General features: G+C 45.8%; 49 protein-coding genes (1 of these 49 running past the window's edge). 12 read left to right on the top strand and 37 right to left on the bottom strand.

What is annotated here, in order from left to right; translation table 11 throughout:
- From IKN49_05800 to IKN49_05670, 27 genes are all read right to left on the bottom strand, one after another.
- Window positions 1-1185 carry the 5' portion of a type II secretion system F family protein gene (locus IKN49_05800; GenBank protein ID MBR3632551.1) on the bottom strand. 441 nt of this gene lie to the left of the window's left edge, so 1185 of the gene's 1626 nt are visible here — the first part of the coding sequence; the start codon lies at window positions 1183-1185; its stop codon lies off the left edge, out of view.
- A gap of 4 nt (window positions 1186-1189) precedes the next feature.
- Window positions 1190-3484 carry a Flp pilus assembly complex ATPase component TadA gene (gene tadA, locus IKN49_05795; protein MBR3632550.1) on the bottom strand — a complete coding sequence of 765 codons (2295 nt, stop codon included), beginning with the start codon at window positions 3482-3484 and terminating at the stop codon, window positions 1190-1192.
- Window positions 3485-3489: 5 nt separating this feature from the next.
- A complete protein-coding gene (locus tag IKN49_05790) occupies window positions 3490-4224 on the bottom strand; it encodes a type II and III secretion system protein (GenBank protein ID MBR3632549.1) in 735 nt (244 codons plus the stop codon).
- 18 nt (window positions 4225-4242) lie between these two features.
- Complete coding sequence (gene cpaB / locus IKN49_05785; protein ID MBR3632548.1) at window positions 4243-4995, bottom strand: Flp pilus assembly protein CpaB; 753 nt, start codon at window positions 4993-4995, stop codon at window positions 4243-4245.
- A gap of 59 nt (window positions 4996-5054) precedes the next feature.
- Window positions 5055-5543: a pilus assembly protein gene (locus IKN49_05780; GenBank protein MBR3632547.1), complete on the bottom strand. Its 489-nt coding sequence runs from the start codon at window positions 5541-5543 to the stop codon at window positions 5055-5057.
- A gap of 17 nt (window positions 5544-5560) precedes the next feature.
- Complete coding sequence (locus tag IKN49_05775; GenBank protein ID MBR3632546.1) at window positions 5561-5782, bottom strand: hypothetical protein; 222 nt, start codon at window positions 5780-5782, stop codon at window positions 5561-5563.
- Between the two features lie 23 nt (window positions 5783-5805).
- Window positions 5806-6000 carry a hypothetical protein gene (locus IKN49_05770; GenBank protein ID MBR3632545.1) on the bottom strand — a complete coding sequence of 65 codons (195 nt, stop codon included), beginning with the start codon at window positions 5998-6000 and terminating at the stop codon, window positions 5806-5808.
- Window positions 6001-6049: 49 nt separating this feature from the next.
- The gene (locus IKN49_05765; protein ID MBR3632544.1) at window positions 6050-7012 is read right to left on the bottom strand and encodes a hypothetical protein; all 963 of its coding nucleotides are present in this window, start codon (window positions 7010-7012) and stop codon (window positions 6050-6052) included.
- Window positions 7013-7031: 19 nt separating this feature from the next.
- Window positions 7032-12008, bottom strand: a complete 4977-nt coding sequence (locus IKN49_05760; protein MBR3632543.1) for a hypothetical protein — start codon at window positions 12006-12008, stop codon at window positions 7032-7034.
- Between the two features lie 289 nt (window positions 12009-12297).
- Window positions 12298-13815, bottom strand: a complete 1518-nt coding sequence (locus IKN49_05755; GenBank protein MBR3632542.1) for a sensor domain-containing diguanylate cyclase — start codon at window positions 13813-13815, stop codon at window positions 12298-12300.
- Between the two features lie 2 nt (window positions 13816-13817).
- Window positions 13818-15023 carry an extracellular solute-binding protein gene (locus tag IKN49_05750; GenBank protein ID MBR3632541.1) on the bottom strand — a complete coding sequence of 402 codons (1206 nt, stop codon included), beginning with the start codon at window positions 15021-15023 and terminating at the stop codon, window positions 13818-13820.
- A complete protein-coding gene (gene tsaD, locus IKN49_05745; protein ID MBR3632540.1) occupies window positions 15020-16048 on the bottom strand; it encodes a tRNA (adenosine(37)-N6)-threonylcarbamoyltransferase complex transferase subunit TsaD in 1029 nt (342 codons plus the stop codon). Before tsaD ends, IKN49_05750 begins: the two co-directional genes overlap by 4 nt.
- Before the next feature lie 9 nt (window positions 16049-16057).
- Complete coding sequence (locus IKN49_05740; GenBank protein ID MBR3632539.1) at window positions 16058-17428, bottom strand: S41 family peptidase; 1371 nt, start codon at window positions 17426-17428, stop codon at window positions 16058-16060.
- A 27-nt stretch (window positions 17429-17455) separates the two neighbouring features.
- A complete protein-coding gene (locus IKN49_05735; GenBank protein MBR3632538.1) occupies window positions 17456-18646 on the bottom strand; it encodes a peptidoglycan DD-metalloendopeptidase family protein in 1191 nt (396 codons plus the stop codon).
- Window positions 18631-19413, bottom strand: a complete 783-nt coding sequence (locus IKN49_05730; GenBank protein ID MBR3632537.1) for a hypothetical protein — start codon at window positions 19411-19413, stop codon at window positions 18631-18633. Before IKN49_05730 ends, IKN49_05735 begins: the two co-directional genes overlap by 16 nt.
- A gap of 9 nt (window positions 19414-19422) precedes the next feature.
- The gene (locus IKN49_05725) at window positions 19423-20790 is read right to left on the bottom strand and encodes an alkaline phosphatase (protein MBR3632536.1); all 1368 of its coding nucleotides are present in this window, start codon (window positions 20788-20790) and stop codon (window positions 19423-19425) included.
- Window positions 20791-20793: 3 nt separating this feature from the next.
- Window positions 20794-22245, bottom strand: coding sequence for a glycogen synthase GlgA (gene glgA / locus IKN49_05720; protein ID MBR3632535.1), 1452 nt, complete (start codon window positions 22243-22245; stop codon window positions 20794-20796).
- Complete coding sequence (gene scpB / locus IKN49_05715) at window positions 22242-23117, bottom strand: SMC-Scp complex subunit ScpB (GenBank protein MBR3632534.1); 876 nt, start codon at window positions 23115-23117, stop codon at window positions 22242-22244. The genes glgA and scpB overlap by 4 nt, the downstream gene beginning before the upstream one ends.
- A gap of 10 nt (window positions 23118-23127) precedes the next feature.
- Window positions 23128-23889, bottom strand: coding sequence for a segregation/condensation protein A (locus tag IKN49_05710; protein MBR3632533.1), 762 nt, complete (start codon window positions 23887-23889; stop codon window positions 23128-23130).
- A 3-nt stretch (window positions 23890-23892) separates the two neighbouring features.
- A complete protein-coding gene (gene trpS, locus IKN49_05705) occupies window positions 23893-24951 on the bottom strand; it encodes a tryptophan--tRNA ligase (protein ID MBR3632532.1) in 1059 nt (352 codons plus the stop codon).
- A 6-nt stretch (window positions 24952-24957) separates the two neighbouring features.
- Window positions 24958-25593: a site-2 protease family protein gene (locus IKN49_05700; protein ID MBR3632531.1), complete on the bottom strand. Its 636-nt coding sequence runs from the start codon at window positions 25591-25593 to the stop codon at window positions 24958-24960.
- Between the two features lie 68 nt (window positions 25594-25661).
- Window positions 25662-26177, bottom strand: coding sequence for a prepilin-type N-terminal cleavage/methylation domain-containing protein (locus IKN49_05695; protein ID MBR3632530.1), 516 nt, complete (start codon window positions 26175-26177; stop codon window positions 25662-25664).
- Window positions 26178-26460: 283 nt separating this feature from the next.
- Window positions 26461-27756, bottom strand: a complete 1296-nt coding sequence (locus IKN49_05690; GenBank protein ID MBR3632529.1) for a hypothetical protein — start codon at window positions 27754-27756, stop codon at window positions 26461-26463.
- Window positions 27746-28660 (bottom strand): aldo/keto reductase, encoded by a 915-nt coding sequence (locus tag IKN49_05685; protein MBR3632528.1) that lies wholly within the window; start codon window positions 28658-28660, stop codon window positions 27746-27748. Before IKN49_05685 ends, IKN49_05690 begins: the two co-directional genes overlap by 11 nt.
- Before the next feature lie 66 nt (window positions 28661-28726).
- Window positions 28727-29029 (bottom strand): YbaB/EbfC family nucleoid-associated protein, encoded by a 303-nt coding sequence (locus IKN49_05680; protein ID MBR3632527.1) that lies wholly within the window; start codon window positions 29027-29029, stop codon window positions 28727-28729.
- Window positions 29030-29061: 32 nt separating this feature from the next.
- Window positions 29062-32253, bottom strand: a complete 3192-nt coding sequence (locus IKN49_05675) for a UvrD-helicase domain-containing protein (protein ID MBR3632526.1) — start codon at window positions 32251-32253, stop codon at window positions 29062-29064.
- Entirely contained in the window at window positions 32250-35270 is a 3021-nt protein-coding gene (locus IKN49_05670) for an exodeoxyribonuclease V subunit gamma (protein ID MBR3632525.1), read from the bottom strand. Before IKN49_05670 ends, IKN49_05675 begins: the two co-directional genes overlap by 4 nt.
- A 74-nt stretch (window positions 35271-35344) precedes the next feature.
- Between IKN49_05670 and sixA the strand changes: the two genes are divergently transcribed.
- From sixA to IKN49_05655, 3 genes are read left to right on the top strand one after another with little or no spacing between them, the layout of a single operon-like run.
- Window positions 35345-35794: a phosphohistidine phosphatase SixA gene (gene sixA, locus IKN49_05665; protein MBR3632524.1), complete on the top strand. Its 450-nt coding sequence runs from the start codon at window positions 35345-35347 to the stop codon at window positions 35792-35794.
- Window positions 35791-36576, top strand: coding sequence for an undecaprenyl-diphosphate phosphatase (locus IKN49_05660; GenBank protein ID MBR3632523.1), 786 nt, complete (start codon window positions 35791-35793; stop codon window positions 36574-36576). The genes sixA and IKN49_05660 overlap by 4 nt, the downstream gene beginning before the upstream one ends.
- Window positions 36577-36607: 31 nt before the next feature.
- Entirely contained in the window at window positions 36608-37495 is an 888-nt protein-coding gene (locus IKN49_05655) for a DMT family transporter (GenBank protein ID MBR3632522.1), read from the top strand.
- Between the two features lie 63 nt (window positions 37496-37558).
- On the opposite strand, the gene IKN49_05650 is transcribed toward IKN49_05655, so the two are convergent.
- From IKN49_05650 to IKN49_05635, 4 genes are read right to left on the bottom strand one after another with little or no spacing between them, the layout of a single operon-like run.
- Window positions 37559-38320 carry a PD-(D/E)XK nuclease family protein gene (locus IKN49_05650; protein MBR3632521.1) on the bottom strand — a complete coding sequence of 254 codons (762 nt, stop codon included), beginning with the start codon at window positions 38318-38320 and terminating at the stop codon, window positions 37559-37561.
- On the bottom strand, window positions 38321-38902 hold the full coding sequence (rsmD, locus tag IKN49_05645) for a 16S rRNA (guanine(966)-N(2))-methyltransferase RsmD (GenBank protein MBR3632520.1): 582 nt from the start codon (window positions 38900-38902) through the stop codon (window positions 38321-38323). It abuts the gene before it with no gap.
- Window positions 38903-38911: 9 nt separating this feature from the next.
- Window positions 38912-39559: a response regulator transcription factor gene (locus IKN49_05640; GenBank protein ID MBR3632519.1), complete on the bottom strand. Its 648-nt coding sequence runs from the start codon at window positions 39557-39559 to the stop codon at window positions 38912-38914.
- Window positions 39556-40662 carry a sensor histidine kinase gene (locus IKN49_05635; GenBank protein MBR3632518.1) on the bottom strand — a complete coding sequence of 369 codons (1107 nt, stop codon included), beginning with the start codon at window positions 40660-40662 and terminating at the stop codon, window positions 39556-39558. Before IKN49_05635 ends, IKN49_05640 begins: the two co-directional genes overlap by 4 nt.
- Before the next feature lie 306 nt (window positions 40663-40968).
- Here IKN49_05635 and IKN49_05630 point away from each other — a divergent pair, with 306 nt between their 5' ends.
- From IKN49_05630 to IKN49_05590, 9 genes are read left to right on the top strand one after another with little or no spacing between them, the layout of a single operon-like run.
- Complete coding sequence (locus tag IKN49_05630; protein ID MBR3632517.1) at window positions 40969-43002, top strand: PBP1A family penicillin-binding protein; 2034 nt, start codon at window positions 40969-40971, stop codon at window positions 43000-43002.
- A 9-nt stretch (window positions 43003-43011) separates the two neighbouring features.
- Complete coding sequence (locus tag IKN49_05625) at window positions 43012-46149, top strand: DEAD/DEAH box helicase (protein ID MBR3632516.1); 3138 nt, start codon at window positions 43012-43014, stop codon at window positions 46147-46149.
- A 7-nt stretch (window positions 46150-46156) separates the two neighbouring features.
- Window positions 46157-47017: a peptidylprolyl isomerase gene (locus tag IKN49_05620; protein MBR3632515.1), complete on the top strand. Its 861-nt coding sequence runs from the start codon at window positions 46157-46159 to the stop codon at window positions 47015-47017.
- Window positions 47001-48179 carry a SurA N-terminal domain-containing protein gene (locus IKN49_05615; GenBank protein MBR3632514.1) on the top strand — a complete coding sequence of 393 codons (1179 nt, stop codon included), beginning with the start codon at window positions 47001-47003 and terminating at the stop codon, window positions 48177-48179. Before IKN49_05620 ends, IKN49_05615 begins: the two co-directional genes overlap by 17 nt.
- Window positions 48180-48228: 49 nt before the next feature.
- Window positions 48229-49140, top strand: coding sequence for a 4-hydroxythreonine-4-phosphate dehydrogenase PdxA (locus IKN49_05610; protein MBR3632513.1), 912 nt, complete (start codon window positions 48229-48231; stop codon window positions 49138-49140).
- A 60-nt stretch (window positions 49141-49200) separates the two neighbouring features.
- Window positions 49201-49902, top strand: coding sequence for a biotin--[acetyl-CoA-carboxylase] ligase (locus IKN49_05605; protein MBR3632512.1), 702 nt, complete (start codon window positions 49201-49203; stop codon window positions 49900-49902).
- The gene (locus IKN49_05600) at window positions 49899-50129 is read left to right on the top strand and encodes an OadG family protein (GenBank protein ID MBR3632511.1); all 231 of its coding nucleotides are present in this window, start codon (window positions 49899-49901) and stop codon (window positions 50127-50129) included. The genes IKN49_05605 and IKN49_05600 overlap by 4 nt, the downstream gene beginning before the upstream one ends.
- Before the next feature lie 11 nt (window positions 50130-50140).
- Window positions 50141-51934 (top strand): hypothetical protein, encoded by a 1794-nt coding sequence (locus tag IKN49_05595; GenBank protein MBR3632510.1) that lies wholly within the window; start codon window positions 50141-50143, stop codon window positions 51932-51934.
- An 11-nt stretch (window positions 51935-51945) separates the two neighbouring features.
- Window positions 51946-53112 carry a sodium ion-translocating decarboxylase subunit beta gene (locus IKN49_05590; protein MBR3632509.1) on the top strand — a complete coding sequence of 389 codons (1167 nt, stop codon included), beginning with the start codon at window positions 51946-51948 and terminating at the stop codon, window positions 53110-53112.
- Between the two features lie 61 nt (window positions 53113-53173).
- Here the strand turns inward: IKN49_05590 and IKN49_05585 are convergent, their stop codons facing one another.
- From IKN49_05585 to IKN49_05560, 6 genes are all read right to left on the bottom strand, one after another.
- A complete protein-coding gene (locus IKN49_05585) occupies window positions 53174-53659 on the bottom strand; it encodes a prepilin-type N-terminal cleavage/methylation domain-containing protein (GenBank protein ID MBR3632508.1) in 486 nt (161 codons plus the stop codon).
- Between the two features lie 48 nt (window positions 53660-53707).
- On the bottom strand, window positions 53708-54343 hold the full coding sequence (gene nth / locus IKN49_05580) for an endonuclease III (protein ID MBR3632507.1): 636 nt from the start codon (window positions 54341-54343) through the stop codon (window positions 53708-53710).
- A complete protein-coding gene (locus IKN49_05575) occupies window positions 54333-55151 on the bottom strand; it encodes a metal ABC transporter permease (protein ID MBR3632506.1) in 819 nt (272 codons plus the stop codon). The genes nth and IKN49_05575 overlap by 11 nt, the downstream gene beginning before the upstream one ends.
- Entirely contained in the window at window positions 55144-55968 is an 825-nt protein-coding gene (locus tag IKN49_05570) for a metal ABC transporter ATP-binding protein (GenBank protein ID MBR3632505.1), read from the bottom strand. The genes IKN49_05575 and IKN49_05570 overlap by 8 nt, the downstream gene beginning before the upstream one ends.
- Window positions 55956-56861, bottom strand: coding sequence for a zinc ABC transporter substrate-binding protein (locus IKN49_05565; GenBank protein ID MBR3632504.1), 906 nt, complete (start codon window positions 56859-56861; stop codon window positions 55956-55958). Before IKN49_05565 ends, IKN49_05570 begins: the two co-directional genes overlap by 13 nt.
- 93 nt (window positions 56862-56954) lie before the next feature.
- Window positions 56955-57671, bottom strand: a 717-nt coding sequence (locus IKN49_05560; GenBank protein MBR3632503.1) for a hypothetical protein, incomplete at its 5' end; no start/stop codon positions are given.

Here is a 57671-nt window from a genome sequence, read left to right as displayed (position 1 = left end):
TGACACCAACTCAAACCCCTGCACAATATCCATACCGGAGCGCAAAGAGTTGGATAGCAAAATTAAGGCATCCATCAGCTGGCCATTAATCTTGACCCCGCGGCTCTTTTTAAGTTTATCCAACACTACTTTGGGCATACGGATTCCGGCATAAGCACCCACTATCACAAATAGAATAAATATCAATACTCCGCCAAAACCACCCATAGATATTCCCATCAATAACCCCATCAACGCAAAGACAGCCAACGTTCCAAATACAATATACTTTACATCAATGGTCAAAAATTGACGGTTGAAATCTTCGGCCCAAATCATACTCTTTTCACGGTACTGGGCCCAACCACGATTAATTTCATCGCTCTTGGCTTCCATCAATAGATAAACCGCGTAACCAATGAGGAAAGCACCCAAAAGCATTAGCAAGGTGCTAAATAAGCGTTCACCATCGGTAGTTTGATAAATCTTGGCATCCGGCGGATTGGCCGGCAACGGAGCCGCACGGAACTCGCTCCACAGTTGATTAGCCAGTGTAACCACAGCCATCACAGATTGGCGGTATTTATTCTCCTTTTGAGCAGCAGGACTGGTAAAAGACTCAATCGTGCTATAAAACTCACGGTTCATAAATTCCAAGGTGGCCAACATAGACCGGCCGCGTCCCTGCATACTATCTTTCATGCTGTACACTTCTTGACCACGTACCAGTTCTTTATTTAAACGGTCTAAGTTAGAAACCAATTTAATTCTGTTGCTTACATAACCGCGAGAAAGCTGTTCCAGAACTACCGGTTGACTGGGATCCAAAGCATTGTTGGCCCGGTCTAAGAAAGCATATACGTTAGCAAAAGTACGGTACCAAAGAGTCGCTTCACTCAAGGTTCCTTCCCCTTGGATGTAGACCACTTTTAATTTGTCCATGGCTTCCAATTCTTTAGGAAACCAATCAGGCATCTTAATAGTTTTTCCGGCTAGATTTTTTCCACAGGATTGTGGATACTTATATTGTTTTTGATCGGCTGGCATGTCGACGTTAAAATAGTTACTCAGCGCATACATCTTAAACATCGCACACTCTATTTTGCGTTTGTCATTTTGGTCCAAAGCGCGCGCAGACACCGGCCGCGGAGCTAACACTCCCAACACCAGTATCAACAAACTAATCAGCCATCCTATCTTCTTCATGGGTTTATCCGTGTACTCCCGGCGGTGGCGGTGGGGTTTGTTCGGATTGCGGCAAGATGGGGTTATCATCTTCGTCAAACTTAATAGCCCCTTTCAAGAACACATCTTCCGGCACCGGTACCCCTTTTGCCTTAAAATCATTGTAGAAAGTAGGCAAATTGCCTGTCGGGGCGAACATCCCCTGCACTTTACCATTCTCATCTACTCCGGTCTGCACATAGCGGAACAAGTCGGTAGATTGAATCATCCCGTCTTTTTGTCCGTGCATTTCCGTGATGTAGGTTACCTTTCTGGAGCCGTCCGAAAAACGAGACAGCTGTACAATCATATTTACGGCTGACGAAATCATTTCGCGAATAGCAAAAATGGGTAAATCTCCGCTGGCCTGCATACACATGGCTTCCAAACGAGATAGTCCGTCACGCGGGGTATTGGCGTGAATAGTGGTCAGAGAACCTTCGTGACCGGTGTTCATGGCCTGTAACATGTCCAGTGCTTCTGCACCGCGGCACTCCCCTACTACAATACGGTCCGGACGCATACGCAAGCAGTTCTTAACTAAATCTTGAATGGTAATAGCACCTTTTCCTTCCACGTTGGGCGGACGGCTTTCCAACGATACCCAGTGTGGCTGTTGCAAACGAAGCTCGGCCGTATCTTCTACCGTAATGATACGTTCATCATTGGCAATATAACCGGAAAGCGCGTTCAAGAATGTAGTTTTACCGGTACCGGTACCACCGCACACAATAATGTTTTTACGAATTTTTACGCATTTCTGTAAAAATTCCATACATTCCGGACTAATCGTACCAAAGCGGAAATAATCTTCCGGTCCGAAAGGTTTTTGCGAGAAACGACGAATCGTCAAGGTAGGTCCGGACACCGCCAACGGCGCAATAATAGCGTTGACACGGGAACCGTCTTTCAAACGGGCGTCTACGAGTGGTACGGATTCGTCAATACGACGTCCTAACGGAGATACAATACGCTTGATTACCTGCACCACTTGTTCGTTATTTCTAAATTTGTATTTGGTTAAGGTCAACTTACCTTTTTGCTCGATAAAAATCTTGTCAAAGGCGTTGACCATGATTTCGGTAACGCTGGCATCGCGCATCAAGGTTTCCAAGGGCCCTAACCCCAAAATTTCATCTAACAATTCAGAAGCAAAGCGAGTACGTTGATCGCGGGAGAACTGCAAATTGGGCTGCTTTTGCAAAATGTCGTCCACAATAGCCGCCACCCGTTTGCGGGTTTGTGCACTGGCGGAACTTTCATCACTAATCACAATACGTTCCACTTCCAGCGTGCGGACTACTTCTTTGTGGATTTTTTGTTTCAAATCATCCCAGAAAGATAGTTTCGTTTTGCCGGCTTCTCCTTCTTCTTCCACTGCAATATGGCTTTCCGGCCCAGCTCCAACTCCCACTCCGCCTGCCATAATGGGAGCCCAAATTTCTTTGGCTGCTTGCGTAAATTCTTCATCTGATACAGAAGCGTGCCAATCTTTAGGTGCGGGCGTTAAATCACGGATTTTAGCCAATACTAAACGCAAGCCCTTAATCCACTCAGACTGCGGATTTGAAATAATTTCCACCCCTTTCTGATTGGAAGTGGTCATAATCCCCTCATCCCAAGGTAAAAATACATCAATACCGCGGCCTAAGGAGTTATAAAACTTTTCCACTTCTTCGTAAGGGATAGATCCCGGCATGTCGTACTGGTTACAAATGACACTTACCCGTTCCATAGGATAGCGCTGTTCTTTGTAATCATTAAACAACTGCACGGTGGAGTTCAGATGCGTACGTGTAGCATTGGACACCCAAAAAATCTTATCTGCAATATCAAAAGCAAACGCCTGCATCGGGAAAGAAGAATCCACATCCAAGAAAATATCAAACGTTTGCGATAAGCGTGACAGAATGGGAATTAAAATTTTAGGACTGATAGAGGCAATTTGGGCACGCGTATTTCCCAAAGGCAACACCCCCACCCCCCATTGAGACATGGAAATTTTACCGCGTAACAACCCGCCCACTACGGCGATGTTGGCATTGCCGAGCGTGCGCAAAATATCAGCCACGCTGACCGGCTTTTTAATATCCAAATAAAAGCTATGCTCTTGACGGGCTAAAGGATCGAGAGGAACAATTAACACCGGTCTCTTTTGAATACCGGCCCAACCAAGCGCCAAATTGAGCGTCAGGGTTGTTTTCCCTGCGCCTTCTTTGGGAGAGCTTAATGCGATAATTTTTGCTTCGCTTTTCGGGTTTTCTAATTGTTCTTCTGCCATAATTATTATTCCACCACTTCCACGGTAATAAACAAGAATAGAGAGCGTTGTTCTTCCGTTACGTCTTTATACTTAAACAACAAACCGATTAACGGAAGGCGTCCCAGAAATGGCACGCGGGTTTCACTAACGTTGCGGTAGCTGCTCTTCAAACCGCCAATCACCAAGGTTTCCCCGCTATTGAGTTCCACATGGGTTTCCACGTCACGGTTGGTGAAAGAAGGAGCCGTAGCGGTACCGACGGATACCGTACGAGAATAGTCTACTGAAGATACAGACAACTGTACCTGCAAGTCAATAATATTCCCTCTTTCCGGAATAATGGTAGGTAATACGTTTAGCAAGATACCATATTCTTCCAACTGGGAACCTACCCCTTGGTTATTTACCACCGGTATAGGCACTTTACCACCTACCGTAATTTTGGCGCTGTTACCGGAACTGGTCACAATTTTCGGGTTGGACAAAATCTGCGCCCGCCCTTCCGTTTCGGATAAACGTAAACGGGTAATGACCGCTGTCTTACGGGCAAATTCACCCAAAGATAAAATACCCGGGATGTTGGCTTCTTCAAAGTCAAAGATTTGGTTCCATTCAAACCCTTTGGCCGAAGTCATCGTACCGCCGATTTCTACCACGTCGGCACTTACAGCCACCAAATGCGTTTTCTTAGCAAATGCGGCAGGGCAAGCTAACACCAGTAGCAATATCCATAAAGTCAGTTTAGAAGTAAATTTCATAGTTTATATTATTCCTGTTTATGAAAATAATTTCTCAAAGGTGGCAATTTCCATCAAGTAGTTCGTCACATCTCCGTGAGAACGTAAGATGACGGATAACGTTCCTTCTTCCTTAGCCAAGGCTAAGTATTGTGCATCACGCGGAGACAGAGCCAAGCTCAACGCGCTCGTATCTGTATACGCGGAAGCGTCTTCCTCTTGGTTACGCAAGGCGGCGGCCGCTTTGGCATCCAATCCTTGTCCCAAGTCAGAACCTACACCTAACACTTTTACGTTCTGAAGTAGCGTTACGGTTACTTTCTGCCGAGCCCCTGTTTTCATCAGGGCCTCAAACGTGAGCAAGATGTCCACGTTATCGTCGGGTTTAATCATGCTAGCTACGTTGCTATCGACCACCATGACAAAACCTCTCATCTGAACCGGAATTTTACTGGACAAACCGGCCTCGGGAGAAAGCGAGGTAACGGCATATTTGGAAATCTGGTTTCCTTTCGGGATTTGAATCCGTGCAATGGCATTGTCTATTTTGGCAAAATCTGCATCGGTTGTATAAGTAAAAGCGTCTTTTTGCACATAGGCAGCAGGCACTTGAATGCGTTTCAAGTAGTCACGCTTAATTACTTCGCGCTCTTTAATATCGCGCACAGGCACCAAAACAGTTTTGACTGTCTTAGAAGCATTCAATTTTTTTTCAGCATTGTGTACAATCATCCAATAAACCAAAGCTGCTAAGAATGCTAACAGCAACGGAAGCATAATTCCTTTTTTCATTGTTTCTCCTTACTTGTTATTCCAATTCTTATTATAATTTAAACAAATTCTACCACAGATCACTTAGGATCCGAGCCGGCATATAATTTTTCTACCGGCATACGCGTAGTAGCTTCTATTTTGCGTACACCGTTGCGTTTCGGCTCGCTGGCGAGTAACCAACTAGTCCCCGGAAACGCTAACCGCACCGGATATACCACCGTTACGATTACATCTTCATGCCGATGTTTTTTATACATCGGGTCCACACCGGTGTTTTGCAATTTAACTTTCACCGAAATGCGGGATGCATCCGCGCCAAACACCTTTTGCTTGGCCGCGTTAATCTTTGTTACCATCGGCCCGGTACTGGCTTTACCGCTAGGCTTTTTAGCCCCTGTTAAAGCGCCGATTCGGGCAAATTCATAGGAAGCATGGTTAGCAATAATGGTATGATAGGCAATGTTGCCATATTCTAGGATAAAGAATATCATCAACATTAGCACCGGCAGAATGAGCATCAATTCTACCGTTACCTGCCCCTCATGCCTCCTATGAAAAATTGTCATTGTTCCTTCAATACTTACTAGTCTTGGTTGACGCCGCCCAAAATTTTGGCTTTGATGTTCTCAAAGACTTCCGGCATCATGTTTTTAACCAACGTACCAACGAGCAGGGCAATACCTACTACTACACCTAACATAATGATGTATTCGATGGTGTTCTGGCCTTCTTGTTTTTTTAAGCTGTTGATGGCAGCCGCTTTGGCAGCATTCAACTTATTTTGCATGGCGATAATAAACTTCATGGATTCCTCCCTAATTTAACAAATTAATTACTACTTGTGTCATATACTGACAAAATGACTTTGGCTCCTTGGTCGAACTGTTGCGGAACCATATTAGAATACAAAGCATAAAACGCTAAGAAAGCCCCAAAAAGCGAAAAAGCTGTAATAATATATTCCACAGCCGTTTGCCCTTTTTTGTTTACGACCAGGCTTTTTACTTTGTGCATCGTATTCATATTGTACACCTTCCGTCGCAACAACTCAAGCACCGCTTCCTATGCGATACTAAAATTGCACCGATACCGCAATTTGTTGCGAAGTACCTAAAGCCCCAAACGGGGTAACTGCGTAATCAATGCTGGCACCATAGCCAAATAATTCAGAGCTATAAATACCAAACCCGAAGGAAACTTTAGAGGTACTATCAAGTCCTAAACTCTTCAAATTTTTGCTTTCGCTGTAACCGGTGCTTTCACGATCGTAATAACCTACGCGCAAATCAAACCGAGCCACTTGCAATAAATCTTCCGGAATATGTACTTCTAAACCAACCCCGTAGCGGCCCTGATCGTCGCGGTATTTCATATATTCACCGGAAATGGTCCAATACTTCGTATCAATATCGGCACCCACACGCCAACCGCGCGGCATTTCTTTTTTGTCACCGATGTTAATAATGGCACCACCTAAACCTAACCAATGCCACGGACGCCCTTTAGCCCCCACATCAAAACCGACGTTGGTGTAGCGGTAGGTATCCAATTTTTCATTGATGTACTTAGCGGTAGCGCCCAGTTGTAATCCTTGGTTGAAAAATCCGCGGGCCAATGACAAACTACCCACAAAGTTCTGTACCGGTTTACCTACAGTAGGTTGTTGATAACCGTATTCATCGCGGTAATCAAAGCCGTCCATATCCATGTAGTTGAATGTTACACCGATAATCGTTTTGCCCATAGGTTGCAAATACGCTAAGGTGCGTGCCTTATAACCTTGCAAATAATCTTGATAAGCAAAAGCTAACTCCCGCGTGGTAGCGGAAGCGGCACCGGCCGGGTTCCAAAACAAGGCCTCCGGTCCTTCTGCAATAGACACATACGCGTTACCTAAGGCTTGCGCACGCGGAGATCCCGCATCAATCTTCAAGAATGCGCTAGCACTAGTACCGGCATCTGCATACGAGTCAGCCCAAGCAGCCGGAGCTGCCAAGGCGAGAGCAAAACAAGCAATTAAAACTTTATTTTTCATAGTTTGTTATTTCCTACACTTATCTCGGAATTAAAATCTTCACTACCTTTTGGCAGTGTTGTCTGCCGTTTTGAGCACGGAAATCCACTAGTCCGAAGTATACCCCGCGGGCCACACGTTTACCATGGTCGTTGGTTTTGTCCCAGAAGCAGCGCAGGGCCGCATTACGCAGGGACGGCATACCACCCGTATAAGTGGTACTGCTGACATTATTATCCGGACTGACTTGTAGAGAGCTACCCATTGTCACAGACATATTTTGAGCATCCACACAAGTGTATCCGCCTTCGCGCACCAAGTCACCGGCCAAGTTATACATCTTAATAGACATTTTACCGGGCACTGGTAACTTAGTAATTTCTAATGTACCGGTGGCTGTTTTGAACGGGTTGGGATAGAAGAATACCGTTTTCTCCCAGTCTTCGCAGACGAACTCCCCGTCACCGATAGCCACTGTAGCATGATGCAAGTTCACGTACTGATACGTATCAGCCACGTAATTTATCTTATAATCGGTGGAACCGGCCGCATCGCTACCGGCCAACACTTCTCCGGTAACAGAGTCAATATCTGCGCCATTCAACGCCGTTACAAAGCGTAACGGATAGGTACCGTCCGGCACACCCTGTTGGGCATAGTCCGTACCATCCCACACCTCTTCAATCAAGGTGGTAGATGGGCGGATACCCACAATGGATCTGACCAGCACATCGCGGATATCGGTTACTTCCTGTCCGGTGGACGGGTCACGCAAGGTACCTTTTGTATAGTCGTAAATGGTGGTACCCGGCTTAAAGATCTGGATGGCCACTTTCATCGGCACGGAAATCTGGTAAGACACTTTCATGTCTATACCACGCTTATTAATAGAGTAGGCTTCCGATTCCGGCAAGTCATACACCTTGAGCAAATCTACGTTCAAGGTCAGCTGTTTGACCGTGGGCTGATACAATCCTTCATCCGGATAGTTTTTGGCCGTCAAGCGGATTTCATAGTTACCGTTCTTGACATACTTGCCGTTATTATCGGTACCGTCCCAATACAGCTTACGAACAATGTTTGGGTCAAAGTTAGCGGTATTGGGAATAGTCATGGTGCTTAAGAATTTACACACATCCCCTGCCTTATTGTTGTAGGGCAAGCGCGAGTAAGAGGACCCTGTATCGCGTGTGGTGGTGCACAAACCGTCTTGCAAGGCCACCACAGCTACTTCCACCGTAGCCGCACGGGAAATAGAGAAGTTAATCTCATACGGCGGCACGAAAATAGGACCGGAAGACACGTTGTACAACTGCGGAGCATTGGGATACACCGCCACCGTGCCGTCAATAAAGTACACCGGCCCACGAGAGATATTAATCCGGTATACCGGTTTATCTGTAGCATACAGACCGGTTTGCGGGAGTACCTCAGCCGCGGTGCGGAACGGAATGGCTGTTGTTTGGTTGTAATAGACGTCCACCGGCTCTTGGGTACGAGCCGCAATATACAACGGATAAGTACCGTCCGGAATCATTTCATACGGACATTTGGTAATATCGGTTTGATTTTTACACGCTTGTACCGCAGCTAATGTATTTTTGCCGCCATCGGCCACAGATACCGGCGTCGGGTTATAGAAGTATTGAGCATCCCATTCTTCCATATTCACTACGCCGTCTCCGGCCTTCAAGGCAGAGCGGTTGAAAGTTTTTACCGGCTGTAAGCGCACATCCAAGGTTTGGCGGGCGCCTTCGGTATAGTTATACTCGGCTGCTTTGGGGTTAGCCGGATAATTGGTAAAGTTGGTGTCATTGACATAAATACACTGCGGGAACTTGGTCGGATCTACATATCCGCCTGTAAAGTAAGCCGCATCGGTTTGTCTGTCGCAGACGCGCGGCGGCCACGGGGCAGTAGTCCCGTCCACGCGCACCACTTCCTGAACTTCATAGTTTTCAGTAGTGGCAGTAACTGCGGAAACATATTTCAAAGCACGGTAATAATAATAGGTACTACCTGTTACCACCGGGGTCGTATATACATAGTAGGTAGAGCCTACGCTGTCCCCTGCCACTAAAGTTGCGCCGATAACCGTAGCAGGAACCGCCGTACTGGTCAAGCCCGGCAGTTCAGGCAACCCCAGCACATTGGCCGTGGTTGTTTCCTGCGTAATCTGTTGTGCACCGGCTGTCGTGTTTTGTACAGGTACCACTACATCCTTATTATATATGTTGATCTGTACATTCATGGCCTTAGAAAGCATATAACTTATGGTTGCTTTAGCCGCGCTGTCTCCATAGACATCCGTTGTAGAGACATTCGTAACTCTATACAAGTCCACCGGGAAGATAGAAGCCGCTTGGGTTTTGACACTTTGCGGGAACATGGGGTCCGAGGTTTCCACCACAAACATATAGGTGCCGGCACTGACCATACGCCCATTATCATCGCGTCCGTCCCAAGTTAATGTGTTCATCTGTTGGGCCACATTGGTGTTACCGCCTTCGTTGGTAAGGGTTTTCACCTTTACACCGGCCGTATTTTTGACATACGCATTCACGGTAGCTTCACGGGCAATAGAGTACTTAAAGATAAACGGATCTAAGCCATACGCCGTCGGGCTGGAACCGATAGTGGCGTAGCTAACGGGTTGAATAGTAATATCTACCACACCGCGTTCAATAGGCAAGTGTCCGGTATAGTAACGTTGGGTCTTTACACCGGTAAAGGCACCGGTACAAGCTGCAGCATTGCTACCCGCGGTACCGGCTGTAGAACAGGTATTAGTGGTTCCGCGTACGGTGGTAGTACAAGTATAGGCACCGTTGTTACCGCTGCAGTTAATCGTTCCGGTACATCCGGCAGACTGCGGGGTACCCGGTCCATAACAGGCCGCTGCGTTAAAATAGTGATCCGTGTACGGCACTTCTGCCCAGAGTACATATACATAGTCTCCATCCGGCATCGGTGCGCCTTCTTGGGAAGTGATCACACAATTCTGACCGGATACTGTACCTGCGTTTCCGCCTGCGGAAATCGGGTCCGTACAGAGAGTTGCTGTGCCATTCCACACGTCTCCGGTAAAGGGTAGTTTCTTTCCGCGCGGATAAGCCAAGTCACAACCGGTTGCCACATGGCACAAACCATCCCATTTATCGGGGTAGCTCAGCCCGCGATTGCGCTGTTGGTGATTGGAATAGACCAAGGAACCGGTACCATTCGCAATTACCGGGCGAGAACCGGTCGGTTCAAAGCCGCGCGTATATTCACTGGCAAAGGTGGTGCCCGGCGTATATACTTCAAAGTACACCGTGGATGCTTCCGTCGGAACATAATTGACACGGGCGTAGGCGGTAGACTGTTTGTTGAGCCCTTGCACCACAATATCGGTTAGTTTTAACGGATCCAAGCTGAGCTGGCGGGTAACCGCACGGGAGAAATCCGTGCCCGGCCATTCGTCTTGGGTCTTGGCTTGGATAGAAATCAAATAGTTATTGGCAGGCAATAAGCGGCCGGAGTCATCGCGACCGTCCCAGCTTTCGGACTCTTGCAAAATCACGTCTTTATCAGAGCCTTTCATCCCTTCGCCTAAGCGCGGCTGCCAATCCACTAAGTGGCGCACGGGCTGAGTAAGCAGGATGTTGGTGGAATCATTGTAAGAAATAGCATCTACCATGGTAGCGCTGGGATTCCAGTCAGACTGCGTATACGGCACCGCATGAGAAGCATCAAATACCTGGATACTGACATCCGCATCTTTACTGAGGCGGTAGGTTACCGTGTAAGGTGTAGCCATGACAGACGTAATAGAACCCACCACCGTAGCCGTACTGCGTACGGTGTGCACGTTGGTCACGTCTACCTGAATAGGATATTGGTTATCGCTGGGGTAAATGAAGGTATCGTCAATGGCGATTTCTTCTACAGCGATGTTATCACCGGGATAATTGGTTTTCACATTGGCGCGGAAACCAAATTGCCCGTTGGTTTTTCCAAATTCGCCTAAAATTTCATATGAACCGTCCCAAGATGTGCAGAAGCGGATTGGGTCATTGTATCCTTTACCGGTACCCATGGAACGTTGAATACAAGGAGTCTCGCGGCCATTAATACAACCGCTTCCATCATCTTTACAACCCAATACACTATTTCCACATTCTATATATTCTACTCCACCGGTTTCTTTTTTCCCGGGGACAAAACTATCTTGTGCGTCCCTAGTAGTTATCGCAGGATAGTCATAGGTAGAAGCAGTCGTATTTAATGAACGACAGCAATGAGTAACTTTTTTAATAATGTCCGAAGGAGGATTTTGACAGTTCGGCCCCATATCGCTAGAAGAAAGAGCAGACTTTTCAATACATTCGTATTGAGGGTTAGGACAACTTTGAGTCGCACCAAAGGTGGCTGCAGAACCTACGCACGAATAGGCGGCACACATGTACTTAGATAAATCCGTATCGGGCATAGGCCCCGTAGCGCCACCCACCAAAATATTATTGTCAATAATACTTTCCATAATGGTGCGCACAGCCGGGTTAGTTTCGGAAGAACCGATATCTTTGGAATTATTGTATTTGGCAATTTCAAATTGAATGGTTTGCAACGGGAAAGAAATAGAGTAAGTTGTAGCGCCGTTGGGTTTATTGGTACAATACACATCAAAGCATAACGCCAAACAATGGTTGGGATAATTGTTGGGCTGATTGGGAGCCGGATAAGGTTGATCATACTCAATAAGGGCCGAGGTATCCCACGGATCAGCAGTTTGATGAGCCGCCACATCCACGATACCGCTCTTGTACGCCGCTTGCCCGGCATTGGAAATATTGTCGGCACCCCAGTTACAATATACACTGTTGATGTCACTTAGGCCGTCAATATAATATACACCGGCAGAACGAATTTCGGCCGATTGGGCGTGCACACATTGCGGCACTACCACAAACAACAACGGCAAGACTGCCGCAATGGCCGCCTTGCTACACAAAGTTTTCCAAAAATGTTTTGTCATATGGTTTAAGTAATCCTCTTATATATCCGTCTTATAATTTACAAAATCCGTATTTTCTAACGTGGAAATCCTGACCCATCATCTTTCAGGATGACCTTGCGCACTACTTACGCGCGTCTGCGTACAGACAACCACACCTTGATACATTATATCAAAGTGTGCGGACTATATCATATACATTTTTACAACTTTTTCTTTGCTTGTCAAATTTTTTTCGCGTGTGCGCGTACGAAACTCCCTGTACAAAACACCCTCATCCCCGATTTCTGCCTTCGGAAATGACAACTATTTACTTCTTTTCCGGTTCCGCTTGCGGCAAATCATCCGCTATTTCGCGGTATATTGCAAACGTGCCGCGCCGCCCGTTCTTCACCCAGTACAAGGCTTTATCGGCTTTATCAAACAATTCTTCCGCAGTCTGTCCGTCTTGAGGAAAAGAAGAAACCCCTTGACTAATACTTAACGTAACCCGTTGGCCGTCCGTATAGCGGCTGGGAATAGCTATATTGTTAATTTTATCTTTCAGGCGTTTGGTAATAATTTTGGCCTCGTCCCCATTGGTGCGCGGCAACATAATCACCATTTCGTCCCCACCGTAACGGCACGGAACATCGGTTTGCCGCAGGCTGGTACGTAAAACTTGGCTGACCTGTTTGAGTGCCCAGTCCCCAATCTGATGTCCATACGTATCATTGATTTGCTTAAATAAATCAATATCCAATACAATGATAGACATAATTAAATCAAACCGCTTGGAACGAGCCATTTCATCACTTAATTTTTCCGCAAAGAAACGCCGCACCGGCAGTTTGGTCAGCTCGTCATAATTGGACAATTCTTGCACCCGTTCAAACAGGGCTGCATTGTCTATGGCCAAGGCAATTTGGGTAGAAAATTGTTTTAAGGAGACGAAGTCCAAATAGTCAATACGTCGGCGAGAAAGCAAATTATCAAAGGTTAAAAAACCCACTTTGTTACGCTGTACTTGCAAAGGAATATAGACCACGTTGTGCACCAAACGGTAGGATTCGCCCGCCTCAAACATTTCCTGTAACAAAGCGCGCTCTTCCGCAGGCAGGCTCTCGCCTTCTTGGCGTTCCACCTGTCCGGAAATATCTACTCCCAAAATAGATTTAATTTTGGTGCCGTCATAATTGGTTTGGTACAAACGTACACGGTCAAAACGAAAGTATTTTTGCACCCCTTGCAAAATAAGACCCAGTCCGTCCGTTAAACGTAAAGAAGAAGCAAATACGGTGGCCAAATCATTGAGTGCCGTGGCAATGTTTAAGCGTTGGTTTTTGGCCTGGTCCCCTTCCGTATGCGTGAGATTGCGTGAAATTTCAGCCGCCACTCCTTTAATCAGTTTCTTTTCTGCTTCGGTGAAAACACGGGTTTTACGGAAACGCTCCAAACGCAAAACGCCCAAACGGGTTTTAATCGTATTTTTAATTTCTTCTCCTTCCAGCGTCATAGTAGGACGTTTCCAACGAAGTAGTACATACACAGCCGGATAATTCAAATCCGTAGAATCTGCAATGCCGTCGCGCAACAACTCTTTCAAAAATTCCGGCTCGCCCAACACAGAAATATCTTCCTGCATATCCATGCAATATTCTTTTTTGCACATCATGCGCAAAGATAATAGAGCCCGCTCTTGCTGCCAGTCAAAAAAGTATACGCGGTCCAAGCGGAATAATTCCCGCAAGGCAGGCAAGGCGCAATCGAGTAGTTCTCGTTTGTTTTGAGCGGATTGATTAATTTTTTTGCCAAATTTAAACAAGGTATAGGCTTGCTTATCAAACATAATTATTCCTCATATAAAGAAAGCAGATACTGCACTTCTTTGGCTGCCTGTTCCAAATCGCGGTCCAGTCCTGCCTGCGTAAAACGCCCCTCTACAATCTGCGTTGCGTTCACCGCAAATACTTTATTCAAAATTTCAATAATCGTACCGGTAAGGGTTAAATTAGGCAGCGTGCGAGCAGTAGCCAATATACCGGAATAGGTTTGCAAACGCTGAGATGAAGAGAAAATTAATTGTTCAAAACTTTCTTCCACAGTTGGAAATGCTTCCAAGGTGGTAGCGTAGGATACCTGATTGTCCGGACGTGCACACCACTTAATAAAGGCCAGCGCTGTCGTCTTATCTTTTCCGGCGCGGTTAATCATTAAATTCATCCCCGATAAATAGGCCTGCGGTTCCGCACCTGTGCGCGGCACCGGCACCGTTTGCACGGGTACTTCCCGTTGTCCTTCAAAACTTGATACCCCTTGTTTGCGCGACATCAATAAGCTGGCCTTACCGGTAAGCATCGTTCCCAAACTGCCACGCTCGCGCAAAATGGGCATGTAGTCTTTGAGTGCCAGCGTAATATAATCTTTAACTCCTTGCGCAAAAGCCGGCGTATTAATTTGTGTATCTTTGAGATCTTCCGTTAACAAGTCAGCTCCACGTCCCCAGATTTCCATCAGCGCACTGCGCGTAGAAAGCGAACCGCGCCAGTCGCTGTTTTGCATAGGATAATACCCTTCTGTTTGCTGAAATTTTTCTTGCAGACGTGCACAAATATCCAAAAGTCCTTCCCATGTGGCCAGTTCTTCCTCCGGATGAGAGCTCACCTGCCGCAAATGGTCCGTACGGAAATGCAAAGCGCTCATATCAAACCACCAAGGATACGAGTACATATCCTTTGTGCCCGGTTTATAACAATGCCCGCGTAGCGGTGCTAAACACGGCGCCAAAGAAAGTTCCGGAGCCAATTGCGACAAATTTTCCGCCACACCGGCGCGGCTTAGTAAAGCAGTCCAATAATGCGGAATTTGCACCACATCCGGCACCACTTCCTGAGCGGTGGGATATTTGAGCATGAAAATTTTTTTCCACAAAATGTTGCGCGTAATAACCTGTACCGACAATTCCGCCCCCGGATGCTCCTTACAAAATCGTTGGGCAAGTTGTTGGTAATCTGTTTTAGAACGTGAGCCGGTGTCCGGCATGACCCATAAAATCATTTATTCCCCCAGTTCTTTACTTTCAAATTTGGGTTAATTTGCACAGGCCATTTGGTTTGCAAGGCATGTTCCCCTGCATGCTCCAGCCTCCGCCACGCCGCCAAGGCAATCATGGCCGCGTTGTCAGACGACATTTTCCGCGGAACAAAACGCACTTCTACCCCGCGTGCTTTACCCGCTTCTTCCAATAATTGGCGCAGCAAACTGTTAGCGGCTACTCCGCCGCCTACTGCTATGTATTTTACTTTATATTTTTGAACCGCTAACATCGTTTTTCTAACTAAGGTTTCACAAATTGCTTGTTCAAAGCTGGCGCATACATCTGCAACAGAAACAGTTTGATGGTCCCGTAAATAATAGCTGACAGAGGTTTTAATACCGCTAAAAGAAAATTCCCACGTACCCGGCAAAAGCGGACGCGGAAAAGCAATAGCATCGCGCCTGCCTTGCAAAGCCTGAGCCGACACCTGCGGCCCGCCCGGATAAGGCAAGCCCAGTAACTTAGCTACTTTGTCAAACGCCTCTCCCGCGGCATCATCTCGCGTGCGCCCGAGCACTTTATATTTTCCGTACCCGGATACATACCACAGTTCCGTATGCCCTCCCGATACGATGAGTGCAATTAACGGAAAGTTGAGAGGATGTTTCACCTCATTGTTTTCAAATTCGCACGCAAACAAATGTCCTTCTAAATGATTCACTCCTATCAAAGGCACCTGATAAAACTGGGCTAAAGTTTCCGCTGCTACACGCCCTACCATCAGTCCGCCGGGCAATCCGGGGCCATGTGCAAACGCATTGGCATCGGGACGGTGAGTACCTAATGCTTGTGTTACCACAGAAGCAATTTTAGCCGCGTGAGCACGGCTGGCTAACTCCGGCACTACTCCGTGATATTTTTTATGTTCTTCTATCTGGGAATAAATCACGTTTGACAACAGCTTCTTGCCCCCGACCAACAAGGCGGCTGAGGTTTCATCACACGTGCTTTCTATTCCCAAAATGGTGAAATCTTTTTTCAACATATTTTCTTCTTACTTTTTACCCTGACTCGTTTTTTCCTGCGCAACAACGGCGGCTTCTTGTTCTGCTTTTTCACGAGCGGCTTTTTCCAATTCGGCCTTTTGAGCAATAATTTTATCCGTACCTTCCTTTAATACTTCCACTGCTTTCTCTAAAACCGGATCTTTTTCAGTTAATTTCAAAACCGGCATTTCCTTACCCGGAGTATACACAACCTGATTATACTGAGATAAAATTTTGACTTCCTGTTTAGGATCCACCTTCACTTCCACATCGGGGAATATGCCCCCCTCTTCCGCCTTGCTCTTGTCCCGGTAATCCCGCTGAATTAGCCGTCCTTTGGGTGTGTAATATCTGGCGATGGTTAATTTTAAGGCTGCTCCCCCGTCAAGAGGCATAACCTGCTGAACGCTGGCTTTGCCGAAACTGCGTTGTCCCACAATCACCGCACGGTCATTATCCTGCAAAGCACCGGACACAATTTCGCTGGCACTGGCAGAACCCTGATTGATTAGCACCACTAGCGGAATATCCGGATAATCTGCCTTAGCATCCGTTTTATACTCTTGGTAAAACTCCGGCTTACGGCCTTGCGTGTAGACAATCATTTGATTATCTCCCATGAACAACTTAGCCAAATCAGCCGCTCCGTTTAACAGGCCGCCCGGATTAAAGCGCAAATCTAATACAAGGCCTTTCATCCCTTTCTTAGACAGGTCTTGTAACGCTTTTTTTACTGCTTCCGTACTATGACCCGAAAAATCTACCAAATAAATGTAGCCAATTTGATCCGGCAACATACGATGGTGGACCACTTCCGGCACGATTTTTTCACGTTTGAAATGAAAATCAGGCAAATTGACATATTCTCCTGTTTTTTCATCTTTCCGGCTCATGGTAATTTTCACTTTACTGCCTACCGGACCGCGCATTAATTCCACCGCTTCATCCAAATTCATAGAGGTTACATCGCGATCATCTACGAACAGAATACGGTCTCCGGGCATTACACCGGCTTTGAAGGCAGGCGTGTTGGGCATGGGACTAAGTACCGTAATAAATCCGTCCTGTTTTCCCAAGCGAATTCCCAAACCGCCGAAATCTCCCCGTGTATCATTTTTCAAGGTTTTATAATCCTTCGGCTCCAAATACTGAGAGAAATCGTCTAACTCTTCTACTAGTCCTTTAATAGCACCCGATACCAGTGTATCCGTATCGGTGGGTTCCACATAATTTTCTTTTACATATTCCAATACGTTAACGAAGGTACGCAACTGTTTCAAGCCGCGGTCCACCGCTCCGTATGCATAGGGAAATAAAGTTCCTACAAAAAAGATAATCGTAGCCCATGCTACCAGTTTTGTTTTATATGTTGAATTCATTTGTTTTCCTCCACAAATCTTTCTTACCTAAAGCGGTTTCAACCAATCTAACGGATCTACCGCAGTAGTACCTTGACGCGTCTCAAAATAAACAGCATACTGTCCTGTACCGGAACTTTGTTGCGTATCACGCCCCGCCGTTCCCAACACACCGCCACGGGTTAGCTTATCACCCACCGCGGCTTGAATGGTGTGTAAAAATCCGTAAATACTAAAGAACCCCTTTCCGTGGTCTACAATGACTACATTTCCGTATGAGCGGAAGGGTCCGGCATAAATCACATCGCCGGCCTCTACACATTTCACGTTTTCTCCGGCACGCGCCGCAATTTTAATTCCGTCCCGGAAAATCCATGTATTTAAATCTTGCCGATATTCCTTACCGAATTTGCTTAACACTTTGCCTTGCACCGGCCACGGCAACGAATGTGCCGGTACATCAATTTTGGCAATTGAAGTTTGTTTTGCCGACGTCGTTTTGGAGGCGGTGGATTCCGCTTTGGCTTTTTTCTTGGCCGCTTCTTTGCGCTGTCGTTCAAAGCGGGCCAACAAATCATCCAGTGCCCGGGCTGATTTATTTAACTCGTTAATTTCATCACGAATTGCTTGGGCCTTCTTCTTAGTCAAAGTTAAATCTTGTTGTTTCTTTAAGAAATTTGTACTAATGACTCGTTGTTTTTGTTGAATCTGCGAACTTTCCGCCATCAATTGTTGATTTCGTTTCTCAAAGTCATAAATTTTTTGTTTCGCCGCTTTATTTTCATCTTGCAATGAAACTGCAAAAGCAGCCTTATGCAGCAGAGCCCGTTCTACAAACACTTCCTCTTCCAAATGCGTTCCGCCAGGGCATACGCTACACTGAGGAGCTAAATAAAAATCACGGATCTCTTCGACTAACACATAGTTCCACATAGGCATACTGCGCTCGAGTGCGGCTCGTTTTTCTTCGGTGGACAAAATAGTTTGCTCCACGTAATTAATATCCGACTGCAGTTTATTTTTCTGCCGAATTGCCTCTGCTTTACGGCTTTCCAAAACTGAAATTTCTTGGGAAATGGCTTTTTCCTGTTCGCGATATTTTTTTAATTCTTCTTGTTTTTCCGCTGCCTGTTTTTTCAATCGTTCCAATTCTTGTTTATGCGCCGTTTCCCCGTCCAGTGCATACACTGCGGGGAGTAAACCAACGCCACATAAAAGAATCATTAAAATTTTTGCCATTTTCCGATTGTCCAACCCATCAAAGCACAAAATACCAGCAAAACCGCCTGCCTTTCCATAGAGGTAAAGTGTTGTATCGCCGGCATTAACAGTCCGGTCGGATATACCAGTAAGGCAATCAATCCTAAAGAAAGACCGCCTGCCAACACCGCATATAATACATCTGCCGCCGTGCGAACTTTACCCCGCGACGGATACGCTTCCACCAAAAACATAAAAATCACAAATAATACGAGTACAAAAACAGCCGCCAATTGCAAGGTGCGCAAACAGACACCACTATAAAAAATCATATCCGCTTGCTCGGGTGAATACTTCACGGATAACTGCGGATATTCTGCCGCTATATTTTGCACAAACGGACGTATATTATTGATAGCCGGATGAGTTAACTGGAGCTCAAAATAGGCCGGCATTTGTTCTCGTCCCAAAGCCACCAGCGCGGCTGTTAAACGTGGGTTTTTGGCCTGCAAAGCAGCTAGCCCATCCTGCGGCGAAAACAAGCGTACGGCGGTAATATCCTCTTTTGCGCTTAGGCTTTCCCCTAAAGTGGTTAAAGTATCATTATCCACCGATGCAGATACCGTTAAGAGAACTTTGAAATCTTGGAGTAAATTTTGGTGATACTGTTGCAATTGCAACTGCATAAAACTAATCACCTGCCATAATAGCGCTATTGCCAACACCAGCACAAATAGACGGCGGTGGCTATGCGGTGCCGGAGCACGATTTTGTTTTTTAGGTTGTTCCTGTAAAAAATCTTCCATATATCTTCCTTACTTAGCCGTAAAACCAAGTGCTTGTTCAAATTTTCCTTTCAAATCTGTATTGTGGTACACGCCATGAAACAAATCCGCCCCCGGTCCATAAGCAATGCCCAACAACATACCCGACGAATGATTTTTAGTGGCCCATGTTAATCCCTGTGCCTGATTCATTTTCAAAATCAAGTCATCGTACGACGGAACTTGTCCGTTCAATTGCAGATTTACCTCTCCGCCCATCGCTTGATTAACCATTTCCTGCAATTTGTCAGCCGTCTGTTGCTCAATGGGTAATTTTTTAAACTCCGGATATACATAGTACAACAAGTGTTTATGCGCAAACAGATTTTGAAAATACGGATAATTAACATAGTCCGTATTGCCGCCATAAAGTTTTTCTCCTTGGGCAGTTTTATATTTCATAGTATCCGCATCCAAGTGGCGGTAGTGAAATCCGGGCACGCCGGTCTCATGATCAGCATTCAGATAAACCAGCGTATCAGCTGTTTTCTTTGCAAAATTCCAAACAAAAGACAACGTCTCATCCAAATTAATCATTTCCCACAAAGTAGGGCCCATTTCATTATCATGCAAGGACCAATCCACCTTACCGGCTTCCACCATTAATACAAATCCTTTCTTATTCTGGCTTAAAATTTCTATGGCCTTCTTCGTCATTTCCAGCAAAGTGGGTGTTTGCGGGTGCTCGTCCATATCCCCGTAAAAAGGCATTCCCTCATCGCTAAACAGCCCCAATATACGCCCTTCTTTTACCCCAGCCAAAGCATTTTTATCGGTTACTACTGTCCAACCTTGCTGTGCGGCCTGTTGTAATAAATCTTTGTTCTCTTGTCGCTCAAAGTATTTTTTCCCGCCACCCAAAATAATTTGGGCTTTGCTGGCTACCAGTTGCCGCGCAATCTCATTCTTATTTTTACGACTACCCGTATGCGCCAAAAAGCCGGCCGGCGTGGCATCGGCCACATAAGCATCCGAGATCACTCCTACCGACTTACCTTGCTTATAGGCTTCCTCCAAAATAGTCTCCAAGGGTTGGAGGCGATGGTCTAATCCGATATAATCCGGTCGGGACAATGCTCCGCAGGCCATTTGAGTAGCTGCACACGCAGAATCGGTAACTACCGTATCATGGGTATTGTCAAAATACATGCCCGTCACCGACGCATCAATAAACTTCTCCAGCGTAGACCGTTGATCGGGGTAGCGGTCTAGTTGTGTATTGCGCACTCCTTCCATAAACAAACCCATGGTGCCCGGTCCCATACCATCGGCAATAATCCACACCGCATTTTTAGCCGGTTTGGTACATCCAACCATCACCAACAAACAAAGTACAACCGTAAGTCCTAATTTCTTCACGCGTTACACCGCCGTCTTTTTGTACAAATCCAAATAATCTTGAGCTGATTTATCCCAAGAATTATCTTTAAGCATCGCGTTTTTCACGAGCTTGTTCCATATTTTTTTATCGGCATAAACTTGCAAGGCCTTATCCAGGGTGGCCGTTAACGCCGCCTCACTGACACTGCCTAAGAAAAACCCGGTCGCTGCTGCATTGTCCGAGCCGTCTTTGTATCCGATAACCGTATCGGCCAGTCCCCCCACTTTGCTTACTAAAGGCAAGGTGCCATACTTCATGGCAATCAGTTGGGATAAACCGCACGGTTCAAATCGAGAAGGCATTAAAAACAAATCCGCCCCGGCATAAATTTGGTGCGCCAATTTTTCGTCCAAACGACCCACATAAGCTATGTCAGAGGGATATTGTTTGGCCAGGGTACTGTATTGTTTTTCCAGGCGAGCATCCCCACAACCCAGCACCACAAATTGCACTTTGCCGTGATATTTATCCAACAACGGCAATGCAAGATCGAGTCCCTTCTGATAATCTAAACGGGACACAATCCCTACCAGCGGTTTTTTAGCATTTTCTTCTAAACCAACTGTTTGTTGGAGTTGTTGTTTGGAAAACGGTTTGTTTTGAGTAAAACTGGCCGCATCATATCCCATGGGTAAAAACGGATCTACTTCCGGGTCCCACACGTCCGTATCAATCCCATTAACAAGGCCGTAAAAATTTTTCCGGCGGGATTTTAATACCCCTTCCAAACCAAAACCCTTGGCGGGATCTGTCTGCACTTCTTTAGCGTAGGTGGGGCTGACGGTGTTGAGATTATCGGCAAATACTAAACCGCTTTTTAAGAAACTAATACCGCCGTAATATTCAAATTTACTGGGTACAAAATCCACCGGATGGAATCCTGCTTTTTCAAAACTACTGTATCCGTAGTGCCCTTGGTAGGCCATATTGTGTACGGTAAACAAACTGCGGGTACGAGTGAAAAAGGCGTCTAATTTGTACACGGTTTTCAAGTAAGCCGGGATTAAACCGGTTTGCCAATCATGACAATGAATGATATCCGGACGGAAACCAATAAATTTACAGCCTTCCAACACCGCACGGGAGAAGAAAATAAACCGTTCGTCATTATCGCGGTATTCCCCTGTTTTGGTGTGATAATACTCGGGGCGATCAAAATATTTGCGATTTCCTACAAAGAACACCAATACTTTGCCCCAGTTCACATAAGAAAGTGACACTTGCTCAATCTTGCCGCCGATAGGAATCAGATAAGTACCCGGTACGACTTTAAGAGAAGAAATCTGTCGTATATTGCGGTAATGCGGTAAAAATAATAGCACTTTATTGCCTTTCCGGCCTGCTATTTGTTGGCTTAAAGCCCCTACTACGTCAGCCAGTCCCCCTGTTTTACAAAATGGGACTGCCTCGCTTGCAGCTAATACGATATTCATACGGATTCCTCCTGTTTGTTCGTTTCGGGTGTTACCGGTTCCGGTTGAGAAGATGATTGCGTTTCTGACGATACTGCCTCTGTTTGTTGTTCCGTAGTTGTGTCAGCGGGTAAATCTTCAAACATATCTTTGGGACGTCTGAAAAAAGCATCTGCTGCATCACCGGTGGTGTTTTCCTCAGTCAAAATAGCCGGCTCTGCCAGTGGCGGCAGTTTTTCATCAAACGGTAAATCTTCTTGCTTTTCCTGTAGTTGTTTGGCGGCAAACACTTGCAGGTCCGGCAATTCTGAAATTTTATTGAGTCCAAACACACGCAAAAATTCGTCCGTCGTGCCATATACCATAGGACGACCGATTGTGTCGCGTTTGCCTAGAACACGCACAAGCCCTCGTTCTAATAATTTATCCAACGGAGCGGCCACATCTACCCCGCGAATCATTTCCATTTCAGCGCGCGTGACCGGTTGTTTATAGGCAATAATCGCTAAAGTCTCTAACGCCGCATTAGACAAACGAGTGGTCATTTTTTCATTATACAGCCGCCGCACCCAACGACCGTATTCGGGTTTCGTGCACATTTGATAGCCCCCGCCGATTTCCAAAATACGGATAGAACGGCCGGTGTCTTCATATTCTTTGGCAAGTTGTTGAATAATTTCAAGCACGCGTTTAGCGTTCACGTTTTCCACCACTTCGGCAATACGGGCCGGTTTTAGCGGGCGGTCTGTAATGAACAATAAATTTTCAATAATTTGTTTCGCCTCTTCCGTTTGCAACAATTCTTCCGGTTGTGTATTATTTTCTGCCACACTTACAACCGGTTGTGCGGGGGTTGAAATTTGTACCGTTTCAGGGGTATCTTGTTCTGACATATAAGCTCCGTTAGGCCGCGTCTCCATGCATCAGTTCGCGGAAATCTTTTTCTTGATTATCGGGGTTTAGATAAATACGGATTTGACCGTCGTGCTCATCTTGGCGGGCCAGTAATTTCTTAATTTTCATCAGCTCCAGCACCGCCATAAAGCACGTAATAATACCGCGCTTTTTCGTTTCCCCTACAAAAATATCATCTAGCAAAATCCATTTTCTTTTCTTGAGCATTCCCACCACTTTTTCCATCTTATTTTCAATGGGAAACTCTTCTATTTTAAGCAGTTCAATACGTTTGCGTTCATCCAAACGGTCAAAAGCTCTTTTGACCGCGGACAACAAATCAAACAATTGGATATTGAGCACCTTTTCGCCGTTGTCAAAGATGGGTGCCGACTTGTAAAAATTATCTTTATTTTCTTCCAGTTTCTCGTCTAAGAATTTGCCGGCTTCTTTATATTTTTGATACTCCAGCAACTTAGCGATTAATTCTTTGGCCGGATCCGGTCCTTCATTTTCTCCGGTGGGCACTTGAGAAGGGAGCAAACTCTTGGCCTTAATTTGCATAAGCGTGCTGGCCATTACCAAAAAATCGCCTGCAATTTCTAAGTTCAACTCCTTCATCACATTGAGATATTCCAAATACTGCTTCGTAATTTCCGATACGTTCACCTCCGCTACATCTAAGTTATCTTTTTTAATCAGATGCAGGAGCAGGTCCATAGGACCTTCAAAAATGTTGATATGAACGTTAATCGGTTTTTGACTAATCATATACTATTTCAATTTCATGGCCCGTTTCACTTCTTTTAACGTAACCGCCGCCGAGGCGCGAGCCGCTTCGGTTCCTTGTTTAAGAATCTGGGCCAGCTGTCCTTTATCCTGTTCAAACATTTTCCGGCGGTCTAAGAATTCTTTGAGCTGCGGCTCCATCAGCGCAAACAGTTCTTTTTTGCAGGCCACACATCCCAGTGCGCCGGCCTTACATTCTTCACAACGTTTAGCGGCATTGGGATTGTAAATTTTATGAAATGCATACACGACACAATTGTCGGGATTAGCCGGATCATTGGCGCGTTTTTTAGTAGGATCGGTAAACATAGACATTACTTTCTTGCGCACACTTTCCAAATCTTCTCCCAAATCAATGGTGTTATTATAAGACTTAGACATTTTATGTCCGTCTAGCCCCGGCACTGATGCCACCGCCGTATAAAGTGGTTTTGGCTCGATAAATACATCCTCCACGCCGTAAATTTCATGAAAGCGCCGTACCAAATCCCGCGCAATTTCCAAATGAGCGGTCTGATCTTTTCCCACCGGCACAAAAGCCGCTTTGTGAATGAGAATGTCCGTAGCCATCAAGACCGGATAGCCCAAAAATCCATAGACCGAAATATCTTCATCTGCTAGCCCCTTTACCCGCTCCGCCAGCGGTGTATTTTCGTCTCCCTGTAATTGACCGGCATATTTTCGGGCTAGTAACTCATTGACTTGGTCTTTATAGGTCGGGTTACGCAGTAGCCACCCCACCGGTGTAATCATACCCAGTAGCGTATTAAGCTCGCTGACTTCCGGCACATCGGATTGAATAAAAATATGGCATTTTTTCGGATCCACTCCGGCAGACAACCAGTCAATGAGCATTTGCTCACTATTGGCCGCTAAATTCTCGGTTTGTTTGTAAGAAGTGGTCAAAGCATGCAAATCTGCCACGAAGAAAAAACAGTTGTATTTTTCTTGCAACGCCACAAAGTTTTTAAGTGCTCCGTGAAAATTACCTAAGTGTAATTTCCCTGTCGGACGCATTCCCGAAACAATAATTTCCTGTCCCATAAATCCTCACAGTCCAAAAATTTTACCAATCACCCGCACAATCACAAACATGGGCGGATAAATAATATACTTAAAAATCCCCGTTATAATAAGCCCCAACACGATATACATACCGTATCGGCCGAAAAAATGGGCGTATTTCAATGCCTTGTCCAACGGTAACAAAGCCGCCAAAATATGTCCTCCGTCTAACGGTGGAATCGGCATTAAATTAAATACCGCCAACAAAATGTTGATTTGTATGCCGTAAAATAAAATCTGTACGGTTTGCACGGTGCCTTGTGCCGAAAGGACGCCGCTTACCAAAGTGAGTTTTGCCAAAAAAGCAAACACTACCGCCAGTAGTAAATTAGCGGTGGGACCTGCCAGCCCCACTTTGCCCATACTTTGGCGCGGAAAAGGAAGACGTTGCGCATTGACCGGCACCGGTTTGGCCCAGCCAAACATAGGAAGACCCGAAACATAGCATATCGCCGGCACCAAGAGCGTGCCGATCAAATCAATGTGTTTGAGCGGATTTAACGTTAAACGACCCCTCAGATAAGCGGTATCATCACCCATCCGGTAGGCCACATATCCATGCGCAAATTCATGTAGCACAATGGAGAAAAACAAAATCGGTATAATGAGAAACAACTCCATAGTACTATTCTACTAAATATGCGCGCGTTCGGACAGGGAGTTTTGCTCCCTACCGATTTTATATCATTTTACTCTATATTACCATACCGACAAGTTTTCTCTCCCAAAACGGTACCAGTCATTCCACATCCTTGACTTCCAGTCCAATTTTTAACCCCCAAACTTTTACACGCTGGTTCTCCAATTGTTCCTGTTAACGCATAACAAACTACTTTTTTCTCTTGAGGAGAATAATTCAAGTAACGATTTATCTGTACATAATCTGTCCCCCCACGCACCACAGAGGCATGAAAATCAAGCATGAACCAATGCCCTTCTGGTAGCTGATATACTACTCCACCGTATTTATTTTCATTACGTACATAATCCACTTGTACATCCAAATCGTGCATTTGATCCGTGTATTTTCCATTCGCTAAATAATACACTTCTTCTGCCTGAGCGACAGAAGCAAGCAAAGAGAGCAAATTGGCCGCTTTTGTTTTTTCTACCGATACTTGATATTGGGGAATTGCAATGGCCGATAAAATGCCTATAATTAAAACAACCACCAATAACTCAATCAAGGTAAAACCTTTTTTCATACGACCTCCTTTAATAATTTTTTTAAATGATACTAAAAAAAAAAAACGATGTCAAGTGTTTTTTATAATACTTTTTCTTTCCGAAGAAAAAGTATCCAAAAAGACTCTCGGCAAAGAAGCAAAAAAAGAGACTGCAAACGCTGTTTGATAAACTCGCCTTTCGCTCATACATATCAAACAGACTACTCCGTTTCCAGTCTCTTTTTTACTACGCTTCTAAAGCCGATTTGTTCTTAGCATAAGTAGGAAATGCCAAATGTAGAATAGAGTACTTGTTATCTTGTTAGTGTAAGGAGAATTCAGGGGCTTCCATACATACATAGACTTGCGTGTGAGGGAAAAGGCGGCGCAAAAGCGGCACAAAATAACCATATACTTCTCGCCTTAAAACGGCAGGATAACGCATTTTTCCGTCAAAATCTAATAAAAATTCACCGTCTAAAATCGTATTTTCCGGGAAACGATTTTCCACCGCTTTTTTCAGTTCGCGGGAAAAGCGCAACATCCCCACGCTGATCCATGCCACCTTGTCTAACGGGACCGACCGGGCAATTTGCTCGGCCGCTTGGGTGTAGGCGGTTTGCCATCCTTCAAACGGTACCACCGGATCAAAGTGAAAACCTAAACGATATCCCGCACGAGCCACCTGTGCAGCGGCCTGCAAACGGGCGGTTAAATCCGGCGTTAAATGTTCCACATTTTCAATAAATTGCGGGGCATTTACAGACCAACCCACCACCACATTTTCAGCTCCGCCCGCCCGCAATAATCCTTCAATACAAGTGCTTTTGGTTTTGAATTCAAATTGCAAATGCGGCCGTGCCCGAAAAAAGGGCACTATATCTTGTGTGTATTGGGTCAATTCGTCAAATACTAATGAGTCTGTAAATTCTCCGCTACCGATACGCGGTCGTTCAAAAAGTCCTTTGCGCCAAGTGGTTTGATCTATTTTTGCCAAAAAATCGTTTATATTGGCCGGCAACAAAATAGCATGCAAATTTTGATACTGCTGTAAAAAACAATATTCACATTCAAACCGGCACCCAAATCCCAAATTAATCAAATTATACCCACACCCCGCATTTCCTTGCGAGCACGGACAGGGCTTTACGAAATCATATTTTTCCTGATGAATAAGAAGCGTTTCTGTACGACGAGAAAAGCAAGGTTGGCCCACTGTCTTTTTTTCATGTAAAATTTCCACTTGTGCCTGCGGAAACATGTGGCGGGCACGAAGCGCCAACGGGCTGTCTTGCACCGCGGCTTCTATGTATATTTGCTTGGGAGAAAAAGGGCGCCCAGACAAATCCGCCCGCTGGGCCGGGTCAAACTCCAATTTAGGCAAATAAAATGCGTTTTTCGCAGCGGTCTTATAGGAAAGCGGATAGCGTTTTTGTAATAGTATGTTTTTGGCGCGTTCAAAAGTTAAATTTTTTTCTGCAGGTAATATCTCAGCCAACGGCAAGGCATCTCGTTTGTTAATCTCGTATAACAAACGCCCCAATTCCCGCTGTTTATTAACACCTAAAGCAGGTAAAATCAGTTGCAAATATTCGCTAATATGTGTTTCACTTTCCACGTAAGAACTCCTGCTCTTGGGCACTTAACTGTAAAGACAAGGCCTGTATATTTTCCGTCACTTGAGCACTCGTACGGGCACCGGCCAGCACTCCTCTCACGCCCGGCTGGGCCAGTGTCCACGCCAAAGCTACCGCACTAGGGGGTACTTGTCTTTGTTGCGCCACCGTTTTCACACGTTGCGTCACGGACATAGCCGCGTGAAATCCTTCCCCAAAATAATGCGGATAAAAATACCGCCGCGCATCACAACGGCGCAAGTTAGGCATTTGGGTATATTTACCTGTCAAAATGCCTCCCCCCAACACGCCATAAGCCCAAAAATAAATCCCCCGTTGTTGGCAAAACGCCGCCAAAGAAAGAGTCTTTTGATCCAGCAAAGAAAGCCGGCTCTGCACGCTTGTAATAGGGGCTACTTCGCTGGCTTGTTTTACTTGTTCAGCAGATACATTACAAAGCCCGATTGCCCGGATTTTTCCCTGTTCTTGTAGGCGTGTTAATGTACCGACCGCTTCCGTTAACGGTACTTTCGGGTCCGGCCAGTGGATTTGATATAGATCAATATAATCGGTCTGCAATCGCCGCAGGGAATTTTCACATTCCTGCAAAATACGTTGGGGCCGCAAATCGTGATCGGGACGCCCCTCACGCAAGCAAATGCCGCATTTGGTGGCTAACGCCACACGCTGGCGGCAAGAGGAGATCGCGCGGCCTATGATTTCTTCGGATGTGCCCGCTCCGTAAACGGGGGCGGTATCTATTAAAACAATGCCTCTGTCTATCGCGGCGGACACAGTGGCATAGGCTTGATCGGCAAGAGTTTCTCCCCAATCCTTTCCGCCACCCAATGCCCAAGTGCCTAATCCTATCCGGTCAATTTCCAAGGATCCTATTTGCAACGTCACACCTTCCCTTGCTAAATTCCCTTCTCCGCTACGAAACTATTTTCTACTGCGTGGGTATCTGCTATATTATGCTTTCGGCAGTTCCATGCCCATGGCCCCGCCCATGGCTTGCGCCGCCAAGGCTTGGCTATCACGCACGGCTTTATTGATGGCAGTTTTCAATTCTTCGCCTAATTGAACTTCGGAAAAATTTTTGTACGTGGCATCTACCGTCACTTCCTTGACTTCCTGAGAGCCGGAAATGGTAATTTCAAACACGTGATTGGGGCTGGACACTTTGACAACCATATTGTCCAGTCTCTTTTTAATTTCCTGCATCTGATTTTTCAGCTGCCATAAATCTTTTAATTGTCCTAACTTATCAAACATATATCCTCCTAATACTCTTTAAATTTTAGCAATTATTTCCCTGGGTACTCCACCCATACGCCACCGCGTATAAACACAATGGCTCCTTTTACGGTCTTTTGCGGATAGAGCCGCCGGGCCGCCTGCAGGTACACTTCCAGTTGCGGCCAGTATTTTTGTGCGGCGATGTGCTCTTGCCCGGGGGTTACTTCATCGGTTTTATAATCCAGCACCCACACGGTGCCCGATTTATCTTGCCCCAAAAAATCAATCATCCCGCTCACTACGCCATGCTCAGTATCCAGTGAGAAAGGCAATTCCGTTCCCAAGGGGGTTAATTGCCGCAACTGCTCAAAAGCCTCACTTTGCCAAAATGAATTTAGTACAGCAAGGGCTCGTTCGTATAAATCCGGCTCGGCAGCAGAAAGTGTGGCCTGCAAGAGCTGTTGCGCAGTTTCTTGCGGATATTGCCCAAAGCGTTGCAAGGCAGTATGCACCACACTGCCCAACCGCATCGCTTGCGCGTCGGAAATATCCGCATGCTCCGTGCGCTTAGAGGGAGACAAAGATTTCGTATTTTGTTGGTGTTGCTCGTAAGCCGCTTGCCGCTTACTATACGCTTCTTTCCATTTTTCCAAATCGCCAAGTTCCACCCGAGCAGACTTTGCCACTTGATGTTGATAAATGAAATTTTCCGGTGATACATAGGGCACGATATTGCATTGTATCGGTATGTTTATTTCTGTATTTTCCTGACGGATACCGGCTTGTTTCAGTGCTCCCATTACCGTGCCCGTTTCCCCAAAATCATTCCCCACCAACACCAATTTCTCACGCGCACGCGTTAAAGCTACATACAGAACACGTACCTCTTCACAACGGCTGTGTTCCCGTTGTTCTTCTTCCAACCAAACTAAATTCAAATCCGCGTACTTGCCTACTCTTAGTCCGTGTATATTATAACGCCACGAATATAAATGAGTATCTTGAGTAGCGGCCGTATGCGTTTGCCGCTTGGATAAATCCACCCAAATCACCACCGGAAATTCCAATCCTTTCGATTTATGGATACTCATTACATTGACCGCTTGGCTGGCTGCCTCCCCGCTTGCAGAAGTGAGACGGTTTAACTCTTGTGTAATCAGATCATCTACCCGCGCCAAAAATTGCCCCAAGCTGACCGGATTTTGCAAGGCATAACCTTGCGCCAAAGACACTAAACGCATGATGTGTTCTATGCTGTTAGCTCCCTCATAAGCATAGGCACATATCTCACGCAAACCGGTTTCTTGCACGATCCATTGTAAGAACTGATGTAGCGGCATGCGACCTTTTTGTGCAGATAAATAACGTAATTGCGCAAATAAACGTTCCAGTTTTGGAAATTGAGAGGGAACCCTAAAGTCTAACTCTTTGCGTTGGGCCGCCTGGTATAACTCTTCATCCGTGAGTGCTCCCAGCGGGCTACGCATCACTCCGGCTAAAGCAATTTTATTCTGCGGGTCTTCCAGTACACGTAACAAATTTAACAAATCCGCAATTTCTTGGCGCGTGTAAAAATCCGGATCCTCTTCTACTAGGAAAGGAATTCCGCGGCGGCGTAAAGCCTCGGTATAGGGGCCTAAAGTAGTCCCGGCACGCGATAAAATAGCGATATCTTTATAGACCAGTTTCTGCCCGTTAGCCAGCACATCTTTTCCTACGTGCTGTTCAATCCAACTTGCCACCCATTGGGCTTGATTATGACGATAATCATCCGCTTGTCCTTCTCCCTCTTGGATGAAGGTAATTTCTACAGCCGGTTGCTTAAAGGGCTTGGCGGTAAAAATAGGTTCATACGCAGGTTGAAAAGCCGGTTTCTCTTTCATCACGGTAGAACAAACCTGATTGGTTAGGGAAATAATATCCGGCTCGCTGCGGAAATTTTGACGCAAATAGGCTTTCTGCCCGCCTTGTCTTAAAATCAAATCGGTAAACAATTCATAAGCCGTAATATCCGCCCCACGGAAACGATAAATAGATTGTTTCGGGTCTCCCACTACGCATAATTTACCGGGTTGGAGCTGTACCTGTTGCCAACTAGTAGCCCCGTTCCCTTTTTGCTCGGCTAAAAATAATAGGATTTCTCCTTGTACCGGATCGGTATCTTGGAATTCATCAATATAAAAAGCATCGTATTTTTCTTGCAACAGACGGCGTACCAGTAAATTAGTCCGTAGTAAATTGCGCGTCTTAACAATCAAATCATCAAAACTTAAAATACCTTCCGCTTCATAACGTTGTTTCACGCGCGCAACTAGGCCTTCTAACAATCGGTGTACTTTCAAAATCAAGCTCTGTACACAAGGATCTGCCTGCTCTGCAAAACGACACAAGGCTTTGGCTTCCTCTATAGAAGAAACATCCCACCCTTTGGGAACAGACGAACCTATGGAAATAGTTTCTTCCTCTGCGGCAGGTAATTGCCCGCTCTGCAACCATACCACCGCCTGTTCGAAACGACGCTGGGCTTGCTGCAAAGCATTTTCCACGGCCCGCGGTTTTTTACCCTTTTCTAAAAACGCGGTAGAAAGCCGGTTGGCTTGAAGGGCTCGTTCTTGGCAAACGGCAATTAATTTATCCTTTTGAGCAAAATAATCGTATTGCTCAATTTTGCCGCTACACATTTCCTGCACCCAACTAAATAACTGAGATAGGGAAATGCAAGAAAGCACTTCTTTCCATTGTGTAGCGTGCGCAGACTGCACGCCCAGTTCAACATCCAAAAAACGGTTCCACTCTGTTTCCAAAATATGTTGTCCGCGCGAACCGGTATCTATTTCTGCCTGCGGTGCCAGTCCCGCCTCCAGCGGAAAACTACGCAAAATGTCGGCACAAAAACTGTGTATGGTGCCAATTTGACTACGGTCTAACTGCGTTAGAGCCAGTTCGGCTCGCGCCACAATATCATCGTTTGGCACAGAGAAATAATCACGCAGCCATTCCAACACGGCGTCTTTTTCACCATGGCGCACGGCATTAATCACCGCCTGTAGTTTACTCATTAAACGCGTTTTGATTTCTGCCGCTGCCTTCTCCGTAAACGTCAAAGCGACCAAGCGCGGGGCCAAAATCCCTTGCGCCAGTAAAGCAAAACATAATCGCTCAATAAGTAAGGTGGTTTTGCCGGTACCGGCCCCGGCTTCTACTACCAAATTAATATCCAATCGGCTGCGTACCAGTTGGCGATCTTCGGTTAAATTCATTGGGTCGCCTCCTCTAACGCGCGCACTTGCTTGCTATGGCTGGCCCGCAGTAAACTGCGGAAAACATCTTTGCGACAAATAGCACCGTACGGACAATAAGCGCAATGTTTTCCGGGATGCATAAAAAATTGGCCCTGTTGCACCAGTTGTATCAGAAACGTGAAAAAATCAGCCGCCCGCTCTTGCACCGCTTGAAAGTCTGCCTGACTGAGCTCTTGGCGGTTATAACCTTTTTGGATAGTTAGCAAAGCCGCTCCGTCTGCAGATAATCCCTGTGTAGAAGACTGTTGCTGGGCCAGAACCAGGTATAGGAACGGTTGCAAAATAACTTGTTTGAACATATCCGCCGCCAAATTTTTGCCACCGTGCCGGCCGGATTTATAATCTACAATTCGGAAGGTCTTCTGTTCGGGGTTGACGTCAATCCGGTCTATAATTCCTTTTATTTTTAGAGATAACTGAGCAGAAGGCTGATATATTTTTTCAAAATAGGTTTCAAAAATATGCGGCACATATCCGTCTAAATACTGGGCGTCTTTAACCACAAAATCGGCTAATTTTTCTTGCATGTCTTGCACCAGCAAATCCCAAATTACCGGATAAATCCCAAACTGTTTATAGCTTCCTGCCGGATAACGTTCTTCAAACGCTTCTTTGACCCGTTCTTGGCGGGCTTGATCAAATAGCTCGGCCGTCAAACCCTCTTGATCCAAACGCTGGTAATAGTCCATAAGCACTTCATGGTAAATCGTACCGCGCAAATTGGGAGCTATTTCGCTGCGGCTGAGCACCTCATCGGGATGAGCCAACCCCACCCCTTTGGCAAAAAAGTATTTTAACGGACAACGAGCCAAATCCTGTAGTGCCGAGGGAGAAAACCCTTGTGCATGCTGCGCCTGAAAAATGGACGCTCCGCTGGCAATCATTCCGTCATATGCTGTTAAAGCACCAGTCGTAGCAATTTGTTTGGCGGCCTCTAATTGCTCCGTAAGTTGCGCTCGATTTAGCCCCACCTGTTCATATACAGAAGCATCGGCCGTTTGAGCAGCCAACATAAGTGAGATTTCTTGCCGGGTTAATAAACTGCTTTCTAGGGTGCTCAAACGGTCTAAAAGACGGGCGGGCACCTTTTGCAGTGTTTCCTCCGTTAATCCCACCCCGGCCGCCCGGGCCAATTCCACCACATAACTGGACGGCACAAGTGCTTTTTTGGCTTCATCTTCTCGCAAGAAAGAGACATACAATTGTTGTCGGGCAGTCTGCACCACACCGGAAAATAGCAAGCGTTCTTCCTCAAAACGCTCCATTTTTTGATTCATCCAAAACCCCAATTGGTCGCGCAAGATGCGGCGGTAATAATCTTTAAGCACCGGATCTTCCCGAATCACTTGTGGAAAGATTTTTTCGTTGGCACCTAACAGAAAAATTACCTTAAATTCCATACCGCGCAGACTTTGCACCTCTCCTACTGTTACCGCCCCGGCCGGATTGTACACCTCATGCACGGTTATTGCCTTCCAAGCGGCTAACAATTCTTCTACAAATTCTCCGCGTTGAGCTTCACAAGCAATCGTTTCATAACGGGCAAAACTATTCACCGCCTCTTGTACCTGTTGCCACAGAGATTGCTCCTGCGAGGTAAAAATGGCGGTATTAGTATATTGTTGCAAAAGAGCCAAAGTGGCCTGAGATAAACTCGTCCAGGAAAGTGCTTTTTCTAAAAATTCCAATTGCCCTTTTATTTGCTCTAACCATTGCAGGAAGGCAGGATCATAGTGTTTTAAGCCGGGACGTACTAAATCTGCCCATTGGTTGTAATCACGCTCGGCCAAACTTTCTTCTACCAAATAGCGCCATTGATTTTGACCGGCAAAATACGGACTATTAATGACAGCGAGCAACTGTTCTCTGTCAAAACCATTGCGTGCCAAAGAGATTAAATTAAGCCAAAATACGCCCAGCGGGTGCGCCTCTAAACCCGTTGAAAAATCTGCTTGGAAAGCAATGGCATTTTCCGCAAACAAACCGGGCAATGTCAGTTGATAGGGACCCAAAGAACGGGCCACAACCGCCATGTCCTCCCAGGCGATGTCTTGCTGTTCATGTAAGCGCAACATTTCCTTTGCTACAAAGAACAATTCTCCTTGCGGATCCGGAGCAAAAACTAAGTGCAAACCGTCCGGTTTACGTGGCGCGGCTTGCGGTGTAAATAAATAATCCGCCACAGCTCCCACGCTTTCCGCCTCGCCTTTGTTGGGCAGAGCCATGCAGCTAGGACTACCGGCGATATTGGTTTCAAAAAATTTACGCCCGAAAGCAAAAGACGGCGTATCGGCATAGGCCCAAAAAACCGTTACCGGATAATGGGATCTTAGCACTTGAAATAACTCCAATTGGCGGCCGGTCAATTCGTAAAACCCATATACTAAAATTTCTTGAAAAGAATGTAGCCAGCGGCTACCTTGCGACGCCTGTTGTAAGGCTTGTGTAAAGTATTGCTGATAGGAACGGTACCCGGGCACTTGATCTAATTTTTGCTGATAGGCCTTGTACACTTGCACCAGCCATTGCCAATGAGCGGCATCTTCTTGCAGAAAGGGGTCTGTAAATGTGTCTGCGTGTTCTTGTAAGACGACAGGATCGGCCAGCGAATCGGCCAAATCGCGTAGCGAAGATTTTAATGCATTGAGAAACCCGCGGCTCACCGGATAGCGGTTCAAACCGTTTGTTTGTAAAGTTTGTTTCAATAAATAATCGTGAAAATGATCGTTTGGCAATAAAGCAAGCTGATTATTTCCGTTTTCTGCATCCAAGGTAGAAATGAGTTGGGAAAAGGTGACAAAAAACACATTACTAATCAAGCCGTTGCGGCGCGCCAATTTACGTCGTAAATATTCCGCCATTCGGCCGGACGGACATAGCACCAACACCGGACGTTGCGGGCCGGGTTGCAAAGCAGAGGCATATGCCAAAAATTTCTTTTCTAAAGCCTGATAAGGCCCATAATAAGTGCTCATAAAATGCTATAGTAATAAGGTATTTTATACATTATTGCATTTTTGGCGCGGCTTGTTGCGGCGCATTTTGAAATATGAAAAAAATACTGATTTTAATGCGTCACGGTCAAGCCGGATTTGCAGCTACCAGCGATGCACAACGTCCTCTCACAACAGAAGGCGAAGAACAAGCCAGTCGCACCGGGCAAATGCTAAAACAGGCCGGGTTTACCCCGCAATTGATTTTATGCAGTCCTTTACTACGCGCCCAACAAAGTGCTCAATTAGCCGCTAATGCTTGGGGAATCACTCCTCAGATAGAAGGCAGTTTGGATGGCCGTTTAAGTGCCGCTGGTCTAGTAGATTTAGCGCAGGAGTATTTGGCGGAATACGATTGCGTTTTACTGGTGGGACATAACCCCAATATCAGTTTAGCCGCCGAACTATTAAATGGACAATATATTTCTTTCCGCCCCGGCAATGCCATGGCTTTTGATGTGACTGATTTTAATAAACCTATCGTCACATTTAAGGAGATTTCATGACCATTTTGGATGCTGTTCTGTTAGGATTGTTGCAAGCGTTGGGCGAATTTTTACCGATTTCCAGCTCGGCCCACTTGGTGCTACTGCCTTTTTTCAGAGGGCAGGTTTATCAAGGAGTTACGTTTGACGTACTGCTGCACTTGGCCACATTACTGGCGGTGCTGTTATATTTTGCCAAAGATTGGGTACAAATTATCAAAAACGGTTTGACGCAACCGCGCACCCCCCAAGGAAAAATTTTGTGGTTACTAGCTTTGGCTACTTTACCGGCGGCCATAGCCGGAGTATGCTTACACCACCAAGTGGAAACTATTTTTAGAAATCCGCTTTCCATTGCGGCGTGTTTAATGCTCTTTGCGCTTCTCTTGGGCTGGGCGGACCGCCGCAGTAAAACCGGGCCCGACGCCCCAATTACGCTAAACACCCTGTTGCTGATTGGTTGTGCGCAAGCCTTAGCCCTAATGCCCGGCGTATCGCGTAGCGGTATCACCATTACGGCGGCATTATTGTTAGGGTTTTCACGCACGCAAAGTACGCGCATTTCTTTTTTACTTTCCGCTCCGATTATTGCCGGTGCGGCACTGTTAGAAATAACAAAACTTTCATGGACGGATTTAAATACCGCTCTGATATGTGGATTTTTCAGCGCGTTTATCGGAGCGCTGTTTGTAATCGGTGGTTTAATGAAGTACATTAAAAGCCATACATTTTCTGTTTTCGTAATATACCGCTTGCTACTGGGATGTGCCATTATTGCATGGTACGCCCACATACACGGATAAAATTTGCACTAGGAGAAAAAAAGGAGAACTTATGAGTTATTTTTTAGCGTTTTGTTTAGCACTCTGTTGGGGAACGGTATTTTTGGCTACTAAAAATATTGTAACGGCTTTACCTCCTTGTTGGAGCACCTTATATATTGTGTTAGCCGGCCTTATTTTCTTGGCGGGTTTTTATATGATCCAAGGCAAAAGTTTGCGTATTTCCCGCAAACAAATTTGGCGTCCTTGGTTAGTCGGATTTTTATTAATTTTATTCCCGTTTGCGGCACGCTCTTGGGGGATGAGTTTCATTTCCCCTACTCTGGGAGGTATCTTTAATGGCACTGTACCGATATGGGCTTTTATTGCCGGAGCAGTACTGCTCAAAGGAGTGGACCGTTTTACCTGGTTGCGGGCATGCGGTGTGCTGTTAGGTATGTGTGGTGTTACGGTAATTATGTGGCCCACCTTATCGTTAGGGGACAATCCGCATGCTTTGTATGGTTGCTTTGCGGTACTACTGATGGCGTGGTCGTATGCTTTAGGCAATGTAATGACTAAAAAAGTAATGGTAGATGACCATAGCACCACCTTGGAAGCTAATGCTTTTCATCAGTATGTATTTTCAGCCGTTATTTTGCTGGTGGTAGCCTTATTTACAGAGCCACTTCCCGCTTGGTCTGTATTTTCCGGCAAAGTGATTATTTCCATTATTTGCGCAGGGGTGTTTTCTTCCGCAATCGCATTTTTACTGTTGGTAGCACTACTCAAACGCTGGGGATCGACGCGTACTTCGGCCGTCAGTTATTTTACTCCGGTAGTTGCCATGCTAACAGACATTTTAATTTCCGGACGCATGCCCACTATACACGAAGTGATAGGGCTAATTATTATTTTAGTTAGTGCAGCCCTGATTCAAAAACCGGTTCAAGAAAAATAAGACTTTATTTATTGCCGGAAATGTTTATAAAAAAGGAATTCGTTTTTATTCTCTTCCTTAATGTTAAGCCGGGGTGTTGCCGCTAAAGTCGGGTTCTTTCTCTTCGTCGGGGCAGATAGATTTTTCGCAACGGTTGCGGAAAGCGCACGTGGCACAATGAGAGGTATCCGGCTCAAATTGTTCGGCTTCTATTTTCTGCCCCACTTCTATAAACTTGCCTAAAATTTTAGCCTCGTCAAAGGCTTCAAACGGTGCGCTGACCACTTTGTCAAAAGCCGTAAAATAAAAACTGGCTTTTCCTTTTTTTATGTTCCACGCGCGTTGCGCGCCGATGGCATAAATGCCCATTTGCAATGAATCGGTAATTTGCGCTTCCAAATCAATGTCGTCGCCGGTTTTATAATCAATCACTTCCCAACTACCATCAGGATGTTTATCGGTACGGTCAATTTTGCCGCGCAGGGTCCATTTGCCTTCGGTAAAAATAAACTCACGCTCCGTGCTGTCCACCGTCGTTTTGCGTGCATATTCCCGCTCGGCATATTTTTCCAGTTGTTGTTTTCCCTTGAGGTAATACTCCATTTGCTCGGCCGCACTTTTATAACCGGCTCCCAACCAGCAATCATCATAATAGGCTAACAATTCAGAAGGGTCATTGCTATGGCGGTGGTACTGCTCCAATGTACGATGTATAGACACTCCTAGTGACGAGGCCGCCACCAGCCCTTCTTTGCGGCCGTCTATGTATTTGTACTTATACAAGAGCGGACACTCTAAGTAGGTTTTGATTTTAGAAAAATTTAGTTCATGTACATCGTTATACATTTAGGCCGCCTTGTAGCGCAAAAAATGGACGAGGGTGTCCCCGTATTTTTCCTGCCGGTAAATTTCCAAATTCTCCGGCACCGCGAAATTCTCTGTTTTATGCGTTTGCAACACAATAATTCCTTTGGGTGCCAACAATTTAGCTTCCGCTACATTTTTAAGGGCCGGCTCGGAAAAAGATAACATTTTATTGTTCAAGTCGCGATACGGCGGCCCCATGAAAATGATGTCATAGCCCTCATTATCACTATAGGAAAGCAAAAAGTCCAGCGGTTTTAAGATATCCGCTTTGATCACCCGCGCGCGATCTTCAAAACCCAAATGTGCCAAATTGCGGTGTATGTTTTTAATACAGGCAGGTTCCCGATCTACCGACACCACTCTCACCGCTCCGCGCGAAAGAGCTTCCAGCGATACATTGCCGGTACCGGCGAACAAATCTAGCCACATGGCCCCCGTCAAACGCGGCCGCAAAATATCAAACACAGACTGTTTGATACGGTCTGAAATGGGTTTAACAGGCAATTTTTTAGACACAGAGAAAATACGACGTCCTCGTGCAGTACCGGCAATAATACGCATAAAAACTCCTTATAGTTGAGCAATCCCTTCCTTAATGGCATAGCGCACCAGCTCAGCTTGTTTATGAATATTCAGCTTACGCATAATGTTATTGCGGTGCACGTGAATGGTATTTAAGGATAAGTTAAATGTTTTGGCAATTTGTTTACTGCTGTACCCCTCGGCAATTAGTTGCAATACTTCTTTCTCTTTGGGGGTAAGTCCGGTGCCGTCGCGTCTGCGCGGAGAGGTTTTACCCAAAAACCCCTGCACAATGTACTTAGACACTTTGCTGCATAGATAAAAACGTCCGCCGGCTACTTCGCGAATAGCATCTACAATTTCATCGGCCGTAGATACTTTAACAATAAATCCTTTAGCTCCGGCTTTGAGCGCTTTTTCTACGGAAACGCGGTCGTCATACATGCTAAGCATCACTACTTTGGCTTCCGGTTTAAGTTTCATCAATTGGTGAGTGGATTCAATACCATTTAATACCGGCATAGAAATATCCACCACATATACATCCGCATCATGGTTAGCCGCCCATTCCACCAATTCCTTTCCGTTGGAAATTTCGGCCACCACTTCCATATCCTTGCCCTTGCGCTCTAGCACGGCACGTACGCCGTCACGCACAATGGCATGATCATCCGCTAATACTACTTTTATACTCATCGATTTATCTCCCCGTATACGATCTTGGGACACGTCACTTCTACCACCGTGCCTTTTCCAAGTTCGCTTTTAATTGTAAATTTACCACCCAAATAAGCCACACTATCCCGCATGGAAAGTAGCCCCACATGGTCTATTGAGCGTTGTTTGTTTTGCTTAAATCCTTTTCCGTTATCGGTAATGCGTAAAGTTACTTCTTTTACTCCGCGTTTGATATAAATATCCATTTTCGTAGCTTGGGAATGTTTCAAGATATTGTTCAAACTTTCCTGCGCCACACGGTACAATACGATTTTCACTTCATCAGACATCTTTAACTCATCATCTGCCTCAAAGTGAAACGAGGGCTTAATGTCACGGTAACGGGTGACATTTTCTACCATATCCCGCACGGCCTCGGCCAATTCCACCGTCTCTAAATTGGGCGGCCGCATACTCACCACAATGTTTTTAATACGCTCAATACTGTCTTTGATTTGTTTATCCAAAGCGGCAATATCTTTCAGAGCCTGCGCTTGGTCTTGCGTACTCACGCTGTCTTTAACCATACTGAGCAGAGAAGTCAAAATAACCGCCGAAGAACCGATTTCATCATGCAAAGCCGAGGATAATTTGCGGCGTTCTTCTTCCCGTGCCATAAGCAACACTTGCGGAAAAGTGCGCCGACCGACTTCTTTCAAAAAACGGGTATGATGATATTCATAGGCCCAATCGGTAATGTTTTTTACCAAACCCAACACACTGCCCACTTGACCTTTTTGATCCCGCAAAGGGATGAGTGTCGTTTGGAAAAAACAGTTATTTTCCCCCTGACAAGCACTCCACTCATAGCTGATCACTTCTCCGGCAGCCGCTTTTTGATGAGCCTGTTCATGCACCGGTTGCGCCAAGTCTACTTCCACTTGCGCGGCAGCTCCTTTTGGCGTACCGAAAAGAAACACCTGCCGATTATGTGTATCGGCAATATACACCAAGTCATATCCTTCCACCCCTTGTTCCTTAAAGCAAGCAAGCGCTGGGCTATCCGGTACAAAACGGGCGGTTTCCCCGCACTCGGCCGGACACGAATAGACACAAGATTTCGGTTTTTTGGATGAAGACATACCAGGCCCCCCGATTATAGATAGATTTTACTATTTTTTTGAGATTACAGATAGCAAATTTTCAAGCTCACTCCTGCCGATTAGATTAAATTCCCCTCTTGCAACCTATTCTCATACTTACTTCACCGACTGTTTTTCCCTTCCTACAAAAGGGTTATATAATGTAGTGCGAGCCTAAACTGTAAAGGCAGACAAGTTTTGTATAATAAAAATATGCGTTTAATCCGGAATATTTTATTCTCTAAATTTTTTATTTTTTTCCTGTTGATAGTCTTGTTTGCCTCTATCATAGGGGGCGCTGTATTTATGCGTTATATTTTTTCCGGCATTCCACCCGTGTATGAAATGGAAGAATATACCCCTTCGCTGACTACCAAAGTATTCGACCGCAACGGTCAACTCATTCATGAATTTTCTATTGAAAAACGCAGTATGGTGCCGCTAGAGGAAATTCCGGTAGATCTGCAAAACGGCGTAGTAGCCATGGAAGACAGAGATTTCTTCCAACATGCAGGTTTTTCCGTGCGGGGTATTTTCCGCGCCTTATGGCAGGACTTACGCACTCGCCGTGCTTCCCAAGGGGCCTCTACGCTGACTCAGCAACTTACCAGAGGCGTTTTCTTAACCCAACAGAAAAAACTGATTCGAAAAATACGTGAAATTATTTTGGCCGTTCAAATCGAATATAGCTTTAGTAAACCCGAAATTTTACAGCTTTATCTGAACGAAATCTATTTAGGCAGCGGTGCGTACGGAGTCAAGGCAGCGGCAAAGCGGTATTTTAACAAAGACCTTTCCGAACTGACCACCGGTGAATCTGCTTTATTAATCGGCCTAATTCCTTCACCGGGTAACTACAATCCGTTTGCCAACCCCGAGCGCTCCAAAATGCGGCGCGATCTCGTGCTACAGGTTATGTATGACCAAGGATATTTAGACAAAGAAGCGTTGGAAAAAGCCAAAGCCGAACCGCTTCCTCAAAAAGAACCGTCTGCACAAGGAGACAAACCGGCCTTGTACTTTATTGAACATATCCGTCGTATCCTAGAGCCCAAATACGGCACAGAAACCTTATGGAAAGGCGGCCTCAACATTTACACGACCTTAGACTTAGACCAACAGATCCAGGCCGAGCAAATTATGAATCAAAAATTGTTGGAGCTGGATGCTGTTATTGCCAAAGGTATGGGCATTGAGATAGACCCAAACGATGCCGAGGCCGACACCCGCAATCTTTCGGAAGAAAATGCCGAAAACACCCCGCGGGAAGACTACCCGAGATTGCAAGGTGCGTTCTTAGTGCGTGATGTAAAAACCGGAGCCGTGCGGGTGATGATCGGCGGGCGTAGTTTTTCTGACAGCAAATTTAACCGCGCCACGCAAGCCTACCGCCAACCGGGTTCCTCTTTCAAGCCCTATGTTTGGATGGCCGCTTTGCAACAAGGTTATACTCCCGCTACTTTGGTCAAAGATTTGCCAACTATGTTTTATTTTGACGGACGCAACTGGCATACGTTTGATGAGAATGCCGATTTATATTCTTTAGATTTAGCTTCACAATCGTTTATCGGCAACAAATCCTTTAACGTTTGGGTGCCCCAAAACTATGGAGGTCGCAGTGATGGCTGGATTACCATGCGCCGCGCCTTGGAAAAATCCAAAAACTTGGTGGCCGTCAACCTTATTGATGCTATTACCCCGCAACGTGTCATTGACGTAGCGCGTAAGGCCGGATTGACTGCACCGCTTCCCAATGTACCGGCACTGGCGTTAGGGGTCAGTGTAATTAATATGGACGAACATTTAGCCGCACTGTCTACTTTTGCCAATGGCGGCATTCACACCGATAATTACTACATAGAACGGGTGGAAGACAACAATGGGCGCATCTTGGAAGAACATATTTCCCAAGAAAAAGAAGCCTTCTCTCCGCAAGATTCGTATTTACTCATTAACATGATGAAAGGGGTCGTACAGCGCGGTAGCGGCACGGCAGCCAATCGGCTTGGGCGTCCTATCGCCGGAAAGACCGGTACTACACAGAGCCATCGTGATATGTGGTTTGTGGGCATGACTCCGCACACCGCCGCAGCTGCTTGGATGGGTTATGATGATGATACCTCACAAGAACAATATCATTGGACCGGTAGCACCACGGCACGCTGGTGGACAGATATCATGGAGCAGATTTTAAAAGAGGAACCGACGGATGATTTCCCGGTACCGGAAGGGATTTCTTTCTCCTATATTAACCCCACTACAGGCAAATTGGCCACCCCCACGGACCCAAATAAATTTTTAGAAGCTTTCAAAAAAGGTACCGAACCGTCCAGCTTTTAGAGGTACATCATGGTAGTATCTAAGGCCGCACTTTCTTTTTTCTACGGGCTGCCCAACGCCAGCGCGGCGGGATATTTTGCGGCCAAAACATATTCGGCTGCCGGCAAAAGCATATTATATTGGACCGATACAGACCTGGAAGATTTTGCGCATGCGGTGCAAGAATTTGCCCCCGAAAACACTCAGATTTTGGTCTTTCCGGAAAATCCGTTAGGGCAGATGGCCGCCCTACATACTTTGCTCACCGCTTCTTCTGTCTATGCGGTAGCGGCTCCCTATAGCCAATGGCAAGCCGCCCTGCCAGCTCCGGCCGATTTCTTATCCCACACACTCACCCTTCATTGCGGGGACACTTATAGACGCAGTGAACTGGCTGATTTTCTACAGCAACAAGGATACACCCGGGAAGATTATACAGAAAACGCCGGCCAATATGCGTTGCGTGGCAGTGTGGTAGATATTTTTCCGCCGGGGCAACCCCTGCCGCTACGTTTGTATTTTGCCGGGAACCGTATTGAAACGATTAGCCAGTTTGATATGGACACACAAAATACAACTCGGACTCAAGAACAAATTACCTTGATTCCGCTGGTATTTAATAATCGGCCTGCCACCTTATCTGACTATACTGCTAACGCCCAATGGCTACTGGATAATCCACCGGCAGAACTGGACTTATCTTCCTTGCAAGGAGCAGTTATTTTAAGTCAATTCCCTACTCAACAAGGCATGGATTGCGGCTTCAAAGCTAACATCGCTTTTCACGCTAATTTCAATTTATTAGACCAAGAAATAGTTTCTCTGCAAAAGCAAGGCATCAATCCGATTATTACCTGCTTAAACCGCGGGGAATTGGACCGTTTTCAAGAAATTTTTCAAGACTATCCCCATCTAAAAAATTTGCCGCTTCACATCTCCGCTTTAGCACAAGGATTTTACCAGTCTGATGAAAAGGTGGCCTATATTACTTCCTCGGAAATTTTGAACCGGCACTACCGTCCTCAATCCGTTCTGAAAAATTTTACTCTTGAAAACACCCAAAAAGTCCGTTTCCAAGAATTGCGCCCCGGCGACTACATTGTGCACCAGAACCACGGTATCGGTAAATATTTGGGACTGGAGATACTCGATAAAGAAAATAATCCCACCGATTGTTTAATTATTGAATATCGCCGCGGCAGTAAATTATATGTCCCTATGTATGATTTCAAACGGGTACAAAAATATATTAGTGCCGGCGGCAAAAAACCTTCCCTTTCTGCCTTAGGGGGCACCGCATGGAAAGATATTAAAAAACGCGTAAAAGAAGAGGCGCAAAAAACAGCCCAAGAAATCTTAAAATTAGAAGCACAACGTCAAGCCGCCGGAGCAGAGGCTCTGACCGGAGATATACGCTTAGAAGAAGAATTTGCCGATTCTTTTCCCTTTACACTTACTGCCGGGCAACAACAAGCTATTACCGATGTATTGCAAGATTTATCTCATAACCGCTCCATGGACCGTGTCTTAGTAGGGGATGTGGGCTTTGGGAAAACAGAAGTAGCCATGCGCGCGGCTTTGCGGGTAGTTACCAGCGGCAAACAAGTCATGATGTTGGTGCCCACTACTATTTTAGCGGCTCAACATTACAAAACATTTACCAAACGTATGGCCGGTTTCCCAATTAATATACAAATGCTGTGCCGTTTCCAAACGCCCAAAGAACAAAAAGAAATTGTCCAACAAGTCAAAGATGGTGTTTGCGATATTATTATCGGCACACATCGTTTACTTTCTAAAGACATTGATTTCAAAAATTTAGGGTTTGTAATCATTGATGAAGAACACCGCTTTGGGGTAAGGCAGAAAGAAAAAATTAAAGCCAAATGCGCCGGGGTACATACCTTAATGCTGAGTGCTACTCCCATTCCGCGCACGCTAAACCAATCGCTGTCGGCGCTGCGAGATATTTCTTTAATCGATACCCCTCCCCGCGGGCGCACCCCTATCAAAACGGTTGTAACCGCTTGGAATAATGAACTGGCCGGCGCTGCCATTACGCAGGAACTGGCTCGCGGCGGACAAGTCTATTATGTGTATAACAGCGTGCAAAGTATGGAAAGCCGCTACTTACTGCTTAAAAATTTAGTTCCTCAGGCCCGCATTTGTATGGCCCATGGGCAAATGAAAGAACAAGATTTAGAGCAGACCTTGTGGGATTTTAACAATGGCAAGTATGATGTTTTGTTGGCCTCTACCATTATTGAATCCGGCATTGATATCACTAACGCCAATACCTTAATTGTAGAAAACGCTCAAAACTTTGGGCTGGCCCAGTTATATCAACTGCGCGGACGCATTGGCCGCGGAGATAAAAAAGCCTATTGTTATTTATTTCATCCGGATTGGTTGTTCAAAAAACCGGCCGCTGTGGAAGACAATTACGCGCAATTATTAGCCATGCCCTACAAAGCTCCCAAAGAGCAAGATCCTACCGAAGAAGCCAAAAAACGCCTGGCAGCGCTGATGGAGTTTAGTGACTTGGGAAGCGGCTTTAAGCTGGCTTTGCGCGATATGGAAATACGCGGTGCCGGACAATTACTAGGCGTTAAACAGCACGGTTATGCCAATGAAGTGGGGCTGAGCTTGTACTGTGATTTAATTGCAAATGAAGTGAAAAAACTTAAAGGACAACCCGTACAACGCAAACTCAATGCTACCGTCAATTTACCACTGGCGGCTTATATTCCACCTGATTATTTGCCCGATGAAAGCCAACGGCTCAAAACCTATAAAGAATTAATTGGGGCCGAACCGGAGCGCGCCGCGCAAATTTTACAGAAACTAGCCGATTTCGCCGGGCCTATTCCGCCGGAACTACTTAATCTAAATCGTATTTGTCAGCTCTCCCGCAGAGCCGGTAACTTACAGATTTACCAAGTAGAATATATGGCTCCGCAGGTGGAGTTCTTATTCACTCGGGACTTTCAAATGCCGCCCCAACTGCCGCAACTGTTATTAGAAAAATACGGCCCCCAGTTACAGTTTGTCAAAACACGCCACGCGGACGGCATACGTTTGCAAGTACCGCCGCATACGGACCCCGTGAGCCTAGCCGAACAGGCCCTTGCATTTTTTGAACATATCATAAAACCGAAAATGCTATAGTATAAATATGAGAGTTTTTTACATTGTTTTTATCCTGCTTGGGATGCTAGCGGCCTGCGATAAACCACAATCGCCCGTTTTACCCCAAACACCTCAAACACAGAGCACCCCTCCGCAAGAAGAAGTGCTGGCTTGGGTGGAAGAAGATCCTATTACTCAGCAACAAGTAGCCTTTCGCTTGCAACAATTAGACCAGGAGGATGTGAATTTTGCACAAAGCCAAACGGGTCAACGCCATTTTCTCCAATTACTCATCCGTGAAAAATTAGCCTCTTTAGATGCCCGTGCCAAACAGTTGGACAAATCGGATGAATATACGCGAGCCTTGGCTGATAAACGCGCACAATTACAAGAAATTTATCAACAATATGCCGAACAATTACTCCTGCATTTATGGGAAGATCAACTTCGCCAAACCGGCATATTAAACATTAGTGACGAAGAAATTGCGGCTTATCACAAAAAGTATCCGTATGAGATGACGATTAAACAATTAATTTTGGATGATGCCCAAACCGCCGAAGAAGTATGGCGCCAACTTAAGTCTTCCAAAAGTCGTTGGAAGGAATTAGAAAACCGTTATTCCATCGCTCCGCAACAAAGCAAAAGAAAAGAAATCTCTTTTATGCCCGGAGAATTTATACCGGAACTGGAAGTCATTGCCGCCAATTCTGCGGTAGGGAGCGTACAAGGATTTGTCAAAACATCCCAAGGATTTCATATAATAATGAAAACAAAGGAACGGCGTCTTTCTTTACAAGAAGCCGCTCCGCGCATTCGCAGCGTACTGGAACAACAAAAAATGGATGCGCTGTTGCAGGACTTACAAACAAAATACAAGGTGATTATTTATGAACAACACAACTAAATGCTGGCTGCCCATTTTGGGCCTCTGCTTGGCCATCGGCGCACAAGCAAAAGTGATGGATTCTTCCGTTGCTACGGTCAACGGCCAACCGATTTTGGCCTCCGAATATGACAATTATTGTCAAAACGTCATAGAACAATATAAAGCCAATGCGCCTCAGGTGCTCGAGCAACCCTATGCTACAGACTTGTTATGCAAAGAAGTGCTCAAAGATTTAATTTCTAAAGAATTACTTTCTCAAGCCGCTCAAGAGGCTAAAGTGCAGGTGAAAGATTCTGAATTAGAAGAAGGTTTGACTGAAATAAAAAACCGCTTTATCATCGACGAAAAAGGACAACAAGATCCGAAAGGTGCAGAAAAACGCTTTAATGAAGCGCTTAAAAAACAGCACATGACCTTGAAGTCTTATAAAGAAAAAATCAAAAAAGAAATTGCGGTTAAGAAATTATTGGAAACCCAAATTCAAAGCACGGTTAAACCGGTAGAAGAAAAAGATGTAAAAGGACTGTATGACGATGTACAAGCGGTACTGAAAAAACAGACCAAGACTTTGAAAAAATTGGAAAAAGAAAATCCGGCCCGTTTGCAAGAAGCCCAAGCAATTGCCGCCAAACTAGCCCAACTTACCGCCGAACAAGTGCGGGTAGGACATATTTATTTAGCTGTGACAAAAGATATGTCTGCCGAAGAAGCCAAGAAAAAAGAAGAATTGGCAAAACAAATCAAAAAGGAACTGGACGGCGGCATGGAATTTTCTGCCGCAGTTAAAAAATACACCGAAGACCAAGCGGCTTTGGCCAGCGGCGGCGATATGATTTTAATTAAGGGCATTGCTCCCAAAGAAATTGATGCCGCAGCCTTTACCTTGGCCGTAGGTAAAGTAAGCGCACCCATCAAAACCGAGGTAGGTTGGCATATCTTAAAGATCAAAGAAAAGAGAGCCAAAAAAGATGTCTCCTACGAAGATATTGCGAAAGACTTGGGCCAATACTTGGCTCAACAAAAAATCCAAATAGCTATGATGGAGTATGTCAATGGCTTAGCGGACAAAGCAGATATCAAAGTAACCAAAACTTTTGAAGTAGATAAAGAAATTGAAAAAGCAGTCGCGGCCCGCGCAGCGGAAGACGCCAAAAAAGAAGCTGCTGAAGAGAAAAAATAATTTCACACAAACGACTTGGCGGCCCTATTAACAGGGCCGCCTTTCTCTTATGACAAAACCAGTAATACTAATCAGCGCCGGCGATCCGTTAGGCATCGGCCCGGAAGTAACTGTGAAGGCCTTGCAACACCCGTCCCTGCGGCGGGTCTGTACGCCAATTATCATAGGAGAAATAAATTCTTTGCGTGCGGTCGGTTGGACCGAAAAATTAGCCCCACTGATAGCGCTGGAATCCGCCCTGCCAAAACCACATCGGATTGGTCCGTCCGCTTGGGGAGGAACCCTCTCTTTCAAAGCCGTACAACTGGCCTGTAAATTAGCCGCTCAGCGTCAAGCCGCTGTGGTTACAGCTCCTATTTCGAAGCAAAGCTGGGCCTTGGCAGGTGTTCCTTTTACGGGGCATACTGAATTCTTGCGCAAGTATTACGGACCAAATGCCCTGATGATGTTTGTCAGCGGAAAATTATGTTGCGGGCTGGTTAGCGAGCATTTTGCCATCGGCGATTTGCCGACCTTACTGACCCGCCAAAAAATTGTCCAAGCAGCCCGTCTCTTGCACGCCGCTTTACAACAACGCGGGCATAAAAAACCTCTGATTGCGCTAAGTGGTCTTAATCCGCACAATGGAGATAATGGCCAATTCGGCCGCGAAGAAATTACACGCATTCTGCCGGCAGTTCGTAGCCTGCGACAAGAAGGTCTTTCGGTGCAAGGTCCTTTCCCCATTGACAGTCTATGGACCAAACACCTGCACGGTCAATTTGATGGCATTTTATGCATGTACCATGACCAGGCTCTTTTGGGTCTTAAACTGGCCGCCCGAGAACCTATCGTACATATCACCGCCGGACTGCAAATCACACGCACCTCTCCTACGCATGGCACTGCTTTTGACATCTCTGGCCAAAACAAGGCCGATCCCAGCAGTATGATTGCCGCCATTTTAGAAGCGGTTCATTGATCTAAAGCATCTAAACAATTCCTTCCTCATCTACTCTCTTATTTTGTACAATAGATGTATATGCGGATTTTTCGTTTTGACGAGTTAGATTCTACCAACACCTACGCCAAACGTAATTGTTCTTTATTAACTGATCGTACCGTTATTTGTGCCCGCCGCCAAACCGCCGGTCGGGGCCGCCTCAACCGCACCTGGCTTTCACAAGAGGGCGGTTTATATTTTTCCGTGGTACTCAAACCCCAAAAGACCGATTTTCTGGCAAACTTAACGCAGTTAATGGCCTTGTCGGTATGTAAAAGCATACAGGCACTGGGGGTACCTGCCCACTTGAAATGGCCCAATGATGTACTGGTAAATGACAAAAAATTATGTGGGATTTTAAGCGAGGCAGTAACGGTACAAAATACATTTCAAGCGCTGGTATTAGGAGTAGGCATCAATGTACGTCAAAAAGACCTAAGCCACGTCGGACAACCCGCTGTTTCGCTGGCAGAACTGAGCATAAACACCGAGGAAGAAATCCTTTTGCATCAGATTTTAGATTGCTTTTTTGCTTCCTATGAAACGGTCCTGCTAAACGGGTTTTCCGTGATTCGTACTGATTATTTGAAGGTTTTTCCTTATATCGGTAAACAGGTAGAAATCCGACATGGAATAAACCCCGCACACGGTACAGTACAAACGATTTCGCCCAACGGAGAGCTGGTGTTGCAAACAGCTACCGGGCAAGCAATTATTTCGATAGGAGATATGTGTCTATGAGTGAAAGTTTATTAGGACAAAGCCTCAGCATTACCGTAATTGGTATGTCTGTTGTGTTTGTCTTTTTGCTTATTTTGGTAGCACTGATGAACGGCATGAGTTTATTAGTGCAAGCATTGGAAAAATATTTTCCGCAGGCAGTGGCCCAAACGGCTTTGCCTGCCGGCAATAATCAAACCTTGGTGGCCATTGCTATTGCGGCCGCTAAAAGATTTCAATCTAAATAAAAGAGGAAACTATGAAAAAAATTAACTTTATGCTTACTGCGTTTCGCGACGGATTTCAATCAGTCTACGGAGCGCGCGTCTTAACCAAAGACTTCATGCCCGCTGTGGAAGCTGCCCGTCACGCCGGCATTAATCATATGGAATTTGGCGGTGGTGCACGTTTTCAGGCCTTATTTTTCTATTGCAATGAAAATGCGTTTGATATGATGGACACCTTCCGCAAAACCGCCGGCCCGGATGCCAATTTGCAAACCTTGGCCCGCGGTGTGAACGTAGTAGGATTAGACAGCCAATCCTCTGACGTCATCAAAGCCCACGCGCAATTATTTGCCAAACATGGCACTACTACCATTCGCAACTTTGATGCCTTAAATGATGTGAACAATTTAATCTATTCCGGAAAATGCATCCACGAAGCTGGACTTAAACACGAAGTTTGTGTAACCATGATGTCACTGGCCCCCGGCTGGGACACCACCGGCAAAATCCACAACGAGATTTTCTATGAAAAAATCTTACGCTCCATTTTAGATTCCGGCGTGCCGTTTGATTCCGTGTGCTTCAAAGATGCGTCCGGTACTTCTACCCCGACTACCGTCGGTCGTACCATGGCCATGGCGCGCAAACTCTTAGGTAAGGATATGAAAATTGTGTTTCATACCCATGAAACGGCCGGCAACTCTATCGCTTGCTGTTTAGCCGCTATTGAAAACGGTGCCACCTCGTTGGACTTGTCTATGCAACCCGTTTCCGGCGGTACGTGCCAACCCGATATTTTGACGATGTGGCATGCCTTGCGCGGTAGCGAATATACTTTGGATATTGACCCGAAGAAAATTCAAGAAGCGGAAAATGTGTTCCAAGACTGCATGAAGGATTATTTCTTGCCGCCCGAGGCCACCAAAGTTAATCCGATTATTCCGTTCTCCCCCTTGCCGGGCGGCGCACTCACAGCCAATACACAAATGATGCGCGATAACGGAACCTTTGACAAATTCCCCGAAGTTGTAAAAGCGATGGGTGAATGTGTGCAACGCGGTGGATTTGGTACTTCCGTAACCCCTGTTTCACAATTTTATTTCCAACAAGCCTATGCCAATGTGATGTTTGGCCCGTGGAAGAAAATCACCGAAGGTTACGGCAAAATGGTACTCGGTTATTTTGGCAAGACACCGGTAGAAGCAGATCCGGAAATTGTCAAAATTGCCGCTGAACAATTGAAAATGGAACCGACCCAAAAGACCCCGCTTGAAATCAATGATGCTAACCCGAAGAAAGGCTTAAAAGTAGCCGAGGCCAAACTCAAAGAAGCCGGCTTGCCGGTTAATGAAGAAAATGCCTTCATCGTAGCTACCTGTGCCGATAAAGGTATTTTGTACCTCAAAGGCGAAGCCAAAGTCAACGGTGTACGCAAAGTAACCAAAAAAGTGACCGGAGACAGTTGCAAGGTAACCGTAGACGGTACCGCTTACAATGTATCCTTTGAAGGGGACAATGTGGCAGTTGTCAACGGAAAACGCTACAATATCGGCGTAGGTGCGGCTGATGCAAAAGCGGCCGCGGCTCCTGCGGCCAAAGCAGCTACGGGTGGTGCCGGTACCACGTTAAATTCTCCGTTGCCGGGTGCGGTACTTCGTTTATCTGTAAAAGACGGAGATAGCGTGGCCGAAGGCCAAGAAATTATGGTGCTGGAAGCCATGAAAATGGAAACGGTGGTCAGCGCTCCTGCCGCCGGAACGGTACATTTTCTGGTCAAACAAGGCGACCAAGTACAAACCGGTCATCCGTTGGCAGAGATTAAATAAGAGGACACCTTATGGACATCATGCAAGCATTAACTCAAATTTGGCAAACCACAGGTTTGTATGCCATTTGCTGGCAACAACTGGTGATGATTGCGGTCTGCTGTTTTCTGCTTTGGCTCGGGATTAAAAAACAGTTTGAACCGCTCTTGTTAATCCCTATTGCTTTTGGTGGATTACTGGCCAACATTCCCATGCCGCCGGGCGAAGCGATTGCCGGTCCGAACGGCTTTTTGGGTATTATCTTTAACTTCGGTATCAACTCTGGCTTATTCCCGCTGTTTATCTTTATGGCAGTGGGAGCCATGACCGATTTTGGTCCGTTAATTGCTAACCCGAAAATGGCTTTGTTGGGCGGAGCGGCACAGTTTGGTATTTTTGCCACGCTGATTGGCGCAATTGGTTTGTCTTATATTTACATTGGCGACAAACAAATTTTCGCCTTCGGGCTTAAAGAAGCGGCCTCTATTGGTATTATCGGCGGGGCGGACGGTCCGACGTCTATTTATTTAACCTCGCGTCTGGCACCGCAACTATTGGGTTCTATTGCCGTGGCGGCCTATTCCTATATGGCACTAGTGCCGGTGATTCAACCGCCGATTATGAAGCTGCTGACCACCCCCGAAGAACGCAAAATCCGCATGACGCAACTGCGCACAGTTTCCAAACGGGAAAAGATTTTATTCCCGTTGGCTATTTTGTTATTATGCGTTTTCTTGTTGCCTTCTGCCGCGCCGCTTATCGGTTGTTTGACATTTGGGAATCTGGTCAAAGAATCCGGCGTAGCGGAACGGTTGTCTAAAACCTTGCAAAACGAATTTTGCAATATCGTTACGATTTTGCTCGGTTTATCAGTCGGCTCCAAGTTGCAATATGACCATTTCTTAGTGACCGAAACACTTGGTATTTTGGTACTGGGCATTATTGCTTTCTCCGTGGCGACCGCGTCCGGTGTATTACTGGCCAAACTGATGAACGCCTTTAGTAAAACTAAAATCAATCCGCTCATTGGTTCTGCCGGAGTATCAGCCGTACCGATGGCCGCGCGTGTATCCAATAAAGTCGGCTTGGAATATGACAAAAATAATTACCTGCTCATGCATGCTATGGGCCCCAACGTCGCCGGCGTGATTGGCAGTGCAGTAGCGGCCGGTGTGCTCTTGGCACTACTGGGAAAATAAGAATTATTTACCGTAAAAAAACCCTGCTCCACAGAGCAGGGTTTTTCTATAATTGGCGGATTTAATTAATGACATAATAGGTGCCATCTACTTTAGTAGATTTACCACTTAACGCTTTGCAAATTTCTTCACCTGCCGCTACATATCCGCGACAATAAACACCGGATTTATCTGAAAAAATACGCAAGGAATAATAAGAGTCTGCCGGCAATCTATTGCCAATTCCGATTACGCCGGTTGTATCGGTTTTACTAGTTGCACGTGCGCCATATTGAAAAGACTTGCTCTGTTTACGAGCCATATTGCCGTAGGTGGAATCTTCACCGCGGACTTCAATATCCAAATCAGCCAAATCCCATGTATATTCCCCATTAGCCATATAATAACGCCTGTTGGCATCTGCAATAGAACGAACTAATATCAAAGCTTCAGCCGCGCGAGACTTCTCTACCGCACGAGTATATTGCGGCAAAGCAATGGCAGATAAGATCCCGATAATTAAGACCACCACCAGCAATTCTATTAATGTAAATGCGCGTTGATTCATTTTTAGTCCTCTTGGATATAGTATATAGGTTATATTAAAAATTACCAGTTATTTTGTTATTTTTCTGGAACACATACTCGCTAATGTACACTTCTCACATTGCGGTTTGCGGGCCGGACATATACTACGCCCGTGTAAAATAAGCGCAATGGCAATCCATCCCCAGTACTCATAGGGAATAATTTTTGTTAAATCCTGTTCAATCTTCACGGGGTCTGTTTGTCGCGTCAGCCCTAACCGAAAGGCCAGACGTTTGACGTGTGTATCCACCACAATGCCGGCAGGCTTCTTGAAATAATCCCCCAGCATCACATTGGCCGTCTTGCGCGCCACACCGCGCAGGGTAAGCAAATCATCCATATTTTGAGGCACCTCTCCGCCATACACCTCACAAATACGCTTGGACATTTCTATTAGCGACAGCGCTTTGCTATGGTAAAACCCGGCCGAATGGATGATTTTTTCCACGTCGGGCAATTTGGCTTTAGCCAAATCGTACACAGTAGGATATTTCTTGAATAAATGCGGAGTAATGGTGTTCACGCGCGCATCGGTACATTGTGCCGATAAAATGACCGCGCACAACAGCTCCCATGCACTTTTATGATGTAGCGGAATAATATGTTCAGGGTATAATTTTTTGAGTGCCTTAATCAAAGGCAAAACATCTTTCTTAGCGGGCATACGTGCTCCGTAGTTTACTCCACCCATAGGCCAACAATAAGAAGCCTACATTGAGCAAAATAATCGTTGCGCCCGACGGGATATTAAACAAGAAAGATAAATATACGCCTCCCCACACGCTGGCCAGTCCCGCCATACACGCTATACATAATACTTGCTTAAAGGTACGGGCCAGCAACAGCGCCGTTACCGGCGGTAATACAATCAGCGCAGACACTAAGAAAATTCCTACCACTTTCAGCGCCAGCACAATAGCCAGCGACGTAAACAAAATAAGTCCTGTCTGCAAACGTTTAACAGCTACGCCGCGGGTACGGGCAAAAGCTTCATCAAAACTGGCCGCTAATAAATCACGATAGAAAAACAACAAAAATCCAACTAAAGCCACAAATAATAATGCGCACGCAAACACCTCGGTACGCGCCACTGTTAAAATACTGCCAAATAAAAAGCCGAATAAATCTGCATTAAATCCACCGGCAAGCGCCGTCAGTAAAATCCCGACAGCCAGTCCCGCCGCACTAACAATACCGATGGCCGCATCTCCATAGACTTTAATTTTTTCCATAATTTGCAAAATGCCCAACGAAGCCAACAATACCACCGGCATCGACATATACAACGGACTGGTGTTTGTTAACAATCCGAGTGCCACCCCGGTCAAACACACATGGCTAAGTCCGTCCCCAATCAAAGACAATCGCTTGAGTACTAAAAATACTCCCAGTAATGCACACACCAACGCCACCAAAGACCCGGCTACCAGTCCTCTTTGCACAAAACCATAACTTAAAAATTCGCTAATCATGATGTGCTCCTGTGCAATGCTGTAAATCATGACCGTGTACACAATGCATTCCCAGCGGACAAGCCCCGTGGTCATCGTGTAAATGATCCATCATATGTTGGGCAAAAGGGCCTAACTTTTCGGCTACTTTTTGAGAGTGGCAAAATTGCTCTTTATCGCCAAAGAACACCAGCTCTCGGTCGATATACATAAATTTAGAGATATATTTGCCGACCTCGCCCGTATCGTGCGTGATGAGCAAAATGGTGACGCCGTGTTTTTGGTTCAACTCCCCCAGCAGTGCAAAAAACATCTCACGGCTACCGGCATCCAAAGCGGTGGAAGGTTCGTCCAAAATCAGCAGTTCCGGCCGGCTTACCAAAGCACGCGCCAGCAGTACCCGTTGTTGTTGACCGATAGATAAATTTGAAAAAATTCGGTGAGCTAAATCTTGCGTGTGGGTCAGTTGCAGGGCTTGATGAACAGCTTGTAAATTTTCTGCCGTAGCTTCTTTGTGCACGGTATCGTAACACAACCCCATAAGCACCACTTCTTCGACAGAAATAGGAAAACGCGCCTGCGAAACAGGACTTTTTTGTGCTAAATAACCTATCTTTTTCCAATCCGAAAATCGGTCCTGCGGCGTGCCAAAGAGTTTAATGATACCTTCGCCTTTTTCCAAACCTAAAATCAGTTTCAGCAAAGTGGTTTTCCCGCCGCCGTTAGGGCCGATTACACCCACATAATCGCCCGCTTGCACGCGAAAAGAAACCTTTTCCAACACCCATGTTTGATTATATTTGAAACGCAAGCCACGGGCATGAATTACGCTTGGCATTGTAATCCCTCTTGCAAGTTTTTCAGATTACGGCGCATATACGTTTCGTAGCTGACGCCCTTTTCAAAATCTTCTTTACTGACGTCTTCTATCGTATATAAAGGCAAAATATGTACATGTGTTTCTTCCGCCACCGTATGCGCTAGTTGCGGCGAAACCATTTCTTCGGTAAATACCGCGTGCAGCTGGTTTTTGCGCACAAAGCGCACCAAGCCTGTTAACTTAAGCACCGAGTGTTCCCCTTGATGACTGGTACCGCTTAAGGCTTTTAGATTGAGTTGATAGGTATCGGCCAAATTGCCAAAAGCCAAGTGCCCTACATGCACCAAGTCGCGGCTTTTACATTGGCTTAGTCCGTCCAAAAAATCGGCATGCAATTGTTGAATTTGTTTTTCGAATTGACGTAAATTTTGCTTGTAGTAATTTTTATGCGCCGGATCTGTTTTGGACAAGGCTTTCTCTATGCGTTGTGCCATAGATAAAGCGCCGTACGGAGTCATCCAAACATGCGGGTCATCTTCGGTATCTACCGGACCGGACGCCAAGGCATTTTCACCCGACAATCCTTGTAAAATATCCTTTACCCAGGGCTCCACTTGCTGCGATACGTACACAAACAAATCCGCTTTTTCTACGGCGATGATGGCCCCCGGTGTCGGTTCAAAGCTGTGTGCTTCCGTGCCGGCCGGCACGAGCATAGTCAGCTCAGCCTGCTCACCGGCGATTTCACGCGTGAGCGAATACGGGACGTAGCCGGACACGACTACGTGTAATTTTTCTCCGTCGATAGACGGTTTCACAGGGCCTTGCGGCCCGACTTCGCCGGCAAAATACCACCAACAAATTCCACCTACAGCTATGAGCAAAACAAAAAGAATGAATAATTTTTTCATTATTCTATTTTATCATTTCAGAAGCCATATCGTACCAATAACAAACACCCCCGGGAGTACCGGGGGTGTAAAATGATTTGACTCTCTTTTATACTAACAGTTTGGATAACACGGAGGATAGCCGTACTGGAATTCTTTCCATCGAGCTGAAAAAGGACTTGTTCTAGTACATACATATGTGGTTACCAACACACAGGGTTCATTATAGATACTGACATCCTTACATGCCTGAGCACCAGCCTCCCATCTAACCCCATCCTGTCTCACATATAGCTTCTCACCCACATCACTCTCTTTGGTACAACGGCTATGAGAAGTAGCCACAATCCCATCTGCTCCTGCATATGTGTAATAGCGGTTACTATTTTCTATCCAGTCCAAACCTGGGACTTCACAAGTAATATTGCGTGTACAATTGTTGCACGTAGAATCCCCAGCTATCGTTCCCATACGATAACGATGTTCTCCATAGCCACTAACCCCCTCTACATAACAGGTGTCCCCTGCTCGCGGATTTCTTCCATTATAACTATCCCTACATGCTACACAATGACAGTTACAAGTATTTCCTTCTACATACCAATAAGCCCATTCACTATCTCCACAAGAAGCCGGAGTATTGTCACAAGCACATTGACAAGTACTCGTATCTAAATGCTGTCCCGGTTGACAGGACTTTGTGTAGCACTTTGAAGAAGATTTATTCCAATATTGACAAACCGGAGCCGCCGTATTACAGCATTTTTCTTGATTTGGATTGTCTGAACAACTGTTGCCGCCGGTTCCCTCTCCGCACACTAAATACACCCC

Source organism: Elusimicrobiaceae bacterium (genome assembly GCA_017528825.1).
Taxonomy (GTDB): Bacteria; Elusimicrobiota; Elusimicrobia; order Elusimicrobiales; family Elusimicrobiaceae; genus Avelusimicrobium.
Note: the sequence above shows the minus strand (reverse complement) of the source record. Positions and strands in the feature narration are given on the sequence as shown.

Bases quoted from the DNA above. Each gene is read 5' to 3' on its own strand.
- nth (MBR3632507.1), bottom strand. From the start codon at position 54,343: ATGCCCGCTAAGAAAGATGTTTTGCCTTTGATTAAGGCACTCAAAAAA.
- IKN49_05570 (MBR3632505.1), bottom strand. From the start codon at position 55,968: ATGCCAAGCGTAATTCATGCCCGTGGCTTGCGTTTCAAATATAATCAA.
- IKN49_05750 (MBR3632541.1), bottom strand. From the start codon at position 15,023: ATGATTTTATGGGTCATGCCGGACACCGGCTCACGTTCTAAAACAGAT.
- IKN49_05790 (MBR3632549.1), bottom strand. From the start codon at position 4,224: ATGAAATTTACTTCTAAACTGACTTTATGGATATTGCTACTGGTGTTA.
- IKN49_05780 (MBR3632547.1), bottom strand. From the start codon at position 5,543: ATGACAATTTTTCATAGGAGGCATGAGGGGCAGGTAACGGTAGAATTG.
- IKN49_05625 (MBR3632516.1), top strand. From the start codon at position 43,012: ATGGTAGTATCTAAGGCCGCACTTTCTTTTTTCTACGGGCTGCCCAAC.
- IKN49_05775 (MBR3632546.1), bottom strand. From the start codon at position 5,782: ATGAAGTTTATTATCGCCATGCAAAATAAGTTGAATGCTGCCAAAGCG.
- rsmD (MBR3632520.1), bottom strand. From the start codon at position 38,902: ATGCGTATTATTGCCGGTACTGCACGAGGACGTCGTATTTTCTCTGTG.
- IKN49_05575 (MBR3632506.1), bottom strand. From the start codon at position 55,151: ATGATTAGCGAATTTTTAAGTTATGGTTTTGTGCAAAGAGGACTGGTA.
- glgA (MBR3632535.1), bottom strand. From the start codon at position 22,245: ATGAATATCGTATTAGCTGCAAGCGAGGCAGTCCCATTTTGTAAAACA.
- IKN49_05755 (MBR3632542.1), bottom strand. From the start codon at position 13,815: ATGTTTGATAAGCAAGCCTATACCTTGTTTAAATTTGGCAAAAAAATT.
- IKN49_05610 (MBR3632513.1), top strand. From the start codon at position 48,229: ATGACAAAACCAGTAATACTAATCAGCGCCGGCGATCCGTTAGGCATC.
- IKN49_05585 (MBR3632508.1), bottom strand. From the start codon at position 53,659: ATGAATCAACGCGCATTTACATTAATAGAATTGCTGGTGGTGGTCTTA.
- IKN49_05615 (MBR3632514.1), top strand. From the start codon at position 47,001: ATGAACAACACAACTAAATGCTGGCTGCCCATTTTGGGCCTCTGCTTG.
- IKN49_05620 (MBR3632515.1), top strand. From the start codon at position 46,157: ATGAGAGTTTTTTACATTGTTTTTATCCTGCTTGGGATGCTAGCGGCC.
- IKN49_05640 (MBR3632519.1), bottom strand. From the start codon at position 39,559: ATGAGTATAAAAGTAGTATTAGCGGATGATCATGCCATTGTGCGTGAC.
- IKN49_05765 (MBR3632544.1), bottom strand. From the start codon at position 7,012: ATGAAAAATAAAGTTTTAATTGCTTGTTTTGCTCTCGCCTTGGCAGCT.
- IKN49_05635 (MBR3632518.1), bottom strand. From the start codon at position 40,662: ATGTCTTCATCCAAAAAACCGAAATCTTGTGTCTATTCGTGTCCGGCC.
- IKN49_05700 (MBR3632531.1), bottom strand. From the start codon at position 25,593: ATGGAGTTGTTTCTCATTATACCGATTTTGTTTTTCTCCATTGTGCTA.
- IKN49_05605 (MBR3632512.1), top strand. From the start codon at position 49,201: ATGCGGATTTTTCGTTTTGACGAGTTAGATTCTACCAACACCTACGCC.
- IKN49_05735 (MBR3632538.1), bottom strand. From the start codon at position 18,646: ATGGCAAAAATTTTAATGATTCTTTTATGTGGCGTTGGTTTACTCCCC.
- IKN49_05730 (MBR3632537.1), bottom strand. From the start codon at position 19,413: ATGGAAGATTTTTTACAGGAACAACCTAAAAAACAAAATCGTGCTCCG.
- sixA (MBR3632524.1), top strand. From the start codon at position 35,345: ATGAAAAAAATACTGATTTTAATGCGTCACGGTCAAGCCGGATTTGCA.
- trpS (MBR3632532.1), bottom strand. From the start codon at position 24,951: ATGGGACAGGAAATTATTGTTTCGGGAATGCGTCCGACAGGGAAATTA.
- IKN49_05740 (MBR3632539.1), bottom strand. From the start codon at position 17,428: ATGAATTCAACATATAAAACAAAACTGGTAGCATGGGCTACGATTATC.
- IKN49_05650 (MBR3632521.1), bottom strand. From the start codon at position 38,320: ATGTATAACGATGTACATGAACTAAATTTTTCTAAAATCAAAACCTAC.
- tadA (MBR3632550.1), bottom strand. From the start codon at position 3,484: ATGGCAGAAGAACAATTAGAAAACCCGAAAAGCGAAGCAAAAATTATC.
- cpaB (MBR3632548.1), bottom strand. From the start codon at position 4,995: ATGAAAAAAGGAATTATGCTTCCGTTGCTGTTAGCATTCTTAGCAGCT.
- IKN49_05655 (MBR3632522.1), top strand. From the start codon at position 36,608: ATGAGTTATTTTTTAGCGTTTTGTTTAGCACTCTGTTGGGGAACGGTA.
- IKN49_05710 (MBR3632533.1), bottom strand. From the start codon at position 23,889: ATGATTAGTCAAAAACCGATTAACGTTCATATCAACATTTTTGAAGGT.
- IKN49_05660 (MBR3632523.1), top strand. From the start codon at position 35,791: ATGACCATTTTGGATGCTGTTCTGTTAGGATTGTTGCAAGCGTTGGGC.
- tsaD (MBR3632540.1), bottom strand. From the start codon at position 16,048: ATGTTGAAAAAAGATTTCACCATTTTGGGAATAGAAAGCACGTGTGAT.
- IKN49_05595 (MBR3632510.1), top strand. From the start codon at position 50,141: ATGAAAAAAATTAACTTTATGCTTACTGCGTTTCGCGACGGATTTCAA.
- IKN49_05760 (MBR3632543.1), bottom strand. From the start codon at position 12,008: ATGACAAAACATTTTTGGAAAACTTTGTGTAGCAAGGCGGCCATTGCG.
- IKN49_05670 (MBR3632525.1), bottom strand. From the start codon at position 35,270: ATGAGCACTTATTATGGGCCTTATCAGGCTTTAGAAAAGAAATTTTTG.
- IKN49_05565 (MBR3632504.1), bottom strand. From the start codon at position 56,861: ATGAAAAAATTATTCATTCTTTTTGTTTTGCTCATAGCTGTAGGTGGA.
- IKN49_05675 (MBR3632526.1), bottom strand. From the start codon at position 32,253: ATGAATTTAACCGAAGATCGCCAACTGGTACGCAGCCGATTGGATATT.
- scpB (MBR3632534.1), bottom strand. From the start codon at position 23,117: ATGTCAGAACAAGATACCCCTGAAACGGTACAAATTTCAACCCCCGCA.
- IKN49_05770 (MBR3632545.1), bottom strand. From the start codon at position 6,000: ATGAATACGATGCACAAAGTAAAAAGCCTGGTCGTAAACAAAAAAGGG.
- IKN49_05590 (MBR3632509.1), top strand. From the start codon at position 51,946: ATGGACATCATGCAAGCATTAACTCAAATTTGGCAAACCACAGGTTTG.
- IKN49_05630 (MBR3632517.1), top strand. From the start codon at position 40,969: ATGCGTTATATTTTTTCCGGCATTCCACCCGTGTATGAAATGGAAGAA.
- IKN49_05600 (MBR3632511.1), top strand. From the start codon at position 49,899: ATGAGTGAAAGTTTATTAGGACAAAGCCTCAGCATTACCGTAATTGGT.
- IKN49_05695 (MBR3632530.1), bottom strand. From the start codon at position 26,177: ATGAAAAAAGGTTTTACCTTGATTGAGTTATTGGTGGTTGTTTTAATT.
- IKN49_05680 (MBR3632527.1), bottom strand. From the start codon at position 29,029: ATGTTTGATAAGTTAGGACAATTAAAAGATTTATGGCAGCTGAAAAAT.